General features: G+C 73.1%; 50 protein-coding genes and 2 pseudogenes (1 of these 52 only partly in view). 28 read left to right on the forward strand and 24 right to left on the reverse strand.

The genetic code is table 11. The features are described from left to right. Window positions 1–105: 105 nt before the first annotated feature. Window positions 106–318 (reverse strand): annotated as a pseudogene (locus ACGFYH_RS11435) (MFS transporter); the annotation flags it as partial. Window positions 319–729: 411 nt separating this feature from the next. Between ACGFYH_RS11435 and ACGFYH_RS11440 the strand changes: the two are divergent. After that, entirely contained in the window at window positions 730–3,120 is a 2,391-nt protein-coding gene (locus ACGFYH_RS11440) for a phosphoketolase (protein WP_393802904.1), read from the forward strand. Next, window positions 3,117–5,492 (forward strand): glycoside hydrolase family 65 protein, encoded by a 2,376-nt coding sequence (locus ACGFYH_RS11445; protein ID WP_393802905.1) that lies wholly within the window; start codon window positions 3,117–3,119, stop codon window positions 5,490–5,492. Before ACGFYH_RS11440 ends, ACGFYH_RS11445 begins: the two co-directional genes overlap by 4 nt. 12 nt (window positions 5,493–5,504) lie before the next feature. Here ACGFYH_RS11445 and ACGFYH_RS11450 read toward each other — a convergent pair whose 3' ends face one another. The 7 genes from ACGFYH_RS11450 to ACGFYH_RS11480 form a co-directional block, all read right to left on the reverse strand. After that, the gene (locus ACGFYH_RS11450; protein WP_393802906.1) at window positions 5,505–5,963 is read right to left on the reverse strand and encodes a hypothetical protein; all 459 of its coding nucleotides are present in this window, start codon (window positions 5,961–5,963) and stop codon (window positions 5,505–5,507) included. A gap of 302 nt (window positions 5,964–6,265) precedes the next feature. Further along, window positions 6,266–7,129, reverse strand: coding sequence for a DMT family transporter (locus ACGFYH_RS11455; protein WP_393802907.1), 864 nt, complete (start codon window positions 7,127–7,129; stop codon window positions 6,266–6,268). Between the two features lie 64 nt (window positions 7,130–7,193). Beyond that, complete coding sequence (locus ACGFYH_RS11460) at window positions 7,194–8,018, reverse strand: hypothetical protein (RefSeq protein ID WP_393802908.1); 825 nt, start codon at window positions 8,016–8,018, stop codon at window positions 7,194–7,196. Window positions 8,019–8,173: 155 nt separating this feature from the next. Beyond that, window positions 8,174–8,518 carry an SCO0607 family lipoprotein gene (locus tag ACGFYH_RS11465; RefSeq protein WP_393802909.1) on the reverse strand — a complete coding sequence of 115 codons (345 nt, stop codon included), beginning with the start codon at window positions 8,516–8,518 and terminating at the stop codon, window positions 8,174–8,176. A 72-nt stretch (window positions 8,519–8,590) separates the two neighbouring features. Then, window positions 8,591–9,571, reverse strand: a complete 981-nt coding sequence (locus ACGFYH_RS11470; protein ID WP_393802910.1) for a hypothetical protein — start codon at window positions 9,569–9,571, stop codon at window positions 8,591–8,593. A 36-nt stretch (window positions 9,572–9,607) separates the two neighbouring features. Beyond that, on the reverse strand, window positions 9,608–10,174 hold the full coding sequence (locus ACGFYH_RS11475; protein ID WP_393802911.1) for a DUF488 family protein: 567 nt from the start codon (window positions 10,172–10,174) through the stop codon (window positions 9,608–9,610). A gap of 113 nt (window positions 10,175–10,287) precedes the next feature. Continuing rightward, window positions 10,288–11,226 (reverse strand): GlxA family transcriptional regulator, encoded by a 939-nt coding sequence (locus ACGFYH_RS11480; protein WP_393802912.1) that lies wholly within the window; start codon window positions 11,224–11,226, stop codon window positions 10,288–10,290. Window positions 11,227–11,472: 246 nt separating this feature from the next. Between ACGFYH_RS11480 and ACGFYH_RS11485 the strand changes: the two genes are divergently transcribed. After that, window positions 11,473–12,648, forward strand: a complete 1,176-nt coding sequence (locus ACGFYH_RS11485) for a GDSL-type esterase/lipase family protein (RefSeq protein WP_393802913.1) — start codon at window positions 11,473–11,475, stop codon at window positions 12,646–12,648. A 389-nt stretch (window positions 12,649–13,037) separates the two neighbouring features. On the opposite strand, the gene ACGFYH_RS11490 is transcribed toward ACGFYH_RS11485, so the two are convergent. After that, on the reverse strand, window positions 13,038–14,159 hold the full coding sequence (locus tag ACGFYH_RS11490) for a lipid II:glycine glycyltransferase FemX (protein WP_393802914.1): 1,122 nt from the start codon (window positions 14,157–14,159) through the stop codon (window positions 13,038–13,040). Window positions 14,160–14,427: 268 nt separating this feature from the next. Here ACGFYH_RS11490 and ACGFYH_RS11495 point away from each other — a divergent pair, with 268 nt between their 5' ends. Further along, window positions 14,428–15,576: a Ku protein gene (locus tag ACGFYH_RS11495; RefSeq protein ID WP_393802915.1), complete on the forward strand. Its 1,149-nt coding sequence runs from the start codon at window positions 14,428–14,430 to the stop codon at window positions 15,574–15,576. A gap of 13 nt (window positions 15,577–15,589) precedes the next feature. On the opposite strand, the gene ACGFYH_RS11500 is transcribed toward ACGFYH_RS11495, so the two are convergent. The 3 genes from ACGFYH_RS11500 to ACGFYH_RS11510 form a co-directional block, all read right to left on the reverse strand. Further along, window positions 15,590–16,435 carry an RNA polymerase sigma factor SigF gene (locus tag ACGFYH_RS11500; protein WP_393802916.1) on the reverse strand — a complete coding sequence of 282 codons (846 nt, stop codon included), beginning with the start codon at window positions 16,433–16,435 and terminating at the stop codon, window positions 15,590–15,592. 128 nt (window positions 16,436–16,563) lie between these two features. After that, on the reverse strand, window positions 16,564–17,493 hold the full coding sequence (locus ACGFYH_RS11505; protein WP_393802917.1) for an anti-sigma factor RsbA family regulatory protein: 930 nt from the start codon (window positions 17,491–17,493) through the stop codon (window positions 16,564–16,566). Next, window positions 17,490–17,843 carry an STAS domain-containing protein gene (locus tag ACGFYH_RS11510; RefSeq protein WP_393802918.1) on the reverse strand — a complete coding sequence of 118 codons (354 nt, stop codon included), beginning with the start codon at window positions 17,841–17,843 and terminating at the stop codon, window positions 17,490–17,492. The genes ACGFYH_RS11505 and ACGFYH_RS11510 overlap by 4 nt, the downstream gene beginning before the upstream one ends. Before the next feature lie 170 nt (window positions 17,844–18,013). Here ACGFYH_RS11510 and ACGFYH_RS11515 point away from each other — a divergent pair, with 170 nt between their 5' ends. After that, window positions 18,014–18,370: a PRC-barrel domain-containing protein gene (locus ACGFYH_RS11515; protein ID WP_393802919.1), complete on the forward strand. Its 357-nt coding sequence runs from the start codon at window positions 18,014–18,016 to the stop codon at window positions 18,368–18,370. A 94-nt stretch (window positions 18,371–18,464) separates the two neighbouring features. Here the strand turns inward: ACGFYH_RS11515 and ACGFYH_RS11520 are convergent, their stop codons facing one another. Further along, window positions 18,465–19,028: a Dps family protein gene (locus ACGFYH_RS11520; protein ID WP_393802920.1), complete on the reverse strand. Its 564-nt coding sequence runs from the start codon at window positions 19,026–19,028 to the stop codon at window positions 18,465–18,467. A gap of 94 nt (window positions 19,029–19,122) precedes the next feature. Further along, window positions 19,123–19,728 (reverse strand): flavodoxin family protein, encoded by a 606-nt coding sequence (locus tag ACGFYH_RS11525; protein ID WP_393802921.1) that lies wholly within the window; start codon window positions 19,726–19,728, stop codon window positions 19,123–19,125. Window positions 19,729–20,579: 851 nt separating this feature from the next. On the opposite strand from ACGFYH_RS11525, the gene ACGFYH_RS11530 reads away from it, so the two are divergent. Then, window positions 20,580–21,302 (forward strand): FAD binding domain-containing protein, encoded by a 723-nt coding sequence (locus ACGFYH_RS11530; protein ID WP_393802922.1) that lies wholly within the window; start codon window positions 20,580–20,582, stop codon window positions 21,300–21,302. 26 nt (window positions 21,303–21,328) lie between these two features. On the opposite strand, the gene ACGFYH_RS11535 is transcribed toward ACGFYH_RS11530, so the two are convergent. After that, complete coding sequence (locus ACGFYH_RS11535; protein WP_393802923.1) at window positions 21,329–22,168, reverse strand: lysozyme; 840 nt, start codon at window positions 22,166–22,168, stop codon at window positions 21,329–21,331. A 188-nt stretch (window positions 22,169–22,356) separates the two neighbouring features. Between ACGFYH_RS11535 and ACGFYH_RS11540 the strand changes: the two are divergent. The 8 genes and pseudogenes from ACGFYH_RS11540 to ACGFYH_RS11575 all read left to right on the forward strand — a co-directional run. After that, window positions 22,357–22,571, forward strand: a pseudogene (locus tag ACGFYH_RS11540) (hypothetical protein); the annotation flags it as partial. Window positions 22,572–22,732: 161 nt separating this feature from the next. Then, on the forward strand, window positions 22,733–22,897 hold the full coding sequence (rpmG, locus tag ACGFYH_RS11545) for a 50S ribosomal protein L33 (protein ID WP_030749084.1): 165 nt from the start codon (window positions 22,733–22,735) through the stop codon (window positions 22,895–22,897). 19 nt (window positions 22,898–22,916) lie between these two features. Then, window positions 22,917–23,039, forward strand: coding sequence for a type B 50S ribosomal protein L36 (ykgO, locus tag ACGFYH_RS11550; RefSeq protein WP_383638661.1), 123 nt, complete (start codon window positions 22,917–22,919; stop codon window positions 23,037–23,039). Window positions 23,040–23,096: 57 nt separating this feature from the next. After that, window positions 23,097–23,378, forward strand: coding sequence for a hypothetical protein (locus ACGFYH_RS11555; RefSeq protein WP_393802924.1), 282 nt, complete (start codon window positions 23,097–23,099; stop codon window positions 23,376–23,378). A gap of 127 nt (window positions 23,379–23,505) precedes the next feature. Then, window positions 23,506–23,790 (forward strand): polyprenyl synthetase, encoded by a 285-nt coding sequence (locus ACGFYH_RS11560; protein WP_393802925.1) that lies wholly within the window; start codon window positions 23,506–23,508, stop codon window positions 23,788–23,790. Then, on the forward strand, window positions 23,783–24,841 hold the full coding sequence (locus ACGFYH_RS11565) for a polyprenyl synthetase family protein (RefSeq protein WP_393802926.1): 1,059 nt from the start codon (window positions 23,783–23,785) through the stop codon (window positions 24,839–24,841). Before ACGFYH_RS11560 ends, ACGFYH_RS11565 begins: the two co-directional genes overlap by 8 nt. Before the next feature lie 13 nt (window positions 24,842–24,854). Continuing rightward, window positions 24,855–26,012 (forward strand): oxygenase MpaB family protein, encoded by a 1,158-nt coding sequence (locus ACGFYH_RS11570; RefSeq protein ID WP_393802927.1) that lies wholly within the window; start codon window positions 24,855–24,857, stop codon window positions 26,010–26,012. 124 nt (window positions 26,013–26,136) lie between these two features. Further along, window positions 26,137–27,570, forward strand: coding sequence for a WGR domain-containing protein (locus tag ACGFYH_RS11575; RefSeq protein ID WP_393802928.1), 1,434 nt, complete (start codon window positions 26,137–26,139; stop codon window positions 27,568–27,570). Window positions 27,571–27,583: 13 nt separating this feature from the next. Here ACGFYH_RS11575 and ACGFYH_RS11580 read toward each other — a convergent pair whose 3' ends face one another. Together ACGFYH_RS11580 and ACGFYH_RS11585 are read right to left on the reverse strand one after the other, a co-directional pair. Beyond that, on the reverse strand, window positions 27,584–28,006 hold the full coding sequence (locus ACGFYH_RS11580; protein WP_393802929.1) for a DUF350 domain-containing protein: 423 nt from the start codon (window positions 28,004–28,006) through the stop codon (window positions 27,584–27,586). A gap of 83 nt (window positions 28,007–28,089) precedes the next feature. Next, window positions 28,090–29,190: a DUF475 domain-containing protein gene (locus tag ACGFYH_RS11585; protein WP_393802930.1), complete on the reverse strand. Its 1,101-nt coding sequence runs from the start codon at window positions 29,188–29,190 to the stop codon at window positions 28,090–28,092. A gap of 180 nt (window positions 29,191–29,370) precedes the next feature. Here ACGFYH_RS11585 and ACGFYH_RS11590 point away from each other — a divergent pair, with 180 nt between their 5' ends. The 5 genes from ACGFYH_RS11590 to ACGFYH_RS11610 all read left to right on the forward strand — a co-directional run bounded on the left by ACGFYH_RS11590 (window position 29,371) and on the right by ACGFYH_RS11610 (window position 35,810). Further along, on the forward strand, window positions 29,371–29,826 hold the full coding sequence (locus ACGFYH_RS11590) for a Fur family transcriptional regulator (RefSeq protein ID WP_393802931.1): 456 nt from the start codon (window positions 29,371–29,373) through the stop codon (window positions 29,824–29,826). A 27-nt stretch (window positions 29,827–29,853) separates the two neighbouring features. Further along, window positions 29,854–32,076, forward strand: coding sequence for a catalase/peroxidase HPI (gene katG, locus ACGFYH_RS11595; protein WP_393802932.1), 2,223 nt, complete (start codon window positions 29,854–29,856; stop codon window positions 32,074–32,076). Between the two features lie 94 nt (window positions 32,077–32,170). After that, window positions 32,171–33,175, forward strand: a complete 1,005-nt coding sequence (locus ACGFYH_RS11600; RefSeq protein WP_393802933.1) for a phosphotransferase — start codon at window positions 32,171–32,173, stop codon at window positions 33,173–33,175. 55 nt (window positions 33,176–33,230) lie between these two features. Then, window positions 33,231–33,497, forward strand: coding sequence for a hypothetical protein (locus tag ACGFYH_RS11605; protein ID WP_393802934.1), 267 nt, complete (start codon window positions 33,231–33,233; stop codon window positions 33,495–33,497). A gap of 609 nt (window positions 33,498–34,106) precedes the next feature. Beyond that, the gene (locus tag ACGFYH_RS11610) at window positions 34,107–35,810 is read left to right on the forward strand and encodes a cellulase family glycosylhydrolase (protein WP_393802935.1); all 1,704 of its coding nucleotides are present in this window, start codon (window positions 34,107–34,109) and stop codon (window positions 35,808–35,810) included. 59 nt (window positions 35,811–35,869) lie between these two features. Here the strand turns inward: ACGFYH_RS11610 and ACGFYH_RS11615 are convergent, their stop codons facing one another. Further along, a complete protein-coding gene (locus tag ACGFYH_RS11615) occupies window positions 35,870–36,091 on the reverse strand; it encodes a hypothetical protein (protein ID WP_393802936.1) in 222 nt (73 codons plus the stop codon). 58 nt (window positions 36,092–36,149) lie between these two features. Here ACGFYH_RS11615 and ACGFYH_RS11620 point away from each other — a divergent pair, with 58 nt between their 5' ends. Genes ACGFYH_RS11620 through ACGFYH_RS11630 form a run of 3 tightly spaced genes read left to right on the forward strand, consistent with a single transcriptional unit; the run spans window position 36,150 to window position 38,502 of the window. Beyond that, a complete protein-coding gene (locus tag ACGFYH_RS11620) occupies window positions 36,150–36,464 on the forward strand; it encodes a hypothetical protein (RefSeq protein ID WP_393802937.1) in 315 nt (104 codons plus the stop codon). 23 nt (window positions 36,465–36,487) lie between these two features. Next, window positions 36,488–37,177 carry a response regulator transcription factor gene (locus ACGFYH_RS11625; protein ID WP_393802938.1) on the forward strand — a complete coding sequence of 230 codons (690 nt, stop codon included), beginning with the start codon at window positions 36,488–36,490 and terminating at the stop codon, window positions 37,175–37,177. Beyond that, window positions 37,174–38,502 carry a sensor histidine kinase gene (locus ACGFYH_RS11630; RefSeq protein ID WP_393802939.1) on the forward strand — a complete coding sequence of 443 codons (1,329 nt, stop codon included), beginning with the start codon at window positions 37,174–37,176 and terminating at the stop codon, window positions 38,500–38,502. The genes ACGFYH_RS11625 and ACGFYH_RS11630 overlap by 4 nt, the downstream gene beginning before the upstream one ends. Before the next feature lie 6 nt (window positions 38,503–38,508). Here the strand turns inward: ACGFYH_RS11630 and ACGFYH_RS11635 are convergent, their stop codons facing one another. Then, window positions 38,509–39,390: a CAP domain-containing protein gene (locus ACGFYH_RS11635; protein WP_393802940.1), complete on the reverse strand. Its 882-nt coding sequence runs from the start codon at window positions 39,388–39,390 to the stop codon at window positions 38,509–38,511. A 482-nt stretch (window positions 39,391–39,872) separates the two neighbouring features. Between ACGFYH_RS11635 and ACGFYH_RS11640 the strand changes: the two genes are divergently transcribed. From ACGFYH_RS11640 to ACGFYH_RS11655, 4 genes are all read left to right on the forward strand, one after another. Beyond that, entirely contained in the window at window positions 39,873–40,151 is a 279-nt protein-coding gene (locus ACGFYH_RS11640) for an acyl carrier protein (protein WP_393802941.1), read from the forward strand. After that, entirely contained in the window at window positions 40,148–41,434 is a 1,287-nt protein-coding gene (locus tag ACGFYH_RS11645) for a beta-ketoacyl-[acyl-carrier-protein] synthase family protein (RefSeq protein ID WP_393802942.1), read from the forward strand. Before ACGFYH_RS11640 ends, ACGFYH_RS11645 begins: the two co-directional genes overlap by 4 nt. After that, window positions 41,431–42,474 carry an ACP S-malonyltransferase gene (locus tag ACGFYH_RS11650; RefSeq protein ID WP_393802943.1) on the forward strand — a complete coding sequence of 348 codons (1,044 nt, stop codon included), beginning with the start codon at window positions 41,431–41,433 and terminating at the stop codon, window positions 42,472–42,474. Before ACGFYH_RS11645 ends, ACGFYH_RS11650 begins: the two co-directional genes overlap by 4 nt. A gap of 89 nt (window positions 42,475–42,563) precedes the next feature. Then, entirely contained in the window at window positions 42,564–45,938 is a 3,375-nt protein-coding gene (locus tag ACGFYH_RS11655) for a pyruvate carboxylase (RefSeq protein WP_393802944.1), read from the forward strand. Between the two features lie 94 nt (window positions 45,939–46,032). Here ACGFYH_RS11655 and ACGFYH_RS11660 read toward each other — a convergent pair whose 3' ends face one another. Continuing rightward, window positions 46,033–48,579, reverse strand: coding sequence for a discoidin domain-containing protein (locus ACGFYH_RS11660; protein ID WP_393802945.1), 2,547 nt, complete (start codon window positions 48,577–48,579; stop codon window positions 46,033–46,035). Window positions 48,580–48,786: 207 nt separating this feature from the next. Here ACGFYH_RS11660 and ACGFYH_RS11665 point away from each other — a divergent pair, with 207 nt between their 5' ends. Then, a complete protein-coding gene (locus ACGFYH_RS11665) occupies window positions 48,787–49,173 on the forward strand; it encodes a hypothetical protein (protein ID WP_393802946.1) in 387 nt (128 codons plus the stop codon). A 54-nt stretch (window positions 49,174–49,227) separates the two neighbouring features. Here the strand turns inward: ACGFYH_RS11665 and ACGFYH_RS11670 are convergent, their stop codons facing one another. Further along, window positions 49,228–50,757 carry a CHAD domain-containing protein gene (locus ACGFYH_RS11670; protein ID WP_393802947.1) on the reverse strand — a complete coding sequence of 510 codons (1,530 nt, stop codon included), beginning with the start codon at window positions 50,755–50,757 and terminating at the stop codon, window positions 49,228–49,230. 128 nt (window positions 50,758–50,885) lie between these two features. Further along, window positions 50,886–52,013 (reverse strand): M23 family metallopeptidase, encoded by a 1,128-nt coding sequence (locus tag ACGFYH_RS11675; RefSeq protein WP_393802948.1) that lies wholly within the window; start codon window positions 52,011–52,013, stop codon window positions 50,886–50,888. 154 nt (window positions 52,014–52,167) lie between these two features. Here ACGFYH_RS11675 and ACGFYH_RS11680 point away from each other — a divergent pair, with 154 nt between their 5' ends. Further along, window positions 52,168–52,500: a hypothetical protein gene (locus ACGFYH_RS11680; RefSeq protein ID WP_393802949.1), complete on the forward strand. Its 333-nt coding sequence runs from the start codon at window positions 52,168–52,170 to the stop codon at window positions 52,498–52,500. A 1-nt stretch (window position 52,501) separates the two neighbouring features. Here the strand turns inward: ACGFYH_RS11680 and ACGFYH_RS11685 are convergent, their stop codons facing one another. Next, on the reverse strand, window positions 52,502–55,153 hold the full coding sequence (locus ACGFYH_RS11685; protein WP_393802950.1) for a SpoIIE family protein phosphatase: 2,652 nt from the start codon (window positions 55,151–55,153) through the stop codon (window positions 52,502–52,504). A gap of 237 nt (window positions 55,154–55,390) precedes the next feature. Continuing rightward, on the reverse strand, window positions 55,391–56,251 hold the 3' portion of the coding sequence (locus tag ACGFYH_RS11690) for an alpha-glucosidase/alpha-galactosidase (protein ID WP_393802951.1). It continues 465 nt past the right edge of the window; 861 of the gene's 1,326 nt are visible here — the last part of the coding sequence; the start codon falls outside the window, past its right edge; the stop codon is at window positions 55,391–55,393.

The raw sequence follows: 56,251 nt of genomic DNA on the forward strand, positions 1-56,251 counted from the left end.
GTTTCGCGGGGCCCCGCGGCTGCCCCCCGCCCCCCCCCCGCACCGCCCCGGGGGGCCGCCGGCCCGGTGGCGGCGGGGCGGCCCCGCTGTCGTGTCCGGGGGCGGAGGGATGACCGGTCCGGGGGTCCGGGCCCCGGCGAACACCGCCGCGACCAGCGGCGGTACGCCGCCGCCCGTGAGGGCACCGGTCTGCCAGGACGCCCGGTCGAACCCGTTGCCGGCCGGCGACACCCGGATGAGCGGCGCGCAGACACCGGCGACGATCAGGAAGGCGCCCAGCCGGTCGGTGCGCACCTGGCGCTTCACGGCGGGCAGGCGCGTGGGGCCGCCGGGCCGACGCCGCGGCCATGCCGCTGGTGTCGGCCACTCAGGAGGAGACCGGCCCCCGCGCCGGACGTCACGCTGTCGTGGATCCACGGCACCACCGCCCTGGACCCTTGCCGCCCGGGACGTACAACGCCCGCGTGTGGCACCGAAGTCGGGGTATACGTGCACCGGCACGGTCGACATCGGGGTCGGCGCCGGTGACGGCCGTGCTGCCCCGCCGCGCAACCCCGCCGGCGCCCCACGGCACCCGGCGTCGGCCGCGGCCCCAGGGCCGGCGCGGAAGCCGGAGTGACCCGAACGGCCCTCTCGGATACCCGCCCGGCCAGGGCAGGGTTGGGATGTGCATGGGCACCCCCGTGCCCGCTCGCCCCGATCGGCCGTCCCGACACGGAAGGACCAGCGATGTCCGTCGACACGCAGCAGGCGCCCCCCGGGCTCACCGACGACGAGCTCGTCGGCCTGGACGCACACTGGCGCGCCGCGAACTACCTCTCCGTCGGCCAGATCTATCTCATGGCCAACCCCCTGCTGGCCGAACCCCTGCGCCCCGAGCACGTCAAGCCGCGCCTGCTCGGTCACTGGGGCACCTCACCCGGCCTCAACCTGGTCCACACCCACCTCAACCGGGTGATCAAGGCGCGCGACCTCGACGCCCTGTGCGTATGGGGCCCCGGGCACGGCGGGCCCGCCGTACTGGCCAACGCGTGGCTGGAGGGCTCGTACACCGAGACCTATCCGGACATCACCCGGGACGCGGCCGGTATGGCCCGGCTGTTCAAACAGTTCTCGTTCCCCGGCGGCGTACCGAGCCACGTCGCGCCCGAGACACCGGGCTCGATCCACGAGGGCGGCGAGCTGGGCTACGCGCTCTCGCACGCCTACGGTGCCGCCTTCGACCACCCCGGCCTGGTGGTCGCCTGCGTGATCGGCGACGGCGAGGCGGAGACGGGCCCGCTGGCGACGTCCTGGCACTCCAACAAGTTCCTCGACCCGGTGCACGACGGCGCAGTCCTGCCGATCCTGCACCTCAACGGATACAAGATCGCCAACCCGACGGTGCTCGCCCGCCTCCCCGAGTCCGAACTCGACGAACTCCTGCGCGGCTACGGCCACGACCCGCTCCACGTCACCGGCGACGAACCGGCCGCCGTCCACCGCGCCATGGCCCACGCCATGGACGCCGCCCTGGACCGCATCGCCGCGATCCGGCGGGCCGCCCGCGAGGAGGGTGCCACCGGCCGCCCCCGCTGGCCGGTGATCGTCCTGCGCACCCCGAAGGGCTGGACCGGCCCCGCCGAGGTGGACGGACTGCCCGTCGAGAACACCTGGCGCGCCCACCAGGTCCCCCTGCCCGCCGTACGGACCAATCCGGAACACCTCGCGCAACTGGAGCAGTGGCTGCGCTCCTATCGGCCCGAGGAACTGTTCGACGACGCCGGAGCACCACGCCCCGCCGTCCTCGCCGCCGTCCCAGGCGGCGCGCGCCGCCTGGGCGCCACCCCCTTCGCCAACGGCGGTCTGCTCCTGCGCGAGCTGCCCATGCCCCCGCTGGAGAAGTACGCCGTGCCCGTCGACCGTCCCGGCGGGAGCACGCACGAGCCCACCCGGGTCCTCGGCGAGCTGCTCCGGGACGTCATGGAGGCCACCTCCGACCGGCGCGACTTCCGGCTCGTCGGCCCCGACGAGACCGCCTCCAACCGCCTCCAGGCCGTCTACGCCGCAAGCGGCAAGGCCTGGCAGGAACGGACGCTGCCCGTCGACGAGGACCTGGACCGGCACGGCCGCGTGATGGAGATCCTGTCCGAACACACCTGCCAGGGCTGGCTGGAGGGCTACCTCCTCACCGGCCGGCACGGACTGTTCTCCTGCTACGAGGCCTTCGTCCACATCGTCGACTCGATGGTCAACCAGCACGTCAAATGGCTGCGCGTCACCCGCCGCCTGCCCTGGCGCGCCCCCATCGCCTCCCTCAACTACCTGCTCACCTCCCATGTGTGGCGCCAGGACCACAACGGCTTCTCCCACCAGGATCCCGGCTTCGTCGACCACATCATCAACAAGAGCCCCGAGGCCGTCCGCGTCTACCTGCCACCGGACGCCAACACCCTGCTCTCGGTGGCCGACCACGCCCTGCGCAGCCGCGACTACGTCAACGTGATCGTCGCCGGCAAGCAGCCCTGCTTCGACTGGCTGTCCATGGACCAGGCCCGGGCGCACTGCGCGCGCGGCGCCGGCGTCTGGGACTGGGCCGGCACCGAGGACGGCAGCCGCGAACCCGACGTGGTGCTCGCCTGCGCGGGCGACGTCCCGACCCAGGAGGTGCTGGCCGCCGCCCAGCTCGTGCGCCGCCATCTGCCCGGCCTCGCCGTGCGCGTGGTGAACGTGGTGGACATCGCCCGCCTGCTGCCCAGCGGCGAACACCCGCACGGCATGAGCGACTTCGAGTACGACGGCCTGTTCACGGCCGACAAGCCGGTGATCTTCGCGTACCACGGATATCCCTGGCTGATCCACCGGCTCGCCTACCGCCGCACCGGCCACGCGCACCTGCACGTACGCGGCTACAAGGAGATCGGGACCACCACCACACCGTTCGACATGGTGGTCGGCAACGACATGGACCGCTACCGCCTCGTCATGGACGTCATCGACCGGGTGCCCGGCCTCGCCGTGCGCGCGGCGGCCGTACGGCAGCGGATGGAGGACGCCCGCCTGCGGCACCACGACTGGATCCGTGAACACGGCGTGGACCTGCCCGAGGTCGTCGACTGGACCTGGGAGGGGCCGCGGTGACCGCGACCCCGTCGACCTGGGACTACGACCACTACGACGCCGCCGGGGAGCGGCTGCGCGAGTCCCTGTGCACCCTCGGCAACGGCTACTTCGCCACCCGCGGCGCACTGCCCGAGTGCGCGGCGGACGGCACGCACTACCCGGGCACCTACGTGGCAGGGTGCTACAACCGCCTCACCTCCACCGTCGCCGGGCGCGAGGTGGAGAACGAGGACATGGTCAACCTCCCCAACTGGCTGCCGCTGCGCTTCAGGCCGGCCGGAGGGGACTGGCTCACGCCGGACACCGCCGAGGTGCTCGACCACCGCCAGACCGTGCACCTGGACTCGGGCGTCCTGGAACGGCTCACCCGCTTCGGGCTCGGCGGGCAACGCGTGCTGTCCGTGCGCCAGCTGCGCCTGGTGCACATGGCCGATTCCCACCTCGCGGCCCTGCGCACGGAGTTCACCGTCGAGGGCGGCCCGGTCGACCTGGAGGTGGAGGCCGCACTCGACGGGGGCGTCACCAACTCCGGGGTGCCGCGCTACCGGGACCTCGACGGCCACCACCTCACGCACGTGCACACCGGAAGCTCCGACGACGACACCGTGTGGCTGCGCTGCCGCACCCGCACCTCGGACATCCGGATCGGCATGGCCGCCCGCGCCACCGCCGACGCACCGGTCACCGCGGCGCGCGAGCACCTGTGCGTCACCCAGCGCACCGCCCTGCGCGCCGAGCCGGGCCGCACCGCCCGCGTCGACAAGGTCGTCGCCCTGCACACCTCACGCGACCCGGCGATCAGCGACCCGCTCCGGGCCGCCGTCGACCGGGTGGCCGAAGCCCCCGGATTCGACGGCCTGCTGGTGACCCACCGCACCGCCTGGGGCCAGTTGTGGCGCCGGGCCGAACTGGAGGTCCCCGGCGAGGCCGGCAGCATCCTGCGCCTGCACCTCTTCCACGTGCTCCAGACCCTCTCCCCGCACACCGCCGACCTCGACGTGGGCGTACCCGCGCGCGGACTGCACGGGGAGGCCTACCGCGGCCACGTCTTCTGGGACGAGCTGTTCGTCCTGCCGTACCTGAACCTGCACTTCCCCGAGGTGTCCCGCGCCCTGCTCCACTACCGGCACCGCCGCCTGGAGCGGGCCCGCTCAGCGGCCCGCGCGACCGGCAGGCGCGGGGCGCTCTACCCCTGGCAGAGCGGCAGCGACGGCCGCGAGGAGACCCAGCGGCTGCACCTGAACCCGCGCTCGGGCCGCTGGCTCCCCGACCACTCGCACCTCCAGCACCACGTCGGCTCGGCCATCGCGTACAACGTGTGGCAGTACTGCGAGGCCAGCGGCGACACCGAATTCCTGCACAGCAAGGGCGCCGAGATGCTGCTGCAGATCGCGCGCTTCTGGGCCGACTCCGCCGCCTGGGACGAGCAGAGGGGCCGGCACCGCGTCCGGGGCGTCGTCGGCCCCGACGAGTACCACGACGCCTACCCCGGCGCCGACCGACCGGGCCTCGACGACAACGCCTACACCAACGTCACCGCCGCATGGGTTCTGTCCCGCACCCTGGACGTCCTCGACGAGCTGCCCGAACCCCGTCGCCGCGAACTCGTCGAACGCACCGCGCTGGACGACGCGGAACTGGAACAGTGGGACAGTGTCTCCCGCACCCTCCACGTCCCCTTCCACGAGGGTGTCGTCAGCCAGTTCGAGGGGTACGGCGAACTCGCCGAACTCGACTGGGCGGGCTATCGCGAGCGGTACGGCGACATCCGGCGCCTCGACCGTGTCCTGGAGGCCGAGGACGACAGCGTCAACAACTACCGGGCGTCCAAACAGGCCGACGTCCTCATGCTGGGCTACCTGTTCTCCCCGGCCGAACTCCGCTCCCTCTTCGGACGCTTGGGGTACCGCCTCGACGAGCGGACCTGGCAGCGCACCGTCGACCACTACCTGGCCCGCACCAGCCACGGGTCCACCCTCAGCGGACTCGTCCACGGCTGGATCCTGGCCCGCGCCCGCCGGGCCGAGGCCTGGACGTACGTCCAGGAGGCGCTCAAGGGCGACGTCGCCGACCTCCAGGGCGGCACCACCGGCGAGGGCATCCACCTCGGCGCCATGGCGGGCACCCTCGACCTCGTCCAGCGCGGTCTGACCGGCCTGGAGACCCGAGCGGGCGCCCTGTGGCTGGACCCGGTGCCGCTGCCGGAACTGTCGTCGTACGGGTTCTCCGTCCGCTACCGGGGCCACTGGGGCGTGCGGTGCCGGCTGGAGCACGGCCGGCTGGAGATCGCCGTGCCCGCGACCGGCCCGCTGCCGATCGATGTCCGGCTGCCCGGCCGCGAGGTGCGTCTGCGGCCGGGCGACACCTGCCGGCTGGCGCTCCCGGGCTGACGGCCGGGCCCGTCAGCCCGCCAGGGGATACGTCACCGTACGGGGAGACCCGTCCGGCCTCCCGTCGGTGTAGGTGAGGGTTACCCGGGTGTAGTGCACCTCGCCCGGGTTCTGCTCCCCGGCCCGCGGCCGGTCGAGCCGGACGGTCACGGGATACGAGTGGAAGGCACCCGCGGCGCAGTACGGGTCGCAGTCGTTGACGGCGTTGGTGCCCCGGCCCACCGCGGCGTTCGCGTCCCAGCGGTACCAGTGCAGCGACACGAGGCGGCTGTTGCCGTCCCCGCAGGCGAGCACGTACGCCCCGGGCCGCACCTGTGGCTGCCCCGAGCAGTCGACCAGTACCGGGTCCTGCGTCTGCCGGGCCTGCGCCGCGGGCTGCGCCGGCGGTGCGGCGAAGGCCGTACTTAGGGGTAGTGCCAGCGCGGCGGCGGCACAGAGCGTGACCGCTGCCCTCATCGGGTTCCTGCCCATGTCTGCTCCCGGCCGTCTCGGGGTCGCTCGGCTCCGCTTCCCGTTTCCCCGTACCGACCGTACGACCGCGTCCGCGAACGCACCACTCGTACGGAGCAGTGGCCGGGCACCGGGGGCCCGGCCCGCGCGGCACCGCGTCCACCCGGTTCGTCCGGCAGGACGCCGGCTGCCCCCGCGGTGTGGTCCGCGTGGCGGCCCGCAAGCGCCGTCGCCGCCCCGGAGCCTCGTCCCGTCGGGCAGGGCGACCCCTCCAGTGGAGGATCCCGGTACGCGCACGACAACCGCCCCGGCGCACCGGACGCTCACTGCCCGGTGCGCAGGTCCACGCCGCGCCGGGCCAGGTTGAGGACCCCCACGACGATCAGCGCCACCCCGAGCAACTGCGGCACCACCCACCAGTCGCCGCGTACGTCCTCGCGGTACAGGACCACGCCGAGCAGGAGGCTCACCGCCGCGTCGCCGAGCGTGAGGGCGGGCTGGGAGGCGACGAGCGGACCGCCCTGCATGGCGTGCTCCAGCAGCAGCACGGCACACACACCCGCCACGGCGAAGCCGTAGGTCTGCCAGGCGGTCAGGAAACCGACCACGCCGTCGGCCCCCAGGACACGCATGGAGTCCTTCATCAGCCCGGCCGTCAGCGCGTAGCACACCGCCGTGGCCGCGCCGAGGCAACCGGCGCGGGCCTTGCCGACGGGGCGCCTCAGTCCCGCCGCGGCCAGCAGCACGGCCGCCCCGGCACAGGCCGCCAGCGCCGGCACCCAGCGGTCCAGGGGCACGTCGGCCTCGCCTCCGTCCGGAGCGGCCGAGGCCAGTGCGATACCGAGCCCCACGACCACTCCGCCCACGGCGAGCCACATGACCTCCGGCAGCCGGTTACCGGTCAGCAGCGAGGCCAGCAGCAGGGCCAGCGGAAGTTCCAGTACGAACAGGGGCTGTACGAGTGACAGCGGCCCCGTCGCCAGAGCCACGGCCTGCCCCACACCGGCCACCACGACGGCCAGCATGCCGCCGAGCCACACGGGTCGCCGCAACAGGTCGAGGACGAGTCCCGGGCGGAAGCCCTGGGACTGCGGAACGCTCAGCGCGGCACGCCGTTGGAGCACGGTGGCCAGCGCGTTGCTGAACGCGGCGAGGAGCGCGAAGAGCACCGGCAGTACAACGACCATCCCCCGATACTCACCCCGTTTCCCCCCGGCCGCGCGCCGCGTCACGCCCGGAGTGGCGGCGTGCTCAGCCGCCGCTGCGCGCGGACGGAGCCTCGGCCGCGGAGTCCTGCTTCTGCTGGGGCGCGGGGGCGTCGGTGGTGGTGGTGTAGAAGACCGAGGTGCCCTGCTTGGTGCGCTGGGCCTGGTTCTTGGCGACGAGTCCCTCGAGGGTGGTGCGCACGACCGTGGTCTTGACGGAGCGTGCGGAATGGGCCTCGCCCAGCGCCGTCGCGACTTCGGCGGCGGAGCGCGGCTCGCTCTGCGCGGCGAGGTGGTCGCGCACCAGTTCCACCAGGGTGGGCTGGGCGGCGGCGGGCGCCTTCTTCGCCGCGGCCTTGCCGGCGGCGGCCCCGCCGACCGACTTGCCGGCCGTCGGGGCGTCCGCCTTCACCCCGGTCTTCGAGACCTTCTTCGTGCCCGCCCCGGTGGCCGTCGTGGTGGACGACCCGGTGGCCTTCTTGGCCGTCGGCTTCGCGGCCGGCCTGGCCCCCGGCTTCGGGGCGGCGGCGCGCTTGGAGGCGGTGGTGGTCTTCCGGCTCCGCGTCCGCCTGTCCGTGGCCTCCTGCGGGGCGGCACTGTCACGCGGCGCGGGCACGGTGGCCGACTCGGCCGCCGGGGCGCCCGTCGGCGCGGTGGCGGGGTGGGACGGCGGCGAGGTGATGCCGAGTGCCTGCTGCATGTTCACCAGCAGGGCGTGGTCGTGCTGCAACGCCGCCAGTTGCTGCTGGAGGGCCGTGATCTCCGCGCTGACACGTTCCTGCTCCTTGACGTTGCGCTCCAGGTCGTCGGTCACCTGGACGCTGTACTGCGACGCCAGTTCGGTGGCGGACTGCATCGTGCTCTCGGACATGTGCTGACTCTCCTCGATTCGCGGCCGTGAAGGCTGACGGACAGCCCCAGTTGTTGCCCTGTTCGCTGCCGAGCCGGTATACCACGTATGGCCGCCGCCGTGGTATGTGCCGCCGCAACCCCGTGCGTGTGTTCGGAGAGCGGGGAACAGGATGGTCACCCGCCCTCGGGCACCTCCACGATCCTCCCGTCCTCGTCGACGGTGTGTGTCTGCCAGTAGGTGTCCCACTCGTCACCGACGTGCTCCGGGACCTTGCCCTCGGGGTAGCGGGTGTAACCCCGGGGCGGCTCCTCGCCGTTGGGCACACACGCGCTGCCGGTGCCACCGACCGTCATGACCGGGTACTCGCCACCGCCGCAGCTGGCCTCCTCCACGGAACAGCCGGTGAGGACCGCCGCGGCGGCGACACAGGACAGGACGAGACCGCGGACGGACCGCGCTCGTGCGGTGCGGACGGCACGGACGGCCGACGGTCGGTGAACTGGCTCGGCAGTATGCACGGTTGGCTCCTCGCGGGTGGCTGGTACGGCAAGCGTCCCCCGGCGGGCGAGGCATCTCATGAGTACGGGTACTCAACCGGACGGGCCGTACCGCCTGACACGGGTGGCCAGACGGTCCACCCGACGCGCGCTCGACCGTGCCTCCCGCTCGGCCCCGGCCACCGCGTCCGCGGCCGTACGGCCGCGCTGCTCGGCCTCCCGCCGTCCCCGTTCGGCCCGGTCGAGGTCCTCGCGTGCTTCGCGCAGCCGCTCCTCGGCGGCGGTCACCGTCTCGCGGGCCCGGGCGAGTTCGTCGCCGGTGCGCCGGAGCGACTCCTCCGCGTCCGCCTGGTCCGCGCGTGCGTCCCGCAGCCGGCGCTCGGCATGTCCGGCCTCCCGCTCGGCCCGCGCGAGTTCCTCCTGCCGTGCGCGGCGCCGCTCGGCGAGTTCGTCCTTCGCCCGGCCGCCGGACACGGTGCGGGACGACTTCGGGCGTGCTGCCGGCTCGGCGGGCTCGGGTCCGGCCTCGGCGGGTCCGGCCGGGGCGGTGCCCGAGGGGAAGGCCGACGGCGGGGTGAGGGAGACCTCCAGGCGACCCCCGGCCCACCGGTCGGCGGCGTCCGGGTCCGCGAGGACCGCGCGCAGGGTCGACTCGACCTCCCGCTGGGCCGCCTGGGAGAGCCGGTGCCCGGCCTCGCCCGCGAGCCGCGCGGCCTGCCCGGACAGGGCGGAGACGATGCGCCGGCGCTGCGCCGAGAGCTCCCGCAGCCCGGCCGCGTCCAGGGTGCGGTGCGCCTCGCGCAGTGCCCGCCCGAGCTCCAGGAACCGTTGGGCCTCCTCCGGCCGGCCACGCGTGAGCAGGTTCGCCGCCCAGGCCGCGAGCGTGGGCCGGCGGGCGGCGTGGATACGACGGGCGTCCTCCTTGCGTCCGGCCGTTCTGGCGGCCGCGGCGCGTTCCTCACGGAGGAGCACGAAGCCGGAAGGCGGCGTGGTGTACAGCTCGTCCAGCACCCGCTCGACCGCTCCCGTGTCCTGGCCGTCCGGCTCCCGGCGACGCCCGCCCTCTCGCTGCATGGACCTCCGCCTCCGCCTCTGTCCCGGCCTCGACCGCTACGAACGCCCCGGCGCGGCCGGCTTCGCCGCCGCCTCCTCGTCGTCGTAGACGAGCAGGCCGTCCGTCCGCAGCCGGGCGCCCGGGGTGGGGGAGTGGGCCGTCAGCCGGCCGTCGTGCATGAGGTGGTCCGCGGGGGTGTCTCGGGCCAGCACGGCGAAGTCCGCGATGAGGCGTCGGTGGCACCGCCACCACACCGCCTCGCTGCACATGACCGCGGTCCGCCCGAGTGCCGCCTGTGCCAGCAGCTCGTCCATGGCGGTGACGAACTCCGGCGAGCGGGTGTGTCCGGCGTACGCCCGGAAGGACGCGTTGCGCCAGACGACGTCGGGCGAGTCCGGTACCGGCTTGCGGAACCCGCCCAGCCGCCGCTCCCACCGGTAGGTGAGCCCCTCCTCGGACATCCACCCGGCCAGCCGGTCCCGCAGCAGGACGGGGTCGCGGCGGCTGCCGGGGGCGGTCCTGACGTCGACCACGCGGGTGACACCGGCACCGTGCAGCAGTCCGGCCAGCTCCGCGCGGCCCGCGGTGCCGTGCCCGAACGTGACCAGACGAGGCTGCGACATGTGGTCGGGGTCCCCTCGCTGCCCGCGTTCATGCCTCCTGTCTACGGTCGGGCAGGCGGCCCCGCGACCCGGACGGGGTGCCCGCCCGGGGCACGGTGCCGGGGCGGCGGTCGTCAGCCGAAGGTGCGCCGGTAGGCGTGGGGGCTGACGCCGGTGGTGCGCTTGAAGCGGTCGCGGAAGGCCGTCGGCGAGCCGAAGCCGACCTGGGCGGCGACGCGTTCCACGGAGTGCTGTGTCGTCTCCAGCAGATGCTGCGCCTGCCGGACGCGGGCCCGGTGGAGCCACTGCAACGGGGTGCTGCCGGTCTGCTCGCGGAAGCGGCGGATCAGTGTCCGCGTGCTCATCCCGGCGTGGGCGGCGATGTCGGCGAGGGCGAGGTCGCGGGCCAGGTTCTCCCGAAGCCACACGAGCAGGGGTTCGAGGGCGGACCCGCGGGGCACGGGTGGGTAGTCGTGGACGACGAACTGGGCCTGGCCGCCTTCCCGTTCGAGGGGCATGACCGACAGCCGGGCGGCGTGTGCGGCGACCGCCGAGCCGTAGTCGCGCCGGATCATGTGCAGGCACAGGTCCAGTCCGGCGGCCGCGCCGGCCGAGGTGAGGATCTGCCCGTTGTCGACGTACAGGACGCCCGGGTCGACCTCGATGTCCGGGTGGGCGTCGGCCAGGGCGTCGGCGGCGATCCAATGGGTGGTGGCCCGCAGACCGTCGAGCAGCCCGGTCGCGGCCAGCGGGAAGGTGCCGGAGCAGATGGAGGCGATCCGGGTCCCCCTCCCGGCGGCCGTGCGCAGCGCGTCGCGGACGGCGGGTGAGGGCGGGTCGGTGGCGGTGGCCGTACCCGGCACGATGATCGTGTCCGCGTCCCGCAGCCCGTCCAGTCCCCAGGGCGCGCGCAGCGTGAACGCGCCGGCGTCGATCTCTGGGCGCTCGGCGCACACGCGGATCTGGTAGCCGGGGCGGCCGTCGGGGAGCCGGCTGCGGGTGAAGACCTCGATCGGGGTGGACAGGTCGAAGGGGATCACCCGGTCCAGCGCGAGAACGGCGACGGTGTGCATGGCCGGAAAATACCTCCTCGCGGGACGGCGGCCCTGGCCCGGGCCGCCGGGAGGCCCATTCAAGCGCAGGTCGGACGGTAGTCGGCGATTGTGGCGGTTTTCCGTTGGATGCTGTCACTCCTGCCATGGGAGGTCGCCACGGCGCCGGCTGTCGTGCAAGGGCATTTGCCTAATCGGATTAGGTAAATGCATAATCGCAGCAGGAAGACATGTGCAGCGAGACACACCACCACCGCCGGAGGCGACATGCGCACCACGGACGACTGGATCAACACGCCTCTCACCGGGGACCTTCTGCGGGGCGCCCTCGACGTGGAACGCACCGGGCACGGTCTGCTGCCCCACCGGCTGCCCGCCCGCGCCCGGGCACAGAACAGCGGCGGACAGCTCGCCATGGCCGAGTCCCAGCCCTCCGGCGTACGCCTGGCCCTGCGCACCCGGGCCACCGCCCTGGAACTGGACACCCTGCCCACCAAACGCCTCTACGTCGGTGCCCCGCCGCGCCCGGACGGCGTGTACGACCTGCTCGTCGACGGCCGTCCGGCGGGCCAAGGCAGTGTCGCGGGCGGCAACACCCTGACCATCGACATGACCACCGGCACGACGGGCGTCGAGCCCGGACCGGTCGGCACCCTCCGGTTCACGGACCTGCCCGAGGGCAGCAAGGACATCGAGATCTGGCTGCCGCACAACGAGACCACCGAACTCGTCGCCCTGCGCACCAACGCCCCCGTCGAACCCGCCCCGGACCGGGGCCGCAGGATCTGGCTGCACCACGGCAGCTCCATCAGCCACGGCTCCGACGCCGCGAGCCCCACCACCACCTGGCCCGCGCTCGCCGCCTCGCTCGGCGGCGTCGAACTGATCAACCTGGGGCTGGCCGGCAGCGCCCTGCTCGACCCGTTCACCGCACGGGCCATGCGCGACACCCCCGCCGACCTGATCAGCGTCAAGATCGGCATCAACGTCGTCAACGCCGATGTCATGCGCCTGCGTGCCTTCGGGCCCGCCGTCCACGGATTCCTCGACACCATCCGTGAGGGCCACCCGGCAGTCCCGCTGCTGGTCGTCTCGCCCATCCTGTGCCCCGTGCACGAGGACACCCCCGGGCCCCTCGCCCCCGACTTCACCGGCCTCGCCGAGGGGCAACTGCGGTTCGTCGCCACGGGCGACCCGGCGGAACGCGCGAGCGGGAAGCTGACCCTGAACGTCATCCGGGACGAGCTGTCCCGGATCGTGGCGCAACGGGCCGCCGACGACGAGAACCTGTACTACCTCGACGGCCGCGAACTCTACGGAGCGGCCGACGCCGCCGACCTGCCGCTGCCCGACGACCTCCACCCGGACGCCGCCACCCACCGCCTCATCGGCGAACGCTTCGCCAGGCTGGCCTTCACCGAACGCGGTGCCTTCAAGGGCTGACCCTCACGTCCCGACGACCACGGCGAAGCGCGGGCGACCTCCCGCCAGAACGCCCTCCCGCCTCCCGCGGTCCTCCTCGGCGCCGCCACGGCCTTCCACGCCGCCGGCATCGTGCCGCGCCGCAACCGGTACGACGGGCCGGGCCCCGCGCACGAGACGCATGACGGCCCCCGCGGTACACCGCGGGCGTCAGTCCGGCGGGCGCGCTCGCCCTGGCCGGCGGCGTGACGGTGCCGGCCCTGAGCGTCGGCACCCTCCGCACGGGGCCGATCGCCAGGCCCCGGTCGGCGTCGACCTGTCCCCGCCGACCGGCACGGCCGTGGCCGCGCCGCTCCACGTGGTCCCGGCGCGCCGCGGAAAGTCCCGGGTGGCGACGTCGTCGGGCCGACTCAGCGCCGCGACAGGTACAGGGCCACTGCCTTGTGCAGCGCCTTGTTCAGCGGGTAGTCCCACTCGCCGAGGTACTCGACGGCCTCTCCGCCCGCCCCGACCTTGAACCGGAGCAGCCCCAGCAGGTGGTTGTCCTCGTCCAGGGTGTCGGTGATGCCGCGGAAGTCGTAGACGGCGGCGCCCAGTTCACGGGCGTCGCACATCATCCGCCACTGCAGGGCGTTGTTGGGCTGCACCTCGCGCCGACGGCTGGTGGACGCGCCGTAGGAGTACCAGACGTGTTCGCCGACCGTCAGCATCGTGGCCGCGGCGAGCACCTCCCCGTCGTGATGGGCGAGGTAGAGGCGCATGCGGTCCGGGTCCTCGGCCGTCAACGCGGTCCACATGCGCTGGAAGTAGGCGAGGGGGCGCGGGACGAACCGGTCCCGTTCCGCGGTCTCGACATACAGCTCGTAGAAGGCGGGCAGGTCCTCCTGACCGCCGCGGACGACCTTGACGCCGGCCTTCTCCGCCTTCTTGATGTTCCGTCGCCACTGCTGGTTGAAGCCCCCCTGGAGTTCCTCCGGCGACCGTCCCGCGAGCGGTACCTGGCACACGTGGCGCGGCTGGCCCGCGGCGAAGCCGTCCTCGCCGCCGGGCTCGGCGCGGCGCCAGCCCATCCGGCGCAGCCGCTCGGCGAGGTGCTCGGCCCCCGGCTCGCGCACCGTGGCCTCCACGTCCCCCAGCCGGTGGGCCCCCGGGTCGGCGATCGCCGCCTTGACCGCGTCGGTACTCCAACGCCGTGCCACCACCGGCGGCCCCATCCGCACCGTGAACGCCCCGCGCTCCCTCAGGTGCGCGAGCATCGGCTCCAGCCACCGCTCCAGATCGGCCGCCGTCCAGTCGATGACCGGACCCTCCGGCAGATAGGCCAGACACCGCTTCACCACCGGCAGCGGCCGCAACAGCACCAGCCCGGCCCCCACCAGCTCACCGCCCCCGTCGAACCAGCCCAGGCTCTCGGCCCGCCAGTCCGGCTTCACGTCACCCCAGGAGGGGACCTGCAGGTGGCTCACGGAGGGCCGGGCCGTGACGAAGCGCAGATGCTCCTCGCGGCTGATCGGCTTCAGGTGACAGCTCATGGGACGTCCCTCTGTTCGGCTTCTCGACGGGGGAGAGACGGCCGAGGCGCAGACGCGGTCGCCGTCCCGCACCTCACAGGGAACAACGGCGGCGGCCGATCCGCGCGCTGTCGGCCGCCGCCCACCCGAGTGCCCCGCCTGGCGCGCGCGGCCGCGGGCCGGGTGCCAGCGTGGCAGGACTGGGCGGAGCGGCAGGACTGAGCGTGCGGAAGAACCCGGGAGTGCGGCGGGACAGGGCGGAGCGGCAGGACGGAGGGAGCGGACGGCCATGGCACGGGCGATCTGGACAGGCGTGATCACCTTCGGGCTGGTCTCGGTGCCCGTCGGTCTGTTCACGGCGACCCAGGACCACACGGTCCACTTCCACCAGTTGCAGCGCGGCACGTCGGACCGGATCCGCAACCGGAGGGTCAACGAGCGCACCGGCGAGGAGGTGGACGCCGGCGACATCGTCAAGGGCTACGAAGCGGGCGACGGCGAGTACGTCGTGGTGCAGCCCGGGGAACTGGACGAGATCGCGCCCGGGCGCTCCCGCACCCTCGAGATCACCGACTTCGTGGACCTGGACCGGATCGAGCCCGTCTACTTCGGCCGCACCTACTACCTCGCCCCGCGCGGCAAGGAGTACCTCAGGGTCTACGAGCTGCTGCGCAGCGCCCTCGCCGAGACCGGCAAGGCAGGCGTCGCCACCTTCGTCATGCGCAACCGCCAGTACCTGACCGCACTGCGCGCCGAGGACCGGGTCCTGGTGCTCCAGACACTCCACTGGGCCGACGAGGTCCGCGACCCGGTCGAGGAGCTTCCGGAACTGCCGTCGGACCGGGCGGGCCGCGGCAAGGAGCTGGACATGGCGCTGCGTCTCGTCGACGCCCTCAGCGCCGACTGGGAGCCCGACCGCTATCACGACACGTACCAGGAGAAGGTCCGCGAACTGGTCCGGGCCAAGGCCGGGGGCGAGGAGGTCGCCGTCGCCGACGAGGCACCCCGGGCCACCAACGTCGTCGACCTGATGGAGGTCCTGTGCGGCAGCCTCGAACAGGCGAAGGGCAGGAGCGGCAAGCGGACGCCCCCGGAAACCGGGAGCACCGACGACAAGGAGACGGCGTCCGGGCCGGCGAGTCCCGGGCGCAAGCGGACCGCGTCGGGGCCCGCGAGTCCCGGCCGCGGGCAGCCGACGGCCAAGTCCGCGGGCGCCGACGGCAAACGGTCCTCCGCGGCGGCGCCGCGCAAGAAGGCCAACGCTCCCTCCCGCCGGACACCGCCGACGCGGGAGGAACTGCGGGAGCTGAGCAAGGCCGAGCTCTACCAGCGCGCCACCGAGCAGGACATCGCCGGCCGGTCGAAGATGAGCCGCGAACAGCTCGTCGACGCGCTCAGCGGTGCCCGCGGCCGCCGGAGGAAGACGACCGCGGCCTGAGCCGGACCGCCGCTCAGGTGGTGCTGAGCATGCCCTCCCGCAGGCGGGTCAGCAGGCGCGAGATCAGCCGGGACACATGCATCTGCGAGACACCGAGACGCTCGCCGATGTCCTTCTGGGTGAGTTCCTCGACGAACCGCCAGTGGATGATCTGCCGGTCGCGCTCGTCCAGCTCGGCGATCATCGGAGCCAGGGCGTGGAAGTCGTCCACCAGCGCCAGGGCGGCGTCGTCGGCACCGATGAAGTCCGCGAGGGCCGATTCGCCGTCCTCGCTGCCGCTGATGGCCGCGTCCAGGGAGGCGGAGTTGTAGCCGTTGGCCGCCAGACGTGCCTCGACCACCTCGTCCTCCGGGAGGCTCATCAGCTCCGACAGCTCCTGGGTGGTGGGGTTGCGGCCCAGTCGGCTGCGCAGCTCCTCGGTGGCCCGGGCCAGCTGGACGCGGGCCTCCTGAAGACGCCGGGGCACGTGCACGGCCCACGAGGTGTCCCGGAAGAACCGCTTGATCTCACCGACGATGTACGGCACCGCGAAGGAGGTGAACTCGACCTCGCGGGTCAGTTCGAACCGGTCGATGGCCTTGATCAGTCCGATCATGCCGACCTGGACGATGTCCTCCATCTCCTCCGGCCCGCGGCTGCGGAACCGGCCGGCCGCGAAGCGGACCAGGGACATGTTCATCTCGATCAGCGTGTTGCGCGCGTACTGGTACTCGGGCGTGCCCTCCTCCAGCACCGTCAGCTGCTGGAAGAACAGCTTCGACAACTCCCGCGCGTCCTTGGGCGCCACCTTGGACGGGTCCGCGATCTCCGGCATGGCCGTGGTGGCGTACTCGGTGTCCTGAGCGGTCGTCGTCGTCATGATGTGCCCTCCCGGTGGATCGGTCGTCGTTGTCACCCTGTCGGCCGACGATTCGTCGCCTACCCCGGGTCAGACCTCATACACCTGACGAAGTGACGCAGGTTCGCACGATGCTCCGGGACGGTGCCTCAGATGCTCAGGTAGAAGCGGACGGTGGTGCCCTCGTCCGTCGTGTGCACCCGCACCAGATCGGCGACGTAGTGGACGAGCAGGAGGCCGCGGCCACCGATCTGCCCGCGCTCCGGGGGGCGGCGGCCGGCGAGCGGATCGGTGAGCCGGCCCGTGTCGCGGACCTCGCACACCACCTGTCCCGCCTCGCCCCAGACCGCCAGCGTTCCGTCGCCGCCACCGTGGAGCACGCTGTTGGTGGTCAGCTCGGACACCGCCAGTTCGGCGTCCTGCAGCCGCCGCCCGGCCAGGCCGAGCGAGGCGGCCCGGTCGACCGCGAAGCGGCGCGCCTCGGGCAGCTCCCCGTCCCCGAAGGCGAGGACGTCGGCGTCTGGCGCGGGACCGAGCGGCTCGTTGTACCGGGCGACGACCGCACGCCAGTCGTACGCCTCGCTCACCCGCTCACGCCCTTCGGCGATGACCGTCGGGTGGGTGACCAGGGCGTCGGCCAGGACGTCCGCGTCCAGCCGGGTCTCGTCGTACGGGCACAGGATCGTGGCGGAACGGCCCGCGAACGCCGCGTTGATCAACGCCTCGTGCTGGGCGCACGCCGGGTACTCCGCGGCGCTGCGCCCGGCCCAGACCGGCTCGCCGACGATCCGCACGCGTTCCCGCGCGTGTGTGTCGGCGAACGCCCTCAGCACGCCCGGGATGATGCGCCCCGGGTTGCGTCCGGCTTCGGTCATGTCCAGGAAGGTGACGTCCCGCGCGTCCGCGCCGAGTCCCGCCCTGACCAGTTCCAGGTTGGGGCCGGGCACGGCCACCGCCACCGGCTCGCCCGCGGCCAGCCCCTCCCGCACGAACGTCACCGTTCGGCCGGCGTACTCGGTCTCCGAGCGGTAGAACAACGCCGGATGGGTGAATGTCTCGTCGGTGGTGACCGTGCTCATCGTGGCGCGACCTCGATCCGGTGCAGAGACGGCCAGAAAAGGTCCAGGACGCGGGGCAGTTGCGGAGGCGGCCGCTCGAGCACGACCCGGCCGACCGGCAGGTTCATAGCCGTGACGGCGAGTGCGGCCACCCCGGCCACGTCGACGAACCGCACGCCGGACAGCTCCACGTAGGACACGTCCGTGTGCCGCCGGGACAGCTGGGAGAGGGCGTTCTCCCAGGACAACCGGGTACTCACGCCGATCTCTCCGCTGGCACGGATGCCGGGCCGGCCGGACAGCGGGCCCACTTCCAGCACGGCACCGCTCCGCCCGCGGTCCGGGCCGCCCGTGGCACCTGAGCCATCCACCCTCGATCCCTTCGGCGATCCACCGGGCACCCGTCCGCAGCACGTGCGCCTCTTCCGGCCAGGCAGCCTATCCCGACCGGGCGCCATACGCCGATGAGGGGCAAACATGCGACAGCGGGGCGAAGTGGGGAACAAGACTGTGAGCGCGTCCTTGGAAGGGAAGAACAGGCATGTTTGAAGCCGACAACATTCGTGACTGGCGCGGCCTCGACGTCGTGGACTACGACGGCCGCAAAATCGGGACCCTGGAGTCCCTCTACTTCGACACCCTCACCGACCGTCCCGCGTTCGCCACGGTCACGATCGGTCTGCCGACCCGTCGGCGACTCGTCTTCGTCCCGGTGGACAAGGCCACCGTCGGACCGTCCTACCTGAAGGTGACCTACGACAAATCGCTGGTCAAGGACGCGCCCGGGATCGACCCCGACGGTGAGCTCGCCGCCGAGGACGAGGGCGCCGTCTTCGCCCACTACCACCTGCCCTACGAGCAGGGCAGTCGCGGCGAACGCCGTCTCGGCCGGCGCTGAGCCGTCCGGCGGGCCCCTCCGGGGGCGCGGGGCGAGGCCGACCGGCCGTCGTGGCGTCCGGTCGGCCTCGCGCCCCGTCACGACCGCACGGTCCTCAGCCGATGTCCGCGCCGCGTTCCGCCGCCTCCGTCTCGGACGTCGCGCTGCCCGTCGCAAGGCTGCCGCCGGCGCTCTCCAGGTGCGCCCGCACGAACCACTGGAACTGCTCCAGGTCCCTGAGCTGGCCGATCAGGAGGTCCTCGGTGGCCGTGTCGATCTTGCCGGCCTCCTCGACCGCCGCGCGCATGCCCTCGAGTACGCCGGTGTAGACGACATCGAGCGCGCCGAGGTGGGCGATGGCGTCCGCCCGTCCGATGGAGTAGTCGTCCCACTTCCGCTCGGCCACCAGCGCTCCGGGCGTGCCCGGGGCGACCCCGCCGAGTGCGGCGATGCGCTCCGCGACGTCGTCGGCCATGTCGCGCACCTGGTCGACCTGGGGGTCGATCATCTCGTGCACGGCGATGAAGTGCGGACCCACGACGTTCCAGTGCACGTGCTTGAGAGTCAGGTGCAGGTCGTTGAGGGCGTGCAGGCGCAGCCGCAGCACACCGATCAGCCGTCCGGCGGCCTCGCGCTCGATGCCGGGGACCGTGTACTTGGGGGTCAGGTCGTGCGTCATGGCGGACCTCAGCTCCTCATGCGTTTCGTACGTCATTGCTTGTGCACGAATGCCCCGTATCGGCGCGGGCAGACATGCGTGGACGGCGCCGGGATCAGGACGGCGGAGCGGGCAGCGGCATCGCACCGAGCGCGCGCGCCGCGTGGACGAGGTTGGACGCCATGGCCCGGCCGGTGGAGACCGACCAGTCGTGGCCGCGCTCGTCGTCGAGGAAGTCCGGGCCGGGCCCGGGGCCGAGGTGCCAGTAGGTCCAGGCCTGGCCGGGAATGGTGTAGCCGATGTCCGCGAGTCCGCCGCTGATCTCGCTGATGACGTGGTGGGCGCCGTCCTCGTTCCCGGTGACCAGGACACCGGCGACGCGGTTGTAGGCGATGGGACGGTTCTCGTCGTCGGTCTCGCCGAGCATGGCGTCCATGCGTTCCAGGACCCGCTGGGCGACGGAGGAGGGGCGGCCGAGCCAGGTCGGTGACGCGATGATCAGAATCTGCGCCGCCAGCAGCTTCTCGTGCACGTCCGGCCAGTCGTCCCCGTCGCCCATGTCGGTCTCGACCCCCGGTTTCAGATCCAGGTCGACGGCCCGTACGACATCCACCTCCGCCCCGTGGCCTTTCAGTGCCGCGACGACCGTGGCCGCGAGGGCCTCGGTGTTCGACGGCTGGGGGGAGGGCTTGAGAGTGCAGTTGATGACGAGTGCGCGCATGCCTTCCCCTGTTCCCCGGCGGGAGTGACGCCAGCGTCGGCCGTATGGCTGACGAGTGCTTCCGGCATGCACGGCTCGCCACGCTCGACGACGCGCTCGACACCGATCCCGGCGATCTCGTCCCCCGCCTGGGCATGGCCGACGAGTTCGGCGCGCGCGGCGTGCTGGACATCGGCTGCCGAACAGGTGTGTTCGCCCTGCCGCGGGCCGAGCGCGCCATGGAGGTCGTCGGACCTCCGCGACCGGCGGACCGACCGGCTCCGGGGCGAGGGCATGGACGGTTACGCGCACGAGGGCATCGGCAGGATGCGCGCCGACCACCACCTCACTGGGATGCCGGACGCCGCCGCCCGCGTGTCCTGGAGACGATGTGCGGCCCCGACCTCCGGGGTGCCGCGGCGGCGCTGCGCGGGCGGGCCGAACACCCCCGACCGCCGGGACGTCCTGGACGGGCGTGCGGGTGCCCGTTCCGGTTGTCGTCGGAGTGGACGACGCCCGCACGCCCGTGCCCGACGCGGAGTCCCCGCACCGCCTGGTCCCGCACTCCGCCCTCGCCGTCGTGGAGAAGGCCGGCCGCCCCCGGGGCCGGGCAGCCCGGCCGGTTCGACGCCGCGCTGCCGGAGTTCCTCGCCACGCTGGTGTGACCGGCCGACGGCGCTCCGCGCGGCGGCGCCGGTGCCGCGGGGCGGGCTGAGCGGGTGTGGGCGTCGGCGCGTCGAGGGCGCACACCGGAAACGCGTGAGCCCTGTACGCGCCCCCTCCGCGGTACGGACAATCCCAGTGGCCGTGATCACACGGCGGGAGACGCGGTGTCGTCCGACCGCCGACTCCCGGGAAGCAGGTCGATCGCCATGCTGTTGCGTCTGCCCACATCCTTGACCGAAGCGCAGGAGTGCATGGCGCAGGGGGCGGTCCCCATCGGCGGTGCCACTCTCGTGTGGGCCGCCTGGCAACGTGACGGCTTCCCGGAACTGGCCATGTCGCTGCGTGACCTGCCGGAGGCGACCGCGGTCGGACCCGAGTCGCTCGGCGCGGCCGTGGTGCTGCACCGGATGGACGACCGGGTGCCTGAGGTGCTGCGCCGGGCGGCGGGCTCGGTGGGAACCGGAGCCGTACGCCGGACCGCGACGGTCGGTGGCAACCTCGTCGGCAGCAGTCTGCGCTGCCTCCTGCCCGCGGCTCTCGTGCTGGACGCCCGTGCCACGGTGCTGGGCCCCGACCGGGCCTACGAGACCGACCTGGCCGAGGTGGTGGCGAAGCGTCACCTGCTGCTCGGCCTGCGCTGGCGCACCCCCCTGGCCAGCGGCTACCGCAAGCAGCCCGCCGAGGCCGGCGGGCCGCCGCCCCTGGTCGTCGCCACCGCCGTGCACACCGACGGCGAGGGCGGGCACCGGCTGCGGGTCGCCGTCCGGGACGGCTACGAGGTGCTCAGCGAGACCACCGCGTGCGACGCGGGTGCCGACGAGGCCCTCGGCACCCTGGAGCGTACGGACATCGGCGCACTGCCGCCCGGGGCCCGGGACGTGGTGCGTGAGCAGGTCGCCGACATCCTGGGTCCCCTCGCCGGCCGCTGATCCGGTCCGCACGCCACTGGCCGGCGTCAGCCCTTGGCCAGGGCCTTGACGCGGTCCAGCGTCCCGTTGAACTTGTCGTGGTCCCCGACGGTGGGCCCGGACGAGGTGTACTGCCACATCGTGTGGAAGTCCCAGCCGGCCGGGAGCGTCCCCACGGTCGAGGCGTACCGGGCGACCCACAACGGGTTGCTCGCGCCGAAGCCGCTGTAGTTCCCGGTGCACTGGGTCCACCAGTTGGTGGAGGTGTAGATGGCGGCGTGGCGGCCGGTGCGCTCCTTGTACCGGTCCAGGAAGTTCCGGATCCAGCTCACCAGCTGACTCGACGTCCGGCCGTAGCAGGTGGCCCCGTACGGGTTGTACTCGATGTCGAGGACGCCCGGCAGCGTCCTGCCGTCCTTGGACCAGGCGCCGCCGTGATTGACGAAGTAGTCTGCCTGGGCGGCGCCGCCGGCGGTGTCCGGGGTCGCGAAGTGGTACGCGCCGCGGACCATGCCGACGTCGTACGAACCGCCGTACTGCTGGGCGAAGTACGGGTTCCGGTAGGAGGTTCCCTCGGTGGCCTTCACATAGGCCCACTTCACTCCGCTGTTCCAGAGGGTCGGCCAGGCGACGTTGCCCTGGTGGCTGGAGACGTCCACACCCTCGGTCTGGGCGACACGGGTGCCGACGGGCCGGCCCTGGACCCCTTCGTGGGCGAGAACGCCCGCGCCCATGTAGGCGGTACCGCGAGCGGGCGTCCGGGTGTCGTCGGCCGAGGCCGAGGCAGGGACCGCGGTCAGGGTCAGGAGGAGGGACTGGGCGGCGAGGATGACGCCTGAGGTGAGCAGGCGTGAGTGGCGTTTCGCCACGACTATGGGTCTGCGCATGGCACCCATCCGATCCGGTGTCACGCCCGACCGCATCCCACAGGCGCCCAGACGGTGTCGCCGCATCCTTCCCCGGGGGCGGCGGGGACTCGGCGGGGTCCGCCCGGGGGCCGACTCGGCGGTCCCCGCCCGCCCGATCACGACGAGCGCGGACTCCGACCGGGTCCCCGCCCGAGGCGCCACTCCGGGCGCGCGTCGACGGCCGCCTCTGCCGGGCCACGAGCGGGAGCTGATCGCCACGAGCGGCGCCCTGCCGCTGCCTCGGTGTCCGCGAGCGGGCCGGCCACGGCACCGCGGAGGAGACCGCGCCTTCGACGGTCCGCTCGGCGACGCCGTGTGCGCGGCCGCGCGCGCCGAGGGCCCCGACGGCCCCCCGGTGCCGTACTGCGACCCGGGCGGCACCGTGGGCCTGCACCGGATGACCCGGCTGTGGCCGGAGCCGCTGGGCGCGGACCGCTTCCGGCAGGCGTCCAGGGAATGCGGCGGCGAGGGATGGCGTTGAGCCGTGTGACTGACATGCGCGGATCAGAACAGGTGCCGCGCCTGCGGTTGGAAGGAGCACCCGTGGCACGCAGTACCGTACGCCCGGTCGTCAGGCTGAAGTCGACGGCGGGGACCGGCGTCACCTATGTGACGCGCAAGAACCGACTCAACGACCCCGACCGGCTCGTCCTGCGCAAGTACGACCCGGTGGCGGGGGAGCACGTGCCGTTCCGCGAGGAACGCTGAACGGTGCGAGGAGTGACCCATGAAGGTGCGTAATTCCCTGCGCTCGCTCAAGGCCAGGCCCGGGGCGCAGGTGGTGCGCCGCCGGGGCGTGACCTACGTGATCAACAGGAAGGACCCGCGCTTCAAGGCCCGCCAGGGCTGAGCGGACGCGGGCTCCTTGGCCCGGCCCCGCGATCGGCGGGGCCGGGCCGCCTCGTGTGTGCCGCGGAGGTCGGTCGGCGACGCCGAAGCCCCGGGCGAGGGTGCCGAGGCCGTGGTCGTGGCCCTGGCCGACGGCCCGCAGCCGCCAGTCGTCTCCGTGCCGGCAGATCTAGGTCCGACCCGAGCCTGCCGCGGCGTCGCCGACCGGATGCGCGCCGACATGCGGCGGTACGCCGAACAGGCCCGCCCGGCCGCGGCGGACTGGCGCCCACGATGGCGCGAGGACGCGGTCGCCTTCTTCGAGCGGCTGCCGCGGTGGAGCATCGAGCGGACCGCCTGACACCTGTTCCCCACGTCACTCAAACGGGTATTCGGGATCTCCCGCCCCCTGTGCCCGGTCATGCTCTGACCGGATGCGCCGTCGGCCAGGCGCATCGGTGCCGACGACGTGACCCCTGGGGAGAAGCATGACGCACTCGACGGAACGGGGCCCGGGCAGGGACGACCGTGCCGTGCTGCTGGTCGCCGGACTGGCCGACCTGGCGGTGAGCACGATCGGCTCGGCGCTGGGCGGCCTGCGCGGGCTCCTCGGCCGCTCGGACACCACCGACCTGGTGCGGGACGTGGAGGAAGATCTCCAGGCCAGGGGCAGGCTGGCCCTGGACCGGTGCACGAACGTACCGCCCGCCCATCTGGAGGTACTCGCCCGGCACGTGAACGCCCGGCGGACAGCCGACGGCGGCGATGTCTGACCGCTGGGACCCGGCCGCCTTCAAGACCCGCGTCGACGGCGTCCTGCGGAGCTTTCTGGACGAGGAGGCAGGTCACCTCGTGGCGGTCGACGAAGCTCTCGCACCCGTGGCCGAGCAGCTGCGGAGCTCGGGCCGGCACGGCAAACGGCTGCGAGCGGCCTTCTGCTACTGGGGCTGGCGGGCGGCCGGACAGCCCGGAAGCGACGCGCTGGTCAGGGCGGCGGCCTCCATGGAGCTGGTGCACGCCGCCGCGATCGTCCACGACGACCTCATCGACGACAGCGGCCTGCGCCACGGCCTGCCCACCGCCCACGTCGCCCTGGAAGCCGTGCTCACCCGGGACGGCCGTCGCGACACTCGTGCGGCCGCCCGGTCCCTGGCCATGCTGGTCGGCGACCACCTGATGGTCCTCGCGGGCCGGTTGTTCACCACCAGCGGTCTTCCGGCCGCCTATCTCGCCCGCGCCCGGGACCTGTGGGCCGCGCTCGCCCGGGAACTCGTCGCCGGTGAGTGCCTGGAGATCCTGCACACCGGCGGGCGACCGGACACGGACACCTCCCTGAAGGTCGTCCGGTACAAGACCGCCAAGTACACCGTCGAGCACCCCCTGCTGATCGGCGGCCTGCTCGCCGGCGCCACCCCCGCGCTGCGGGACACCTACCGCGCCTACGGCCTGCCGCTCGGCGAGGCCTTCCAACTGCGCGACGACCTGCTCGGCCTGTTCGGGGACCAGGAGCGCACCGGGAAGGCGGGCCTGGACGATCTGCGCGCCCACCGGCCGACCGCACTGCTGGCCGAGACGTGGAAGGCCGCCGACGCGTCCCAGCGGGAGTGGCTGCGTCGCCTGCTGGGCCGCGGCGACCTGGACGAGACCCATCTGCGCGACGTACGCCGGCTCATGCGGGAGCTGAAGGCGCCGCAACGGGTCGAGCAGATGATCGGCGTGCGTGTGGAGCGGGCCACCCGCGCCCTGGACGCCGCCGCGATACCTCCGCGCGCACGCCGGGCACTGTCCGAACTCGCCCAACAGGCCACCGACCGCATTCACTGACGAGGAGACCGCGATGACCTGCACCGATACGTCGATGGACGCCCTGCGCCACAGCGGTGACGAACTGGCCGACGCGGTCGTCGCCACCCTCTTCGAGCGTGGCGAGGTCGGCACCTTCAACTCCCTGATGCGCTACGTCTCCACCGCCGGTCAGGAACTGCCGGACGGCCTGCCCGGGGTGGCGCGGGAGTACCTGCGGGCGACCGCCACGGCGCCGGACTGGGTGGACTGGGCCGAGATGGAGCGGGCCCGGCTGTTCTTCCTCGACAACAACGTGCACATCTCCACCGCGCTGTCGTTCGCTTCCATGCCCGCCTGCTACGTCGTCCCGCACGTGGCCCGGCTGCTGTCCGCCACCCACGGGCTGAACTACCCCTCCAAACGCATGGCGGAGACCGGGCAGTTCACCGTCTACCTCATGCAGCCGGACGCGTTCGAGGCCGGCGGACGCTTCCTCCCGGCCGCCCAGAAGGTCCGCCTGCTGCACGCGGCGATCCGCCACCATCTGAAGCGGGAGAACCGCTGGGACACCGAGACCCTCGGCGTACCGATCTGCCAGGAGGACATGATCGGCGGGCAGATGTTCTTCTCCCTGCTCGTCCTGGACAGCCTGCACCGGCTCGGCATCCACATGACCGCCGAAGGAGCGGACGCCTATTACTACGCCTGGCGCGTCGTCGGAGCCATCCTCGGCGTCGACCAGTCGGCCGTCCCCACCACGCTCGACGAGGCACGCCGGTTCCTCGACCTCTACATGCTGCGCCACATGGGCCCCACCGAGGAGGGCGCCCATCTGACGAGGCAGCTCATCGACCTCTACGAGGAAGTCGTGCCGGGCACCCTCTTCGACCCGGTCGTCTCCGCCCTGATCCGCTACCTCGTCGGTGACACGTGCGCCGACTGGCTGGACGTCCCCCGCACGGCCTGGGACACCCTGGTGCGGGCCGCCCCGCACCTCCTCGGCGTCCTGGAGACGATCGAGGACCGTTCCCCGCTGGGCGCGTGGGCCCTTGACCGGCTCGGCCACCTCACCACCGTCCTGGAACTGTCCTCCCTCACCCGCGGACGCGTCATGCACTACGCCATCCCCGAACAGCTGAGGAAGGAGTACGGCGTCTCCGCCGCCGCCCGCACCCGCCGCTGGACCCCGCCGCCCGCGACCCTCTCCTGAGCCACCGCACCGGCCGGCCGGACGTCACGACCGATTGCCTCGGCCGATTGTCAGTGGGACCTCCTACGGTTCGGTGTGTGGATCCGCGGAACACGCCGCGGGACCGACCGGGGAGAGGTCTGCCATGCCGAGGACGTACCTGGAGCTGTCGCAGGACGACGGGAGCGCCCACAAGTTCTACGAAGTCACCGTCCAGGGACAGGTCGTGTCGGTGCGCTACGGGCGGATCGGCGCCGCCGGACAGACCCAGACGTCGACCTTCCCCACCGCCCAGAAGGCCGAGGCCGCGGCCGCCAAGAAAATAGGCGAGAAGGTGCGCAAGGGGTACGCGCCCGCCGTGCAGGGACAGCGCGCGCCCCGCGCGGTCACCCGTCGGCAGGTGGCCTCCGCGCCGTCGACGGCCCGCGCGGTCGCACCGGTCCTGTGGCGGTTCCGGACCGGCTCCGCCGCGTTCGGCATCCACATCGACGAGGACCGCTGCTGGGTGGGCAACCAGGCGGGCGACGTCTACACCCTCGCGCACGGTGGCGAGGTCCTCGCCCGCTACCAGCTGCCGGACGGCGTCAAGTGCCTGGTGGCCGACGACTTCTGGATCTACGCGGGCTGCGACGACGGCCGGGTGTACGACCTGTCGTCCAAACTGCCCTTCGCCGCCTACGACATCGCGGCCGACGTGGACATCTTCTGGCTCGACATCCACGAGGGCGTGCTGAACGTCGCGGACCGCGCCGGACGGCTCACCGTCATCGACCACGAGGACGAGCACCAGTGGGCGCGGGGCGGGCGCGGTGAGCACGCCTGGATGGTGCGTGCTGACGACCGGGCCGTCTACCACGGACACACCCGCGGCGTGACGGCCCACTCCCCGGACGGCGGCACCGAGTTGTGGCACACGCCCACGCAGGGGGCCGTGCTCTTCGGCTGGCAGGAGGACGACGCGGTGTACGCGGGAACCGCGCGTCACACGGTCCAGCGGCTGTCCAAGGCGACCGGTGCCGTCGAGGCCACCTACCACTGCGACAGCCCGGTGTACTCGTGCGCCACCTCGCCCGGCGGCCGGTTCGTCTTCGCCGGGGACTCCGCGTCCTCCGTCTACTGCTTCGACCGGGACGGCACACGCCTGTGGAAGCTGGGCACGGGCGGCGGCTCCGCCCTGTCGATGCAGTACCGCGACGAGCGGCTCTTCCTCGTCACCACGGACGGCTCCCTGATGTGCGTGGACGCGAGCGAGGCGGCGGTCACGGCCGCGCAGCAGGGCTCGGTGCCCGTCGCCCGCGACGTGAAGCTCGCCGCCACCCTGCCGACGTACGCGCCCGCCACCGCCGTCGCCGCCGTGACGACCGTGACCGCGGCGCCCGCGGGCTCCGTCGTGGTCGAGTGCGTCCAGGAGAACGGCCGCACCCGGATCCACGTGGTGTCGGAAGGGTACGACCGGTCGTGGAACGTCCAGTTCCCGAGGGCGATCCGCGAACCGGGCGCGCGCTATGTGGTCGACGCGCTGCACGCCGCGTCGGGCGGCTTCTACCGGGTGCGCGGGGACATCAGGCGCCTCCAGTGACCGAGCGGCGGCGTCAGGCGATGGAGGCCGCGATGACGGCGGAGACCGCGAGGTTGCAGGACGCAGTCACCCACACGGCCGGGTGCGGCTCCGCCTCGACCAGCGTCGCGCCCAGCCGCCCCGGGGTGATCAGATCGACCACCAGGAAGGCCACGGCCATCATCACGAGCCCCAGCAGCCCGAAGACCGCGGTGGACACCAGACCCTTGCCGAAGTCCTCGTACGTCGTCCATATGGAGGTGAAGACGATGCCGCCGATGCCGAGCAGCGCCGAGCTGAGCACCAGGGCGGCGTTGCGGTTGCGCTGCTCCCAGATCTGCCGGCCGAGCTTTCCGGGTGTCAGCACGTCCACGAGGACGATGCCGAGCACCAGGAGGACCAGACCCAGACCGCCGTAGGCACAGGCCCGGCCGAGTCCGTTGACGATGTCGCTCATGGCGTTGCCGGCTCCGTAGCGTTGAGGGACCGCGAGTGGTCGTGGTCAAGGCGCTGCAAAATGTAGCGCACCTGCCCGGTCACTCAAGAGGCGGTCCGCAGCGCGCGGTTGCGGCGTACGGAGGACCAGAAGGACGCGCCGATCAGGACGACGCCGACGAGGCCGGTGATGATCTCGTTGATCTGGTACTGGATGGTGACCAGGAGGATGAGCGACAGTGCGCCGATGGCGTAGTGGGCGCCGTGTTCCAGGTAGACGTAGTCGTCGAGGGTGCCCTGGCGGACGAGGTAGACCGTGAGGGAACGGACGTACATGGCGCCGATGCCCAGGCCGAGGGCCATCAGGACGATGTCGTTGGTGATGGCGAAGGCGCCGATGACGCCGTCGAAGGAGAAGGACGCGTCCAGGACCTCGAGGTAGAGGAACATGAAGAACGCGGCCTTGCCGGCCAGCTTGACGGCCGACTTGGGCTTTCCGGCGCGTTCGGCGGCCTCTTCCTCCTCGTGCTCGCGTTCCTCCTCCGCTTCGAGTCTGTCCTCGAAGTAGCCGGAGAGACCGCCCACGATCATGTAGGTGATCAACCCGGCGATGCCCGCGAGGAGGACGGTTTCCGTCTTGCCGGCATGGGCTCCGCCGTGCTGGTGGGCGTGGGCGCCGAAGGTGATCGCGGAGACGAGCAGCACGATCAGGGCGATGCAGACCGACAGCATGTCGACCTTGCCGAGCTTGGCCAGCGGGCGCTCCAGCCGGCCCAGCCACTTGATGTCCCGGTCCTCGAAGATGAAGTCGAGGAAGATCATGAGGAGGAACATGCCACCGAAGGCGGCGATCGACGGATGGGCGTCCGTGACCAGCTCCTGGTAGCGGTCCTTGTCGGTGAGCGCCAGGTGCACCGCGTTCCAGGGACTCAGCCGGGCACTGATGGCCACGATCACCACCGGGAAGACCAGCCGCATCCCGAAGACCGCGATCACGATGCCGACGGTGAGGAAGATCCTCTGCCAGAAGGCGTTCATCTTCTTCAGGATCCCGGCGTTGATCACCGCGTTGTCGAAGGACAGCGAGATCTCCAGGACGGAGAGGATCGCCACGATGCCGAGGGCGGTCCAGCCGTCGTAGAGCACGCCGGCGGCCAGGCCGAGGGCGGTGACGGCGAAAGCCCAGCGGAACGTCTTCACAAGCACCGGCCACTCATTCCTGTCGTCGCACATACGGGGGGAGGCATCCCCATGCCTGTGCCCGCCACGCACGTTGTCTACCACGTTCACCCGGCGCCACCCGGACAGGCTGTTGTGGACGACCACCAAGAGTGGAATCGTTCGTTTCCTTGAGTCGTTCGTGTTCCAGGGAGTAGGTTCACCGGCATGACGGCATCCCGGAACTCCCGGAACCCGGCCACGGCCGCGGAGCTGCGCCGGGCGGGACTGCGGGTGACCGCCGCCCGCGTCGCGCTGCTCGAGACCGTCCGGGCGGGCGACCACCTCGACGCCGAGGCCCTCACGTCCGGAGTGCGCCGGCGCGTCGGGCACGTCTCTCTCCAGGCCGTGTACGACGCCCTGCACGCACTCACCGCGGCGCGGCTCGTGCGCCGCATCGAACCGCCCGGCAGCCCGGCACGGTTCGAGGGACGGGTCGGTGACAACCACCACCACGTCCTGTGCCGGTCCTGCGGCGCCCTCGCCGACGTCGACTGCGCCGTCGGCGACGCGCCCTGTCTGACCGCCTCCGACGACCACGGCTTCGCCATAGACGAGGCCGAGGTCATCTACCGGGGCCTGTGCCCCGACTGCTCCACCCCCGGCACTTCCCCAGCACCTTGATCCGCCCCGTCCGGAAGGATTTCCCCCATGTCCGAGAACCACGACGCCATCGTGACCGACGCGAAAACCGAGGAGGCGGGTGGTTGCCCGGTCGCCCACGGACGCGCCCCGCACCCCACGCAGGGCGGCGGAAACCGTCAGTGGTGGCCGGAGCGGCTCAACCTGAAGATCCTCGCCAAGAACCCGGCGGTGGCCAACCCGCTGGGTGAGGAGTTCGACTACGCCGCGGCCTTCGCGGCCCTCGACCTGCCGGCCGTGAAGCGGGACATCGCCGAGGTGCTGACCACCTCGCAGGACTGGTGGCCCGCCGACTTCGGCAACTACGGCCCGCTGATGATCCGTATGGCCTGGCACAGCGCGGGCACCTACCGCATCAGCGACGGCCGCGGCGGCGCGGGCGCCGGCCAGCAGCGCTTCGCCCCGCTCAACAGCTGGCCGGACAACGGCAACCTCGACAAGGCCCGCCGCCTGCTGTGGCCGGTCAAGAAGAAGTACGGCCAGAACATCTCCTGGGCCGACCTGCTGGTCCTCACCGGCAACGTCGCCCTGGAGCAGATGGGCTTCGAGCCCTTCGGCTTCGCCGGTGGCCGCGCCGACGTCTGGGAGGCCGAGGAGGACGTCTACTGGGGCCCCGAGACCACCTGGCTCGACGATCGGCGTTACACCGGCGACCGCGAGCTGGAGAACCCGCTCGGCGCCGTCCAGATGGGCCTGATCTACGTCAACCCGGAGGGCCCCAACGGCAACCCGGACCCGATCGCCGCCGCCCGCGACATCCGGGAGACGTTCCGCCGCATGGCGATGAACGACGAGGAGACCGTCGCGCTGATCGCCGGCGGCCACACCTTCGGCAAGACCCACGGTGCCGGCCCGGCCGACGCCGTCGGCGACGACCCCGAGGCCGCGTCCATGGAGCAGATGGGCCTGGGCTGGAAGAGCACCCACGGCACGGGCAAGGGCGGGGACGCCATCACCTCCGGTCTGGAGGTCACCTGGACCAGCACGCCGACCCGGTGGAGCAACGGGTTCTTCAAGAACCTCTTCGAGTTCGACTACGAGCTCGAGCAGAGCCCGGCCGGCGCCAACCAGTGGGTGGCGAAGGACGCCCCGCAGATCGTCCCCGACGCGCACGACCCGTCGAAGAAGCACCGCCCGAGGATGCTCACCACGGACCTGTCGCTGCGCCTCGACCCGATCTACGGGCCGATCTCCCGCCGGTTCTACGAGAACCCCGAGGAATTCGCGGACGCCTTCGCCCGCGCCTGGTACAAGCTGACCCACCGCGACATGGGCCCCAAGTCCCTGTACCTCGGCCCGGAGGTCCCCGAGGAGACCCTGGTCTGGCAGGACCCGCTGCCCGAGCCCGAGGGCGAGCCCATCGACGCCGAGGACATCGCGACCCTCAAGACCAAGCTCCTCGAGTCCGGTCTTTCCGTCGCGCAGCTGGTGTCCACCGCGTGGGCCTCGGCGTCCACCTTCCGCGGCAGTGACAAGCGCGGCGGTGCCAACGGCGCCCGCATCCGCCTGGAGCCGCAGCGCGGCTGGGAGGTCAACGAGCCCGACGAGCTGGCGCGGGTCCTGCGGGTCCTGGAAGACGTCCAGCGGGAGTTCAACTCCGGCGCCGGCGCCAAGCGGGTCTCGCTGGCCGACCTGATCGTCCTCGGCGGCTCCGCCGCCGTCGAGAAGGCCGCCAAGGAGGCCGGCTACCAGGTGGAGGTCCCGTTCGCCGCCGGCCGCGTGGACGCGACGGAGGAGCACACCGACGCCGAGTCCTTCGAGGCGCTCGAGCCCACCGCCGACGGCTTCCGCAACTACCACGGCAAGGGCAACCGCCTGCCGGCCGAGTTCCTGCTCCTCGACCGGGCGAACCTGCTCACCCTGAGCGCGCCCGAGATGACCGTCCTCGTCGGCGGCCTGCGTGTCCTGGGCGCAGGTCACCAGCAGTCTCAGCTCGGTGCGTTCACCCGGACGCCGGGCTCGCTGACCAACGACTTCTTCGTGAACCTGCTCGACCTGGGCATCACGTGGAAGTCGACGTCCGAGGACCAGACCACGTTCGAGGGCCGGGACGCCGCCACGGGTGAGGTCAAGTGGGCCGGCAGCCGCGCCGACCTGGTGTTCGGATCGAACTCCGAGCTGCGGGCGCTCGCCGAGGTCTACGCGAGCGACGACGCCAAGGAGAAGTTCGTGCACGACTTCGTCGCCGCCTGGGCCAAGGTCATGAACCTCGACCGCTTCGACCTGGTCTGACCGGGAGACCCCCGGGCCGGCCGGCACACGCCGGCCGGCCCGGAAGGGTCGGAATACGGTGGCCCCCCGCGGCGCACGGTGCTGGGATGGCGTGATGTTCGCAGACGCGCCGGTGACCGTGGACCGGGGGCGGTACCAGGACACCGTCACCCCCTGGGAGCGAAGGGCCTGGCGCACCGCGGCACTCGACTGGGTGGCGGCCGGGCTGGCCGCCCACGGGCTGCGGCCGACGGGGGAGTGGCGGGTGCGGCTGCGGCCGTGGTCCGTCCTGTTGCGGGTGTCCGTCGAGAGGCGCGACGCGGTCTGGTTCAAGGCGAATCCGCCGGCCAGTGCCTTCGAGGGCCCGCTGACCGCGGCGCTCGCCCGCTGGGTCCCCCGGCACGTGCTGGAGCCGCTGGCGGTGGACACCCACCGCGGCTGGTCGCTGCTGCCCGACGGGGGACCGCTCTTCCGGGACGTACTCGCACGGGAGACGGTCGGTCCCGGGGCGTGGGAGGAACTCCTGCGCCAGTACGCGGCCGTGCAGTACGCCCTGACCGCGCGCACGACCGAGATCGAACGCCTGGGTGTCCCCGCCGTGCCCCCCACAGCGCTGCCCGGTGTCCTCGACCGGCTCGACGACACCCCGCTGCCGCCCGGGGACCGGGCCGCGCTACGGGAACTGCGCCCCCGCATCCTGGACTGGTGCGCGGAACTCGCGGCCCTCGGCGTCCCCGCCTCCCTCGACCACGCGGATCTGCACGACGGACAGCTGTTCCGTCCCGCGCCCGGCAGGTTCACCTTCTTCGACTGGGGCGACGCCGTCGTCGCCCACCCCTTCTCCAGCCTCGCCGTCCCCGCCCGCCGGGCCGCCGAGCGCCACGGACCGCAGGTGCTGCCGCGCCTGCGCGACGCCTACCTGGAGCCCTGGACGGGCGCCGGGCGGACGGCGGCGGAACTGCGTCGCGCGGTGCGCCTCGCCTGGCGCCTCAGTGCCCTGAACCGTGCCGCCGCCTACGGCAGGCTCTTCCCCACCGCATGCGGCGCCGCCGGTGCCGCGACGGCCGTGGCGGGCGCCCGCTGCCTGCTGGAACTGCTGGACGAACCACCCTTCCGGTAGCGGCCGGTCCCCGGCGTCCGAGCCGTTGTCAGTGGCGGATGCGAGGCTGCGCTTCATGGATGAGGTGGAGTTCATGCGGGGCAGGGTCTACGGCGCCGACCACGACAACCCCGGACCGCGCGCCGGACGCGTCTACGCCCAGTTGGTGGGCGGCCCCCTGGACGGACTGCTGCTGGACGTCACGGACCTCACGGAGCGTGAGCGCGACCGTGGAGTGACCCTGGCGACGGAGATAGGCCACTACGGCCCGGGCGGCCGCTCCTCGTACGCCCCGAGGCCGGGCGACGCCCGCCGCTTCGACTGGTGGGGCGACGTGCCCTGATCCTGCGCCGCGCCCGTCCGGTCGGTCAGCGCCTTCAGCAGCCGGTCGTGCGCGGACCCCGGGGCGGGTTCCGGACGGCCGCCCGGCGGGGTGATCACCTCGGCCACCAGCTCCCGGTAGGCGTCGATCCGCGCGCCTCGCCTGGCGCCTCAGCGCCCTGAACCGTGCCGCCGCCTACGGCAGGCTCTTCCCCACCGCGTGCGGCGCCGCCGGTGCGGTCGGCCGCGAGCCGCCCGGCCGGCCCGGTGGCGGAAGCCCGGCGTGTCCCGCGCCCCGCAGGCGTCGCTGTACGCGGCGACGAACCCGTCCAGGGCCTCACCCGGACGGCGGGCCCCGGCCGCGGCGCGGGTGCACACCGGACGGCTCGTAGGCCTGCGCCAGACCCGCGGTTCCCGCAGCGACGCGGTGGGCCCCGGGCCGGGACACCCGCGAGACGCTTGGCTGCCTCGGCGAGGGCCCGGTCGTTCGATCCCGTCGGATGCCCGGGGCCCGGGCGGCAAGCGTTTTCTGTCCGCCCCGTCTTGACGTGTACGCGCCGCGGTGAGTTCATGGGAGCGCTCCCACGCCTCGTCGTCCATCGTGTCCGCACTACCCAGTCCTGGAGTCGCCGTGCGCAGAGCAAGACGCGATACACCGAAGAACCCTCTGACCCGCCTGTCGGCCACTCTGGCCGCGCTGATCGGGCTGGTCGTCGTCGGTGCCCTCTGCCCGGGCGCCGCCGTGGCCAAGTCGCCGGGGGGTCAGTCGTCCACCGCCCGGCCGTCCACCGCCCAGGCGGCCGGCCTGCACGTCAGCGCGGGCCGGCTGCTGGAGGGCAACGGCAACGACTTCGTCATGCGCGGGGTCAACCACGCCCACACCTGGTACCCCGGCGAGACCCGGTCACTGGCGGACATCAAGGCACTGGGCGCCAACAGCGTCCGGGTCGTCCTGTCCGACGGGTACCGCTGGAGCGAGAACAGCCCCGAGGACGTGGCCGCCGTCATCGGCCGGTGCAAGGCCAACCGGCTGGTCTGCGTACTGGAGGTGCACGACACCACCGGTTACGGCGAGGACGCCGCGGCCGGCACCCTCGACCACGCGGCCGACTACTGGATCGGCCTCAAGGACGTGCTGGCCGGTCAGGAGGACTACGTCGTCGTCAACATCGGCAACGAGCCCTGGGGCAACACCGACCCCGCCGGCTGGACCGGGCCGACCGTCGCCGCGGTCGAGAAGCTGCGCGGCGCCGGACTCCAGCACACGATCATGGTGGACGCGCCCAACTGGGGCCAGGACTGGCAGGGCGTCATGCGTGCCAACGCGCGGTCCGTCTACGACGCCGACCCGACCGGCAACCTGATCTTCTCCATCCACATGTACAGCGTCTTCGACACCGCCCAGAAGGTCACCGACTACCTGAACACCTTCGTCGACGCGAAACTGCCCATCCTCATCGGCGAGTTCGGGGGCCCCGCCGACCAGTACGGCGACCCGGACGAGGACACCGTGATGGCCACTGCCGAGCAGCTCCGCCTCGGCTACCTGGCCTGGTCGTGGAGCGGCAACACCGACCCGGTCCTCGACCTGGCGACCGACTTCGATCCCAGCAGGTTCAGCTCCTGGGGCGAACGCGTCTTCCGCGGCGTCAACGGCATCGCCCAGACCTCGCGGGAGGCCACCGTCTACGGCGGCGGGGCCCCGGACGACACCGAGGCCCCGACGGCTCCCGGCACCCCGAGCGCCTCCGCGGTCACGGAGACCTCCGTCACGCTCCGCTGGGCCGCCGCCACCGACGACACCGCGGTCACCGGCTACGACGTCGTCCGGATCGGTGAGGACACCGAGACCGGCGTCGCCGCCTCGACGGCCACCACCGCCACCGTGACCGGCCTCACCGCCGGCACCACGTACACCTTCGCCGTCTACGCCCGCGACGCGGCGGGCAACAGGTCCGCCCGCTCCGCCGCCGTGGAGGTCACCACCGGCGAGGGCGACGGCACCCCCGGCGCCGCCTGCTCCGTCGAATACCGGATCGTGGGCGAATGGCCGGGCGGCTTCCAGGGTGAGATGGCCGTCCGCAACACCGGGAGCGCCGCCGTCGGACCGTGGACGCTCGCCTTCGCCTTCGCGGACGGCCAGACCATCACGAACATGTGGGGAGGCAGCGCCACCCAGAGCGGCGCGGGCGCCGTGAGCGTCGCCCCGGCCTCCTACACGGCCACCATCCCGGCCGGCGGCACGGTCACCCTCGGCTTCACCGCCGGGAAGGGCGACACCAACACCGCCCCGACCGCGTTCACCCTCAACGGGGCCTCCTGCGCCACGCCGTGACCGTACGTCCCGGCCGGCGGCGGGCAGTCACCGCCCCGGCCGGTGGCGGGCGACGGACGTCACCACGCCACCTCGCGGACATCGGCCCGGCTCCGCGGCTGCGTCGTCGCGGTGATCTCGGAGCGGTGGCGGTCTGCCGTGAACGTCACCTTCAGCGTCCGCGGCTCGCTCTGCTCCGTGCTCACCGTGAAGCCCTGGCCCGGCACCGCCGAGACCAGGCACACCCCGCCGCCGCCGAACCGCACGGTCGCCTTGCCGCCCTCGGAGGGCACCGTGTACACGCCGGCCCCGCCCTCCTCGCACCCCGGGTCACCCCCGCCCGCCGGCTGCCGCGGGGGCATGGTGCGAGGGCTCGGTGTCGGCGTCGGTGTCGGTGTCGGTGCCGGCTCGGGCGGCTTCCCGCTGGTGCGGGACGGCGTCGGGCTGGGCCTCCGGCTCGTCGGCGACGGGCTGGGGGAGGGCTTCGCGGTCCTGGAGACGGTGGGGCGGGGGGACACCGGGGGCTCCTTCGGCGCCGTCTGCGCGACCGGCGCGGTCGGCCGGGTCGACCCCACCACGAAGTGGATGGTGAGGATGACAGCCGTGACACTGGCCGCCGTACAGGACAGCCAGATGATCAGGTGGCGCAGGAGACGGGACACGACACCATGGTGACGGACCGGCTAACGTGCCTGCCCATGGCCTCCGTACTTGTCGTCGAGGACGACCCCGTGATCCGGGCCGCGCTGATAGAGGTCCTCACCGGACACGGCTACGCGGTGAAGACCGCACACCAGGGTTTCGAGGCGCTGCGCGAGATCACCCGGAGTCCACCGGACATCGTCGTGCTCGACCTCGGGCTGCCCGACCTCGACGGCCTCGACGTGCTGCGGATGATCCGCGGCATATCCCGCGTCCCGGTGCTGGTCGCCACCGCCCGTGACGACGACACCGAGATCATCCGGGTGCTCAACGCCGGGGCCGACGACTACATGGTCAAGCCCTTCTCCGGCGGCCAGCTCGCGGCCCGCCTCGCCGCCGTGCTGCGCCGCTCCGCGCCCGACGACCTCCGGGCCGCACGGCGCCCCGTCCTCCAGGTGGCGGACCTCCGCATCGACCCCACCGCGCGCACCGCCCACCTCGCCGGCCGGGAACTCCCCCTCACCCGCCGCGAGTTCGACCTGCTCGCCTACCTGGCCGCCAACGCGGGCCAGGTCATGTCCAGGCAGCGGATCCTCGCCGAGGTGTGGCAGCAGCCCTATGTGGACGACCAGACGGTGGACGTCCACCTCTCGGCACTCCGCCGCAAAATGGGAGAGAAGGCGCGAAAGCCTCGCTATCTCCACACCGTGCGGGGTATCGGCATCAAGCTGGTCGGCTCGCCATGAGACGCGCCCTCGCCGGGATCGCCCTGGCCGTCACCTCGATGGTGGCGCTGTCCTTCCTCGTTCCGCTCGCCCTCCTCGTCCGCGAACAGGCACGGGACCGGGTCACCACCGCCGCCGAGCAGCGGGCCGCGGCCCTCTCACCGGTGCTCGCCCTCACCACCCGGCGGGCCGACGTCCAGCAGGCCGTCGCGGAACTCGGCTCCTCCGACCAGTTGGTCGTACGGCTGCCCGACGGCGGCTTCGTCGGAACCCCGCACGCACCCGAGGAGGCGCTGGACCGGGCCGTACGGGGGCGCGAGACGCTGGCCGTCGACACCTCGGACGGCTGGGCGTACCTCCAGCCCGTCGTCCTGCGGGGCGACCGGGTCGCGGTCGTGGAGGCCTACGTGCCCGCCGCGGACCTCACCCGGGGCGTCACTGCCTCCTGGGGCGTGATGGCCCTGCTCGCCCTGGGACTGGTGGGCGGCTCGGTACTGGTCGCCGACCGGCTCGGTGCCCGCGTGGTCCGCTCCTCCCGGGGCCTCAAGCGCGCCTCGCTCGCCCTCGGCTCCGGCGACCTCCGCGTACGGGTGGAACCGGACGGCCCGCCCGAGCTCCAGGAGGCCGGGGTGGCGTTCAACACCATGGCCGACCGGGTCGTGGACCTGCTCGCCGTCGAACGCGAACTGGTCGCCGACCTCTCGCACCGGCTGCGCACCCCGCTGACCGCCCTCTACCTGGAGGCCGACCGGATGGGCGCGACACCGAGCGCCCGGCGGGTCACGGAAGCGGCCGGCCAGTTGGAGAGCGAGCTCGACTCGATCATCGCGGCGGCACGTACCCCTCTGGCGTCGGTACAGCTCGCCGGTGCCGGGGCGGGCGCGGCGAAACCGTGCGACGTCGCCGAGGTGGTCGCCGTGCGCCTGGACTTCTGGTCGGTTCTCGCAGCCCAGCAGGAGCGGCTGTGCGAGCGCTCCTTCACGCCGCGTCCGACGCCCGTGGCCTTTCCCGAGGACGACCTCGCGGCCGTCGTCGACGCCCTGATCGGCAACGTCTTCCGGCACACCCCGCAGGGCACCCGCTTCGTGGTGCGCGTGGAACGGCAGGACCCATACGTCCACCTCACGGTCGACGACGCCGGGCCCGGCGTGGCCGATCCCGGGGCGGCGCTCACCCGGGGCGTCAGCGTCGGCGGCTCCACCGGGCTCGGCCTGGACATCGTGGCCCGGGCGGCCCGCACGGCGGACGGCGAACTGACGATCACCCGCGCGCCGCTCGGAGGCGCCCGGGTACGGGTGTCGTTCGCGCTGGCGGACGCGGACGCGCGCGGCGGCGGGGAGCGGTGACCGGCGTCAGCGGCCGGTACCGAAGTCCTGGGTCCACCAGGGGCCGACGTCGCCGAAGTGGACGCCGACGCCCAGCTCCTTGAAGGAGCAGTTGAGTATGTTCGCGCGGTGGCCGGGGCTGTTCATCCAGGAGTCCATCACCGAGGCGGCGTCCGCCTGGCCCCGGGCTATGTTCTCTCCCAGCGTCGACCACCGGTAGCCGGCGGCCTCGACCCGGCTCGCCATGGTGGAGCCGTCGGGGCCCGTGTGGGACATCACCCCGCTGCCCGCCATGACGTCGCTGTAGTCGTCCGCGGCCCGGGTCAGCCTGTCGTTCGCGGTGACCGGGGAGCAGCCCGCCGCGGACCGCTCCTCGTTCACCAGCGCGAGGACCTGCGCCTCCACCCCGCCCGTCGCACCGGAACCGGAGTCCGAGTCCTCCCCTGTGCCCGAGCCGGCTCCGCCGCCCGGTCCCGAGCCGCTGCCCCCGCCGTCCCCGGACCGGTCGCCGCCGCTCCCCGTGGTGACCCTGGCCGGAGCCTTGGACGCCGGCGCGGGCGCGGGCGCCCCGGTCGTGCCTGCCGTCGGGCTCGCCGTCTTCTTCGCCGTCTTCTTCGGCTCGGCGCTTCTGCTCGGCGAGGCGCTCGCCGTGGCGCTCGGGCTCGCCGACGGGGATGTGAGCGGCGCCGCACCGCCCGCCGCGTCCTCGGTGTTCGGAGCCTCGTCGGCGGCGTTGGCGACGACCCGGTCCGAGGCCGCGCCGTCGTCGCCGTCCGTGACGGCCAGCGTGATACCGACGCCCGCGGTCAGGGCGACGGCGCCGATCGCCAGCGCGGTACCGCGGGTCCGGAGCCCGCCGCGCGGGCGGGCGTGGGAGCGGGACGGGCGAGCGGCTCGGCGGGAACCCATACGCAGGACACCTCGGCTTGTCGGTCGGCTGACGGAGCCCCGTCCCCGGCGGACGCGACCGCGCCCACCGGGACTGTGGGGGGTGTTCGAGAGCCTAGGGCGCGATCGGCGTGAAACGGCCGTTCGAAGGTCATCTTCAGAAAGCCTTAAAAGAGCCGCCAAGGTCCGTTGAGGAAGCGGGCGGTGTGCGACACCACCGCCCCGGCCGGGCCCGGCCCGTTACGCGCTCGCGGTCCGCCACCCTCGGTCCGCCGCGGGGCGCTTCAAGGTGAAGGGCGGACACGAACGGCCCGCAGAAGCCCCTCACGTGCCCCCGGTGCTCCGCCGTCCCCCCGAACCCGGCGCTTACCGTGCCGGACCGCCGGACAGCCTGTCGGCGTGCAGCCGGCAGGTCGCCGGACACCGCCGGCGCGCCCGAGAGGCCGGGTCCTCCCGCCCGCTCCCCCCGGGCGCGCCGTGCACGGACGAAGGAGGAACCGGACATGCCGTCCACCGCTGACGAACGACAGCTGCTCGACGAACTGCGGGACCTGCTGGCCGCCACGGTCGAGGACCTGTCCGTGGAGGAGATCGAGCCGGACTCCTCCCTGCGGGACGACCTGGGCGTCGACTCGCTGGCCAGGCTGGAACTGGTCGCCGCGATCGAGGACCGCTGGCAGATCGAGGTGCCGCAGGAGCAGGCCGACCGGCTCACGACGGTGCGGCAGATCGCCGCCCACCTCGCCGAAGCGGTCGCCGCCCCCGCGGGCGGCACCGCGTGAGCCCACGACACGCGGCCGACCCGGCCACCGAGGAGGGGGCCGCCGTCATCACGGGGCTGGGGATGACGACCGCGCTGGGCGGCGACGTCCCGTCCACCTGGCGGGCCCTGCTGGGCGGCGTGTGCGGCGTCGAGCGCGTCGACTTCGGAGCGCCGGAGGGTCCGGCGCGGGTCTATCTGGCGGCTCCGGCCGCGGTCGACCCCAGGACGGCCCTGTCGTCCGCCAAGGCGGCGCACTGCGACCGCGCGGCGCAGTTCGCCCTCGTCGCCGCCCGGGAGGCCGTCCGCGACGCGGGCTTCCCCGACGCGCCCCCACTCCCCGGGGACGGCTCGCGAGTGGCCGTGGTCGTCGGAGTGGGGCTGGGCGGGCTCACCAGCATCCTGGAGCAGAACCGCCGTCTGGAGACCCGGGGCGCGGGGCGGGTGAGCCCGCGCACCATCCCGGTCATGCTGCCCAACCACCCGGCCGCCGAAGTGGGGCTGATGGTGGGCGCGAGGGCCGGGGTCCACGCCCCGGTCAGTGCCTGCGCCTCCGGAGCCGAGGCCCTCGCGCAGGCCCTCGGCCTGATCAGGGACGGCCGCGCCGACATCGTGGTCGCGGGCGGCGCCGAGGCCGCGCTGCACCCGCTCGCTCTGGCCGGGTTCGCACGGTTGCAGGCCCTCTCCCGGCGCCACGACGACCCCAAGGGGGCGTCCAGACCCTTCGACGCCGACCGGGACGGATTCGTGATGGGGGAGGGCGCCGGCATGCTCGTCGTCGAGAGCGCCGCACACGCCGCCGCCCGCGGGGCCCGCGTCCACGGCCGGCTGACCGGCGCGGGCATCACCAACGACAGCCACCACGTGGCCCAGCCCGCGCCCGGCGGAACGGGCTGCGCGGCCGCCGTCGAGGCGGCGCTGCGCGACGCCGGGCTCCTTCCGGAGCAGATCCGGCACATCAACGCCCACGCCACCTCCACCCCGCTCGGCGACCTCGGCGAGGCGCGGGCACTGCACAGCGTCTTCGCCGAGGGACTGGACGACGTGCCGGTCAGCGCCACCAAGGCCGCCTTCGGGCACACCCTCGGCGCCGCCGGAGCCATCGAGGCCGTCCTCACCGTCCTCGCCCTCCGGGACAGAACGGCACCGCCCGCCTGCAGTCTCGAACGCGTGGACCCCGAGATCGGCCTGAACGTCGTCGGCCGCAGCCCCGCGGCACTGCCCTCAGGGCCCCTCGCGGCCGTCACCACGAGCATGGGATTCGGCGGGCACAACGTCGCACTCGCCTTCGCCGACGCCTCGTGAGGAGCGACCTGCCGGCCCCCACCGGCGGCACACCGCACACCGTGCTGATGTGCCCTGGCCAGGGGGCCTACCTCCCCGGCGCCCTGCGGCACCTGAGCGACGTCCCGTCCGTCGCGAAGGTGCTGCGTACCGTGGACGGCCACCGCGCCGCCCTCGGCGGCACCGGGACACCCGTCGGCCGCCTCCTCACCGACGCCGGCGCCCCCGGCCCCGAGCCGCTCGTGCTCGCCGACCCCCTCGCCTTCGACCTGGCCACCTATGCCGCGGTGGTCGCCTGCGCCACCGTCCTGCTCGACCTCGCGCCGTCGCCCGTCCACGCGGTGCTCGGCCACAGCGTGGGCGACCTCGCCGCCCTCACCGTGGCCGGAGCCCTCACCCTCGGACAGGGCGTGCGGCTGCTGCACGTCCGGGACCGGCTGCTGCGGGACGCCGCACTGCCGGCGGCGGGTCTGCTGGCCACCGACCTGACCGCCGAGGCGGCAGCGGACCTCCTGCGCGCCGAGGACCTTCCGCAGGTACGGATCGCCGCCCGCAACGCCCCCCACCAGACGGTCCTGGCCGGGCCCGACGACCAGCTGGCCACCGTCCGGCGTACGGCCCGGGCGCTCGGCCGCCGCGCCACCCCGCTGACCAGCCGCACCGCCTACCACCACCCCCTGCTCACCGGGGTCCACCAGGCCTTCAGGCGCCTTCTGCGGGCGCAGCCCGTCGCCCCGCCCGCGCTCACCGTGTACACGGCCGCGGCGGCGGGGCCCGCACGCACCGCGGCACAACTGCGCACCGTGGCGGCCGCCCACCTCACCGAGCCCGTGGCCTTCCACCGAACCCTGCGCGCGATGCGCCTGGCCGGATTCACCACCTACCTCGACAGCGGTCCCAGGGCCCTGCTGAGCACCCTGGCCAAGGCGGGTCTGCCCGGCTGCACCACCGCCGCCCCCTCCCGCACACCGGTCGGCGTCGACCGGATCCGCCGCCGCCTCACCGCGGTCACCGGCACCGGCTCCGGCGCCCGGCCCCTCCACAACGGCACAGGTCCTTGACAGAGTCGGAAGTGGCCCGGCTCACATGGCGTACCGGGGGCGGCGCCGACACCATGGTCTCGTCACCCGGCAGGCTGAAGGGATCAAGAATGTTCCGCAAGGTGCTGGTCGCCAACCGCGGTGAGATCGCGATCCGGGCGTTTCGTGCGGGCTACGAGCTCGGCGCGCGCACCGTCGCCGTCTTCCCGCACGAGGACCGCAACTCGCTCCACCGGCTGAAGGCCGACGAGGCCTACGAGATCGGGGAGCCGGGCCATCCGGTGCGGGCGTATCTCTCCGTGGAGGAGATCGTCAGCGCGGCCCGCCGTGCGGGAGCCGACGCCGTCTACCCGGGTTACGGATTCCTGTCCGAGAACCCCGAACTGGCCCGTGCCTGCGAAGAGGCCGGGATCACCTTCGTCGGACCCAGCGCCCGGATCCTGGAACTGACCGGCAACAAGGCCCGCGCCGTGGCCGCCGCCCGCGAGGCGGGCGTACCGGTGCTCGGCTCCTCCGCGCCCTCCACCGACGTGGACGAACTCGTCCGCGCCGCCGACGACGTCGGCTTCCCGGTGTTCGTCAAGGCGGTCGCGGGCGGCGGCGGGCGCGGCATGCGCCGCGTCGAGGAACCCGCCCAGCTGCGCGAGGCCATCGAGGCGGCGTCCCGCGAGGCCGCCTCCGCCTTCGGCGACTCCACCGTGTTCCTGGAGAAGGCGGTCGTCGAACCCCGCCACATCGAGGTGCAGATCCTCGCCGACGGCGAGGGCGACGTCATCCACCTCTTCGAGCGGGACTGCTCGGTGCAGCGCCGCCACCAGAAGGTGATCGAGCTGGCGCCCGCGCCCAACCTCGCCCCGGCGCTGCGGACGCGGATCTGCGCCGACGCCGTGAACTTCGCCCGGCAGATCGGCTACCGCAACGCCGGGACCGTGGAGTTCCTCGTCGACCGGGACGGCAACCACGTCTTCATCGAGATGAACCCGCGCATCCAGGTCGAGCACACGGTCACCGAGGAGGTCACCGACGTCGACCTCGTCCAGTCCCAGCTGCGCATCGCCGCCGGTGAGACGCTGGCCGACCTCGGTCTCGCCCAGGAGAACATCACCCTGCGCGGTGCCGCGCTGCAGTGCCGCATCACCACCGAGGACCCGGCCAACGGCTTCCGCCCGGACACCGGCCAGATCAGCGCGTACCGCTCGCCGGGCGGCTCGGGCATCCGGCTCGACGGCGGTACCACCCACGCCGGTACGGAGATCAGCGCGCACTTCGACTCGATGCTGGTCAAGCTCTCCTGCCGGGGACGGGACTTCACCACCGCCGTGAACCGCGCCCGGCGTGCGGTCGCCGAGTTCCGCATCCGCGGCGTCACGACCAACATCCCCTTCCTCCAGGCGGTGCTCGACGACCCGGACTTCCAGGCCGGCCGGGTCACGACCTCCTTCATCGAGCAGCGCCCCCACCTGCTCACCGCCCGACACTCCGCCGACCGCGGCACCAAGCTGCTGACCTACCTCGCCGACGTCACCGTGAACAAGCCGCACGGCGAACGGCCCGAACTGGTCGACCCGCTGACCAAGCTGCCGACGGTGCCCGCCGGCGAACCCCCGGCCGGCTCCCGGCAGCTGCTGGCCGAGCTGGGCCCCGAGGGCTTCGCCCGCCGGCTGCGCGAGTCGTCCGCCATCGGCGTCACCGACACCACCTTCCGCGACGCCCACCAGTCGCTGCTCGCCACCCGGGTGCGCACCAAGGACATGCTCGCCGTCGCGCCGGTGGTCGCCCACACCCTGCCCCAGCTGCTGTCCCTGGAATGCTGGGGCGGCGCCACCTACGACGTCGCCCTGCGCTTCCTCGCGGAGGACCCGTGGGAGCGGCTGGCCGCCCTGCGCGAGGCCGTGCCCAACATCTGCCTCCAGATGCTGCTGCGCGGCCGCAACACCGTGGGCTACACCCCCTACCCGACCGAGGTGACCGACGCCTTCGTGCAGGAGGCCGCCGCCACCGGCATCGACATCTTCCGCGTCTTCGACGCCCTCAACGACGTGGAGCAGATGCGCCCCGCGATCGAGGCCGTACGGCAGACCGGCACCGCCGTCGCGGAGGTCGCGCTGTGCTACACCGCCGACCTGTCCGACCCGTCCGAGCGGCTCTACACCCTCGACTACTACCTGCGGCTCGCCGAGCGGATCGTGAACGCCGGCGCACACGTGCTGGCGGTCAAGGACATGGCCGGTCTGCTGCGCGCCCCGGCCGCCGCGACGCTGGTCTCGGCGCTGCGCCGGGAGTTCGGCCTGCCGGTGCACCTGCACACCCACGACACCACCGGCGGCCAGCTCGCCACCTACCTGGCCGCGGTCCAGGCCGGCGCGGACGCGGTCGACGGAGCGGTGGCGTCCATGGCCGGGACGACTTCGCAGCCGTCGCTGTCGGCGATCGTCGCCGCGACCGACCACACCGCCCGGCCCACCGGCCTCGGCCTCCAGGCCGTCGGTGACCTGGAGCCGTACTGGGAGAGCGTCCGCAAGGTCTACGCCCCCTTCGAGGCGGGCCTGGCCGCCCCGACCGGCCGCGTCTACCACCACGAGATCCCCGGCGGCCAGCTCTCCAACCTGCGTACCCAGGCCATCGCGCTCGGCCTCGGCGACCGCTTCGAGGACATCGAGGCGATGTACGCCGCCGCCGACCGGATGCTGGGCCGCCTGGTGAAGGTCACCCCCTCCTCCAAGGTGGTCGGCGACCTGGCCCTGCACCTGGTGGGCGCCGGTGTCTCCCCGGCGGACTTCGAGGCGCGACCGGACCGGTTCGACATCCCGGACTCCGTCGTCGGCTTCCTGCGCGGCGAGCTGGGCACCCCGCCCGGCGGCTGGCCCGAGCCGTTCCGCAGCAGGGCGCTGCGGGGCCGTGCCGGGGCCAGGCCCCTGCCGGAACTGGCCGCCGACGACCGCACCGGCCTCGAGAAGGACCGCCGGGCGACCCTCAACCGGCTGCTGTTCCCGGGCCCCGCCCGCGAGTTCGACACCCACCGCGCCTCGTTCGGCGACACCAGCGTCCTCGACAGCAAGGACTTCTTCTACGGGCTGCGACCGGGCAAGGAGTACACGGTCGACCTCGATCCCGGCGTCCGGCTGCTCATCGAGCTGCAGGCGGTCGGCGACGCCGACGAGCGCGGCATGCGTACCGTGATGTCCTCCCTGAACGGCCAGCTCCGTCCGATCCAGGTGCGCGACCGGTCGGCGGCCTCCGACGCCCCGGTGACGGAGAAGGCCGACCGGGCGGACCCCGGCCAGGTCGCGGCGCCGTTCGCCGGTGTGGTGACCCTCTCCGTCGCCGAGGGGGACCGGGTGGAGGCCGGTGCCACCGTGGCCACCATCGAGGCGATGAAGATGGAGGCCTCGATCACCGCCCCGAAGTCCGGCACGGTGACCAGGCTCGCCATCAACCGCATCCAGCAGGTCGAGGGCGGCGACCTCCTCGTGCAACTCGCCTGAGGGGGAGGGATCGTTCGTCCCGTGACGCGCCCCGCATCCGCTGCGGGGCGCGTCAGGCGTGAGCGGGCCCGTTACTCGGCCTGCTCGTCGCCGGTCACGGGAACTGGACGACCTTGGACGGCACGGTGTCCGTCCCCGACGTGGCCGCGCCGGTGTCGTTGATGACGTGGCGGTACTGGCCCTTGCCGCCCAGTGAGATCACCTGGAGGTGGCGCATCCTGACGCCCGGCCTGACCGGCACCTGGAATCCGTGGTGCTGGACGATCGTCGGGTCGGACGTGAAGTTGCAGTAACTGCCCAGCGCCACCGCCTCGTGCGTGTTCACCGAGTCCGCGACCTTGTAGGCCGCGTAGCCGACGATGCCGTCGTGGGTGATGGCGGCCTCGTTCGGGGCGTCGTAGGCCTTCTCGTTCTGGAAGAAGACGGTCCGGCCGCGCTCCCCGCTCCAGTAGACGTCGTACTTGTTGAAGTGCTCGACGAACAGCCCCGTCGCCAGGACGTCGTCGCCGTTGACCCGCAGGCCGTAGTCGGCGCGGTTGGTCTCCCAGCCGACGCCTTCGCCGTGGTCGGCCCGCCAGAGCCAGGTGTGGTCGATGATGACGTCGTCGCTCTCGACCACCACGGAGTCGGTGGCCTTGCCCGGTCCGGCGCCGCCGACGCGGATGAACACGTCCTGCATGGTGGTGGGGTTGGCCGCGTGGTCGGCGTTCCCGCCCGGCGTCCCGATCCGCAGCAGCGTGTCGGAGTTCACCGGACCGGCGTCGATGAGGAAGCCCGCGAGCCGCACGCCGTCGACGTCGGCCACGTGCATGGCGTCCACGCCGCCGTCCGGAATGATGGTGGCCAGCCCGAGCCCCAGCACGACGGTGCCGGCCCGGTCGACCTCGATGGTCTGGTCGATGTGGTAGACACCGGGCGTGAACAGCAGGTTGAGACCCTGGTCGAGGGCGGCGTTGATGGTCGCCGCCGTCGCACCGGGCTTGACCACGTAGAACTGGCTGAGCGGCAGGGAGGTGCCACCGGCGTTCGCGGGCCAGGAGACGCCGCGGGCGTTGGTCCGCTTGGCGGGCACGCGCACCTTGTACTCGTTGCCGTCCAGGTAGAGGAACGGCTTCTCGCGGGAGACCGGCGTGGTGTCGAGCGTGGTGTACGGGCCGGTCTCGAAGTTGCTCGCCGGCGCGCCCTCGACGCCCGTGAACGTCATGTTCCAGACGCCGTTGGTCCACCCGCCGACCGAGCTGTCCCGGGTGTACCACTGCTGCTGGGAGTAGGGACCGACCGTGCCGTCGATCTTCGAGTCGGCGATGTAGCCGCCGGAGGCCCAGCCGTAGCCGTTGGGGGCGAGGTTGAGGCCGCCCTTGACGTGAATGCGGCGGAACGGCGCCGCCTGGGCGACGGCCCAGCGGTCGGTGCCGTTGGACGGCGTGATCGCGAGGTTCTCCGCCGAACGCCAGAAGTTCTGGGTGGCGTTGCCGTTGAACCAGCCCGCGTCCACGGTGATGTCACCGTTGATCTGCGTGTCGTCCGGGTTGAGGCCGAGGCCGGAGATGGAGGTGTAGAAGCCGAGTTGGGCGTTGATGCCGTTGTAGGTGCCCGGCTTCATAAGGAACTGGTAGCGCCCGCTGCCGAACTGGTTCGTCTCCTGCTGGGCGAAGACCTGGTCGAACTTCTGCTGGAGGTTCGGCGTGGAGGGGTCCACGACGATGACGTTCGGCCCCAGGTCACCGCCGCCCTCGACCGGGGGAGTGCCGGTGGTGCCGGTGTGCACGGCGACCTCCCACAGCGAGTAGCCGTAGCCCGTGGCGCGGGCCGTGCCGTGGATGCGGACGTAGCGGCCCGAACCGCTGACGTCGTAGGAGGCCTTGCCCCCGGTGGCACCCGTGACGCTCTTCAGCGTCTGCCAGTTCTGTCCGTCCGCGGAGGCTTCGACGCGGAAGTCCTTGGCATAGGCGGCTTCCCAGTTCAGGTCCACCTTGCACAGGTCCCGTACGGCGCCCAGGTCCACCCGCACCCACTGCGGGTCGGAGGCCTGGCTGGACCACCGGGTGGCGGCGTCGCCGTCGAAGGCCGCGGCGGCGGGTGTCCCGGCGTTCTCGACGGAGGAGGCCGCGGCGGGCTTGCCCTGCGCGGCGTTGCCGGTGCCGCAGGAGCCGCCCGGCGTGGTGCCTCCGGTGGTGCCGAAGACCTGGAACTCCCACAGGGAGTAGCCCCAGGGGGTGGCCCGGTGGACGCCCTGCATGCGGACGTAGCGGCCCTGGCCCGAGACGTCGAGGGTGTCGGTGCCGCCGTCGCCGCCGGTGACCGTCTTCGCGTCGGCCCAGGTGCTCCCGTCCTGGGAGAGCTGGATCTTGTAGTCCTTGCCGTAGGCCGCCTCCCAGTCGAGCACGACCCGGGTGACGGAGGCGGTGGCGCCGAGGTCGACCTGGAGCCACTGGCCGTCGCTCGCGGCCGACGACCACCGGGTGGCCGTGTCGCCGTCGACGGCGTTGCCGGACGGCGTTCCGGCGTTCTCGGCCGACGACGACGTGGCCGTCCGGCCCTGGGAGAGGGGAGTGTCGGCCGCGGTGGCCGTCATCGGGGCGGGCAGGGTGACGAGCGCCGCCGTGGCGACGAGCGCGACACCCAGGGATCTGAGTCTCATGCGTGAGCTTTCTGCGGGTGCGGACAGGACCAACCGCTTGAGGGCGCGGCTTAGTTCAAGGTGTGATTTAAGTGATGAGCCCTCGATCCGGCAAGACTCCGGGCAAGACTTGTCAGTGCCGTACCCCAAGAATGCGGTCCATCGAGATCAACACCGGCCGAACCGGGTAGGCGTTCTCGAGTCACTGACCTGGAAAGGCCACAGCCGATGCCGCTCACCGCCGCCCGCCCGCAGACCGCCGACTCCCGTGGGACCCGGAGCCGCGCGCAGCTCGGTGCCGCCGAGGCCGACGTCCTCCGCATCGTCGCCGACGCGCGCACGCCCGTCTTCGTCACCGTGCGAGGAGACGGACGGCGCAGATACAGCTACTGGCGCCCCCTGGACTCCGCCACCGGCCGGGGAGGCTGCTACGTCGCGCTGCCGACCGCCGAGTGCGACACGCTGCACGCCGCGGGCCGGATAACGCTCGGTGAGCCGCTCGCCGACCCGAACCGGATCACCTACCGGGTCAGTGCCACCCGGGCCCCGGCGCCCCCGCTGCGCGCGGTGCCGGACCGGGCGCGCGCGGCACGAGTGCGGGCGCGCGCCGCGTGAGAGCGGACCGCTTCGCGCGGGGTGCGCCGCCGTTCAGCCGGGGTGCGCCGCCGTTCAGTGTTCGAGCGGAGCACGCAGTGCCGGATCCGACGCCGCCCGCCACACTCCGGGCAGCGACCGCTGCACGGCGTCGGCCCCCGCCCGTTCCAGGCCGTGCAGCAGTCCCCAGGTGAACGCGGACTCGCCCGCCCCGTGGGCGGCCACCCCCAGTCCCCGCAGGGTGTCCTGGGCGACCACGGCGTCCTGGTGCTCGCCGAGCAGCCGCTGCAGCGCCTTGGCACGCTTGCCGAGCCGGGCGACGGGCTTGCCGAGTGCCGGACGCGTGACCTCGGCCGCGTAGCGCAGCTTCTTGGCCGCCTTGCGTGCCTCGTGCAGTCCCGTCTCCCGCTCCCGGCCGGCCGGCTGCGCGAGCGCGTGGTCCATGCGCCCGGCGAGCCGGACGTACTCCTTGAGCACCGCCCGGGCCATCGTCCGCGCCGGTTTCCCCGCGGCCCCGGCGCGCAGCGGCGGTCGACGGACCAGCGTGTCCAGCGCGTCCAGGAGACGCAGGTAGCGGGGCGTGTCCAGGGCCTCCCGCGTACGGGAGCGCACATCGTCGCCCCGGGACACGTCCCACACCCGCAGCCGGGCGGCGACGGGACCGAGCACCAGGTCGTCGGGCAGCCCGTCCAGCGCGGCCCCGACGCGCTCCCGGAGCACCTCCTGGTCACGCGTCGCCCCCAGCTCGCCCGCCAGCCACTGCAGCTCCGCACGCACGGGATCGGTGACCCGCCGGTCCAGCACCGGCCGGTACGAGCGCAGACAACTGCGCAGTCGGCGGCAGGTGACACGCATCCGGTGCACCGCCTCCGGCAGATCACGGCGGACCGCCGGATCCCACGCCACCAGCTCGGCGACCTGGTCGCGCAGGTAGGCGAGCACGTACGAGCCGGGCGACCCGGCGACCACGTCGGAGGGCGGCCGCACGGTCCCGTCGCCCACGCCGGTGTCCCGCAGCGCCCGGGCGAGCTTGGAGGGGCTGTCGGCGCGGACGATGCCCTTCTTGCGGAGCTTCTTCTCGACGACGTCCAGCAGCCCGGTGTCGGCACCGTCGGCGAGCTCGACCTCCAGCTCGCCCCACTCGGCACAGCCACCGGCGGCCGCCGCCGAGTCCGCACGCACCTCGTCGAGGCTCAGCTCGGCGAGCACCCTGCCCTTCGCGTCGCGCAGCTGCCGCACGACCCGGGTGGACCGGATCCGCACGAGGGGACGCAGCCGGGCGCCCCGCGTGCGGGACAGGGCCAGCTCGCGCAGCGCTTCGGGCAGGTCGTCCGACAGCGGAGCCCACACCTCCTCCCGGCTGTCCCCGGCGAGCGGCAGTTTCAGATGCCAGCCCGCGTCCTGACCACCCGTGCGGCGGCGCAACGTCGCCGAGGAACCGGCGAGCCGCAGATCCTCGGTGTCGTGGTACACCGCGTCGAGTTCCTCGGGCCCGGCCGTGGTGACCGAGGCGACGGGCCCGACGCCGGTGAGATCCGGCAGCCCGGCCACTCCGCCGGAGGGCGGCTCGTACTTTCGCTCTGTCTCGCGCTTCGACTGGGTCATGTTCTGTCCTTCGACCCGATTCGCCGGATCAAACCCTTTCACGCTCCCCGTCCGCCTCCGGCGCTCCGGGGCCTGTCGTCGAACTCGCGTCGTCGCCCGGAGGGCAGACGGGAGTTCGACGACAGGACCTAGCCTCCGCTCGCGACGACCCAGGGGCGCGGATCGGTGTAGTACCCGTCGAGGATGACTTCGAAGTGCAGGTGGGGGCCGGTGGACAGGCCGGTGGAGCCGACCCGTCCGATCGGGGACCCGGCCTCCACGGTCTGTCCCGCGGCCGCGTCGAGGGACGAGAGGTGACTGTAGGTCGTCTCCAGCCGCTTGCCCTGGATGGTCCCGTGGTCGATCACGATGCGGTTGCCGTACGCGCTGGTGAGCGCCGCGAACACGACACGGCCCCGCCGTGCCGCCACGACCTGCGCCCCCTGCGGCGCGGCGAAGTCCACACCGGTGTGCAGCTTGGTCACCCCGGTCAGCGGGTGCTCGCGCGACCCGAAGGGCGAGGTGACGGTGAGCGGACTGACCGGCGCGGTCAGCAGGGCACCGGCCGCCCCGCCCGCGGCGCCGCCCGGATCGCTCCGGTCGAGCGCCTCGTACCGCGGCAGCAGGTTCCGGACCTCGGCGAGATACGTCTTGGCCCGCGCGGGTACGCGCCCCGCCGCCGTCACGGTGTCCGGTCCCGCGGCGTACGCGGCGAGGGTCAGCTCCACGAGGTCGCCGTTGACCCTGCCCTCGGTGCGCAGTCCGGTCATCTCCCCGGCCAGGGAGCAGTCCCGACGGCCCAGCGCCATGATGGCGTCCGCCGGATCGCGGGGCGAGGACCGCCCGTTGCCGTCGTCGTCCTTGCCCCAGGTCCGCCACTCGCTGTCGGTGAAGGCGGCGATGCCCTTCTGCCCCGAGAGTTCGTCCGAGCCGTCGCTCCAGCCGGAGAGCTGGTCGATCTGCGCGGCGAGCACGGACGGTTCGAGGACGGCGCAGGCCGAGGCCGCCTCGCGCAGCCACGGGACGTAGGAGGGGTCGATGCCGGACCCGGCCGACGGGCCGGCGTCGGAGTCGTCGGGCCACGGGTTCGGCAGCCCGCCCAGGGAGAGGAACGCGGCCACGCCGGTGACGGTCACCAGAGCCGGCAGCACCAGCAGGGCGACGGGCCCCGGCCCGCGCCGCTTCCGCCTTCGGGGTTGTTCCGGTGATTGCGGCCGTCGCTCGTCCGTGTCGTTGTCGTCGGCCGGCTCCGCCACGGTCAGCCGCTCGTCGTTCACCTGGGCGCTCGCGGGGACGTGATGCTCACGGAGGGAACCTACGCCGGTGCTCCGGGGCCCGTCAGGAGACCCCGAGGCAGAAGGAGATGCCCGAACGGGCAGAGGCGACGGAGCCGGTGACGCCGGCGGGCGGACACACGTCCTGCCCCGGCCGTTGATCCCGACGAACGTCGGGAACGACGTCGCCGAACTCCCTGCCCCGGCACGCCGGAGCCCGGGCCCTCCGGGCCGGGACGTTCGAGCGGCCGGGCGGGGCGCCGCGTACGGCCCCTGGCGCGACGTCCACCTGACCGGCGCCGCCGAACCGCTCGGTGGCGTCCTGCCGGTACCCGGCCCCGGCGCGTCCGGCATCGTGACCCCCCTGAGCGTGGAGCAGACCATCATCCCCCTGACCGCCCTGACCGCCCTGACCGCCCTGACCGCCCTGACCGCCCCGGGCCGGACTCATGGAAGGCCCGGCTCCCGGTTGCCGATCGCCACCCCCTGAGTCACCGGTGCCGCCCGGAGGAGGGCGGTGCGGGGCGGACGGCCAGGAGCGCGATGTCGTCCGCGCTGTCCGCCCCCAGGCCGATCAACAGCTCGTCGCAGAACGTGTCGAGGGGCTCGTGGGCAAGGTCGGCGGCGTGCCGGCGCAGCCGGTCCAGAGCGTCGTCGAGGGGCTCGTCGCGGCGTTCGACGAGGCCGTCGGTGTACAGCAGGAGCGTCGAGTGGGCCGGCAGCGCGTGACGGGCCGTGCCCCGGGCCGCACCGGGGTCCAAGCCGAGCAGCAGGCCGGCGCCGCCGTCGAGGTAGCGGGCCCGGCCGTCCCGGGTGGTGAGCAGCGGCGGCAGATGGCCCGCGGAGGAGTGCGTCAGCTCCCAGGGGCCGTGCGCGGGCCCCTTGACCAGGCCGTAGACACACGTGCCGGTCGCTTCCCGGTGGAGACTGTGGTTCGCCAGATCCAGCCGGCGCAGCACCTCCGCGGGCGGCTCCTCGCGGTCCACGGCGATACCGCGGAGCATGCTGCGCAACTGGCTCATCGCGATGGCCGCGTCCAGGTCGTGCCCCGTGACGTCGCCGATGACGACCGCGGTGTTCCCGCCGGGCAGGACGAAGCTGTCGTACCAGTCCCCGCCGACCTGCGCGGTGGTCGAGGAGGCGGCGTAACGGGCGGCCATCCCCAGGCCCTCCACCTCCGGCAGCACCGGCAGCAGCGAGCGCTGAAGCCGTTCGGCGATGGAGCGGGTGTCCTGGTACAGGCGGGCATTGTCCACCCCCAGCGCGAGGCTGTGGACCAGATCCTCGACCAGCGTCAGGTCGTCCTCCGCGAACGGCCGCCCGCCGGGCGCGCGGGCGAGGGTCAGGGCGCCGAAGATCCTGCGGCGGGCCCGCAGCGGGGCGACGACGGCGCTGCCCGCCCCCAGCTCCCGGAACAGCCCGACGTACTCCCTGTCCAGCGCGCTCCCGGTCCGGCCCGGCCGAGGGGCTTCGGTGAGCAGCAGCGGCCCGGCACCGCGCAGCACCCGGGCCAGCGGGCCGCGCGACGCCTCGGAGACCTCCGAGAGCATGCCCTCGTACGCTCCGGGGCGCAGGGCCCGGGGGTCCCGGTGGACGACACAGACCCGGTCCACCCGGGCGTCGGCGGTGAACAGGTCCACCGCGCACCAGTCGGCCAGCCGCCGTGTCAGCAGCCGGCCGGCGCGCTGCAGCCCCTCGTCCAGGTCCAGGGTGTTGTTGAGCTGCGCCGCCAGGTCGGCCAGGAGGGTGAGCCGGTCCAGTGGCGACATGCCGCACTGGATACCGGCTGTCCTGGTGCCGCTCGTCGGGGCGGCCGGCGGCCGGCCTCCGTCGGGCTCACCGACCGCCGCCTCCCGGACCCTGCCGGGAGTCCTCGGCCCGTCGGCGAACGTGGTCGCCCGCGGGGCGAGCTGGGCGACGAAGACGGTGCGGCCGTCGGCCGTCTCCTGCGTCTGGATGTACAGCCGGACCGGGACCACCCGGCCGTCACGGTGCAGGGCCGGGAGCGGCACGGAGCGCCCCACGATGCGGGTGCGACCGGTGAGCAGCATCGAGGTGAACGCCGCCGTGTGCCGCCCGCGCAGATGCTCGGGGATGAGGGTGGTGAGGCGGCGTCCGACCAGGTCGTCCGGTGCCCAGCCCAGCAGGTCCGCCGCCGCCCCGTTGACCGCGACGATCCGGTTGCCCTCGTCGGCGGCGATGGTCGGCATCCTGCTGGCCCGTACCTGGCTGACGTCCCACGGCACGAGTTCGGCGGAGCTGACCTCCGGCTCGCGGGGAATCGTGGTCCACGCGGTGGGCGGGCCCCCGGTCAGCTGTCCGGTGATCTCGTCGAGGAGCCAGGCCTCGAAGGCACGGCCGCGCGGCAGGAGCGGCAGCGCGAGCAGCCGTTCCTGCCGGGCCCCCTGCCCGGCCAGGCCGAGTACGCGGCGCAGGGTCCGCACCGCCGGTACGGCGTCGGCCGGCAAGGCAAGGGGCAGGGTGCGCAGGCCGGGTTCGGGGACCGGTTCCTCCAGCGCGGCCGCCACACAGGCGCTGATGACGTTGTTGACGTCATCGGCTGCCGTGAGGTCCTCGGGCGGCAACCCCGCAAGGCCCCCGGCGGACGCGGCGAGGGTCAGCTCGCGCAGCACCGCGTGCCGGTGCTGCCGGCACGCCGACTCCAGGGCGGACGGCACGTCGACGAGCGTCACCGTACGTTCGGCGGTGCCCGGCGGCCCGGCGGTCTCCCACCCGGACGGCGGGGGCGGCGGACCGTCGGGCCACAGCTCGAACCACACGGTCTTGCCCCCGTCACCGCTGTCGGCCCCGTACCGCGAGGCCAGCCGCTCCACCAGCGCCAGTCCCTGTCCCGTGCCGGCGTACGGCGAGCAGTGCCGCGGCACCAGTCCACGGCCCGGCCGCCGGTCCCCGACCTCGACGCGCACCCGGCCGTCGAGGCGCGCCACGCTCACCTCGACCTCGGTGCGCGCGTGCAGCACGACGTTGGTGACCAGTTCGCTGACCAGAAGCTGGACCGTGTCCGCCAGGTCCGAGGCGGTGCCGTCCAGCGCGGCCAGCGCGAACCGACGGGCCGCCGCCACGCTCACCGGCCCGTCGGGAAATCGCCGTGACACCGCCGTCGGCGGATCGGGGTGACCCATGACCTCAGTGTGTGCCCCGCACGGCCCCCCTCGCAGCGCGGCGCCGATGCGCCGCGCCCCGCTCCCGGCACCGGCCTTGTCCGCCGGTCGGGTGAAGGTCCGAGGCGGCCGCGAGGCGGCCGGGTCTGGCAGGCGGCCGGTTACTCCGATAGCTTGCTGGTGCGGCCCCGCGTTCTCCCCCGTACGCGGGGCCGCACCAGTACGGCCGCGACGGCTCGAACGGCCGGGACGGTCCGCTCAGAGCGCGAGCACGCCCCGCAGCCCCGGTTGCAGCCGGTCACCGTGGGCACGGACCATGTCGTCGCACAGCTGCCAGATCTCCTCGACCGGCAGGGTCGCCGCCGTCGCCGGGTCGGTCATCGCGGCGTGCCTGATGTGCCGCGGGTCGTCCTCCGTCGCCGCCCGCACCACCAGGTCGGTGGTGCTCAGGTAGGTCCGGTTGAGGGCCGCCAGCTGCGGGGGCAGCGCGCCGATACGGGTGGGCTGGATGCCCGAGGAGTCGACCAGGCACGGCACTTCCACGGTGCCCCGGGCGGGGAGGTTCCCGATCAGACCGTGGTTCGGCACGTTGCCGTAGACCGTGCGGGGCGTGCCGGTCACGACGCTGTGGATGATCTGCGGCGCGTACTCCATGGTGCCCTCGACCTTGAGCGGCGCGCCGCACGCCAGCGCGTCGCGGGTCCGCTCGTACTCGGCCACGTTCTCGTCCACGATGCCGAGGTAGGCGCCGACGGGCAGCCGCAGCCGTTCGATCTCGCTGTCGTGGCGCAGGTACCAGGGGACGTACTCGGAGGAGTGCTCGCTGGTCTCCGTGGGGTAGTGGCCCAGCCGGCGGTACATGTCCACGCGGACCCGGCGGCGCAACTGCGCGTCCTCGGCGATCAGGGCGTCCAGCCGTGGATGGAGATCCTCGCCCCCGTGCTCCAGACGCAGCAGCCACGCCTGGTGGTTGACGCCCGCGGCCCGGTAGGTGACCTCCTCGTAGGGCACCTCGAGCAGCTCGCACAGGCCTTGGACCGTCCAGTGGACGGAGTGGCACAGTCCCACCACCCGTGTCAGGCCGGTCGCCTCGGCGAGGTACTGGACGTTCATCGCCAT

It is taken from the genome of Streptomyces sp. NPDC048392 (genome assembly GCF_043200575.1).
Classification (GTDB): domain Bacteria; phylum Actinomycetota; class Actinomycetes; order Streptomycetales; family Streptomycetaceae; genus Streptomyces.

Excerpts from the sequence above, each read along its gene's own strand:
- ACGFYH_RS11620 (WP_393802937.1), top strand. The coding sequence starts at position 36,150 with ATGGTGCGAGGGCTCGGTGTCGGCGTCGGTGTCGGTGTCGGTGCCGGC.
- ACGFYH_RS11575 (WP_393802928.1), top strand. The coding sequence starts at position 26,137 with ATGCCGAGGACGTACCTGGAGCTGTCGCAGGACGACGGGAGCGCCCAC.
- ACGFYH_RS11670 (WP_393802947.1), bottom strand. The coding sequence starts at position 50,757 with ATGACCCAGTCGAAGCGCGAGACAGAGCGAAAGTACGAGCCGCCCTCC.
- ACGFYH_RS11600 (WP_393802933.1), top strand. The coding sequence starts at position 32,171 with ATGTTCGCAGACGCGCCGGTGACCGTGGACCGGGGGCGGTACCAGGAC.
- ACGFYH_RS11490 (WP_393802914.1), bottom strand. The coding sequence starts at position 14,159 with ATGAGCTGTCACCTGAAGCCGATCAGCCGCGAGGAGCATCTGCGCTTC.
- ACGFYH_RS11565 (WP_393802926.1), top strand. The coding sequence starts at position 23,783 with ATGTCTGACCGCTGGGACCCGGCCGCCTTCAAGACCCGCGTCGACGGC.
- ACGFYH_RS11665 (WP_393802946.1), top strand. The coding sequence starts at position 48,787 with ATGCCGCTCACCGCCGCCCGCCCGCAGACCGCCGACTCCCGTGGGACC.
- ACGFYH_RS11580 (WP_393802929.1), bottom strand. The coding sequence starts at position 28,006 with ATGAGCGACATCGTCAACGGACTCGGCCGGGCCTGTGCCTACGGCGGT.
- ACGFYH_RS11495 (WP_393802915.1), top strand. The coding sequence starts at position 14,428 with ATGGCACGGGCGATCTGGACAGGCGTGATCACCTTCGGGCTGGTCTCG.
- ACGFYH_RS11520 (WP_393802920.1), bottom strand. The coding sequence starts at position 19,028 with ATGACGCACGACCTGACCCCCAAGTACACGGTCCCCGGCATCGAGCGC.
- ACGFYH_RS11590 (WP_393802931.1), top strand. The coding sequence starts at position 29,371 with ATGACGGCATCCCGGAACTCCCGGAACCCGGCCACGGCCGCGGAGCTG.
- ACGFYH_RS11525 (WP_393802921.1), bottom strand. The coding sequence starts at position 19,728 with ATGCGCGCACTCGTCATCAACTGCACTCTCAAGCCCTCCCCCCAGCCG.
- ACGFYH_RS11605 (WP_393802934.1), top strand. The coding sequence starts at position 33,231 with ATGGATGAGGTGGAGTTCATGCGGGGCAGGGTCTACGGCGCCGACCAC.
- ACGFYH_RS11660 (WP_393802945.1), bottom strand. The coding sequence starts at position 48,579 with ATGAGACTCAGATCCCTGGGTGTCGCGCTCGTCGCCACGGCGGCGCTC.
- ACGFYH_RS11460 (WP_393802908.1), bottom strand. The coding sequence starts at position 8,018 with ATGTCCGAGAGCACGATGCAGTCCGCCACCGAACTGGCGTCGCAGTAC.
- ykgO (WP_383638661.1), top strand. The coding sequence starts at position 22,917 with ATGAAGGTGCGTAATTCCCTGCGCTCGCTCAAGGCCAGGCCCGGGGCG.
- ACGFYH_RS11570 (WP_393802927.1), top strand. The coding sequence starts at position 24,855 with ATGACCTGCACCGATACGTCGATGGACGCCCTGCGCCACAGCGGTGAC.
- ACGFYH_RS11475 (WP_393802911.1), bottom strand. The coding sequence starts at position 10,174 with ATGTCGCAGCCTCGTCTGGTCACGTTCGGGCACGGCACCGCGGGCCGC.
- ACGFYH_RS11655 (WP_393802944.1), top strand. The coding sequence starts at position 42,564 with ATGTTCCGCAAGGTGCTGGTCGCCAACCGCGGTGAGATCGCGATCCGG.
- ACGFYH_RS11480 (WP_393802912.1), bottom strand. The coding sequence starts at position 11,226 with ATGCACACCGTCGCCGTTCTCGCGCTGGACCGGGTGATCCCCTTCGAC.
- katG (WP_393802932.1), top strand. The coding sequence starts at position 29,854 with ATGTCCGAGAACCACGACGCCATCGTGACCGACGCGAAAACCGAGGAG.
- ACGFYH_RS11625 (WP_393802938.1), top strand. The coding sequence starts at position 36,488 with ATGGCCTCCGTACTTGTCGTCGAGGACGACCCCGTGATCCGGGCCGCG.
- ACGFYH_RS11485 (WP_393802913.1), top strand. The coding sequence starts at position 11,473 with ATGCGCACCACGGACGACTGGATCAACACGCCTCTCACCGGGGACCTT.
- ACGFYH_RS11630 (WP_393802939.1), top strand. The coding sequence starts at position 37,174 with ATGAGACGCGCCCTCGCCGGGATCGCCCTGGCCGTCACCTCGATGGTG.
- ACGFYH_RS11685 (WP_393802950.1), bottom strand. The coding sequence starts at position 55,153 with ATGGGTCACCCCGATCCGCCGACGGCGGTGTCACGGCGATTTCCCGAC.
- ACGFYH_RS11640 (WP_393802941.1), top strand. The coding sequence starts at position 39,873 with ATGCCGTCCACCGCTGACGAACGACAGCTGCTCGACGAACTGCGGGAC.
- ACGFYH_RS11500 (WP_393802916.1), bottom strand. The coding sequence starts at position 16,435 with ATGACGACGACGACCGCTCAGGACACCGAGTACGCCACCACGGCCATG.
- ACGFYH_RS11455 (WP_393802907.1), bottom strand. The coding sequence starts at position 7,129 with ATGGTCGTTGTACTGCCGGTGCTCTTCGCGCTCCTCGCCGCGTTCAGC.
- ACGFYH_RS11535 (WP_393802923.1), bottom strand. The coding sequence starts at position 22,168 with ATGCGCAGACCCATAGTCGTGGCGAAACGCCACTCACGCCTGCTCACC.
- ACGFYH_RS11560 (WP_393802925.1), top strand. The coding sequence starts at position 23,506 with ATGACGCACTCGACGGAACGGGGCCCGGGCAGGGACGACCGTGCCGTG.
- ACGFYH_RS11635 (WP_393802940.1), bottom strand. The coding sequence starts at position 39,390 with ATGGGTTCCCGCCGAGCCGCTCGCCCGTCCCGCTCCCACGCCCGCCCG.
- ACGFYH_RS11515 (WP_393802919.1), top strand. The coding sequence starts at position 18,014 with ATGTTTGAAGCCGACAACATTCGTGACTGGCGCGGCCTCGACGTCGTG.
- ACGFYH_RS11450 (WP_393802906.1), bottom strand. The coding sequence starts at position 5,963 with ATGGGCAGGAACCCGATGAGGGCAGCGGTCACGCTCTGTGCCGCCGCC.
- ACGFYH_RS11530 (WP_393802922.1), top strand. The coding sequence starts at position 20,580 with ATGCTGTTGCGTCTGCCCACATCCTTGACCGAAGCGCAGGAGTGCATG.
- ACGFYH_RS11440 (WP_393802904.1), top strand. The coding sequence starts at position 730 with ATGTCCGTCGACACGCAGCAGGCGCCCCCCGGGCTCACCGACGACGAG.
- ACGFYH_RS11505 (WP_393802917.1), bottom strand. The coding sequence starts at position 17,493 with ATGAGCACGGTCACCACCGACGAGACATTCACCCATCCGGCGTTGTTC.
- ACGFYH_RS11470 (WP_393802910.1), bottom strand. The coding sequence starts at position 9,571 with ATGCAGCGAGAGGGCGGGCGTCGCCGGGAGCCGGACGGCCAGGACACG.